58 protein-coding genes (2 of these 58 running past the window's edge) are annotated in these 54,729 nt (G+C 65.7%); 19 read left to right on the top strand and 39 right to left on the bottom strand.

Features of this window, described 5'->3' with window-relative positions; translation table 11 throughout:
- The 4 genes from HL671_RS16985 to HL671_RS16970 form a co-directional block, all read left to right on the top strand.
- A protein-coding gene (locus tag HL671_RS16985; protein WP_012044330.1) for a hypothetical protein crosses the window boundary here: on the top strand, positions 1 to 167 show its 3' portion. Its footprint begins 16 nt before the window's first position; the window shows 167 of its 183 coding nt (coding positions 17–183); its start codon lies off the left edge, out of view; the stop codon is at positions 165 to 167.
- A gap of 207 nt (positions 168 to 374) precedes the next feature.
- Positions 375 to 1,259, top strand: a complete 885-nt coding sequence (locus tag HL671_RS16980; RefSeq protein WP_172237077.1) for a hypothetical protein — start codon at positions 375 to 377, stop codon at positions 1,257 to 1,259.
- Complete coding sequence (locus tag HL671_RS16975; protein ID WP_172237076.1) at positions 1,249 to 1,614, top strand: cytochrome C; 366 nt, start codon at positions 1,249 to 1,251, stop codon at positions 1,612 to 1,614. Before HL671_RS16980 ends, HL671_RS16975 begins: the two co-directional genes overlap by 11 nt.
- Before the next feature lie 170 nt (positions 1,615 to 1,784).
- Positions 1,785 to 2,621: an HD domain-containing protein gene (locus tag HL671_RS16970; protein WP_172237075.1), complete on the top strand. Its 837-nt coding sequence runs from the start codon at positions 1,785 to 1,787 to the stop codon at positions 2,619 to 2,621.
- 13 nt (positions 2,622 to 2,634) lie between these two features.
- On the opposite strand, the gene HL671_RS16965 is transcribed toward HL671_RS16970, so the two are convergent.
- The 6 genes from HL671_RS16965 to HL671_RS16940 all read right to left on the bottom strand — a co-directional run bounded on the left by HL671_RS16965 (position 2,635) and on the right by HL671_RS16940 (position 8,554).
- Positions 2,635 to 3,309, bottom strand: coding sequence for an HAD family hydrolase (locus tag HL671_RS16965; RefSeq protein WP_172237130.1), 675 nt, complete (start codon positions 3,307 to 3,309; stop codon positions 2,635 to 2,637).
- Positions 3,310 to 3,465: 156 nt separating this feature from the next.
- Positions 3,466 to 3,858, bottom strand: coding sequence for a hypothetical protein (locus HL671_RS16960; RefSeq protein ID WP_012044324.1), 393 nt, complete (start codon positions 3,856 to 3,858; stop codon positions 3,466 to 3,468).
- Between the two features lie 123 nt (positions 3,859 to 3,981).
- Positions 3,982 to 4,188, bottom strand: coding sequence for a hypothetical protein (locus HL671_RS16955; protein WP_012044323.1), 207 nt, complete (start codon positions 4,186 to 4,188; stop codon positions 3,982 to 3,984).
- A gap of 158 nt (positions 4,189 to 4,346) precedes the next feature.
- Positions 4,347 to 5,096 carry a hypothetical protein gene (locus HL671_RS16950; protein WP_307769003.1) on the bottom strand — a complete coding sequence of 250 codons (750 nt, stop codon included), beginning with the start codon at positions 5,094 to 5,096 and terminating at the stop codon, positions 4,347 to 4,349.
- 629 nt (positions 5,097 to 5,725) lie between these two features.
- The gene (locus HL671_RS16945) at positions 5,726 to 7,804 is read right to left on the bottom strand and encodes a sensor histidine kinase (RefSeq protein ID WP_172237073.1); all 2,079 of its coding nucleotides are present in this window, start codon (positions 7,802 to 7,804) and stop codon (positions 5,726 to 5,728) included.
- A gap of 72 nt (positions 7,805 to 7,876) precedes the next feature.
- Positions 7,877 to 8,554: a Crp/Fnr family transcriptional regulator gene (locus HL671_RS16940; protein ID WP_012044320.1), complete on the bottom strand. Its 678-nt coding sequence runs from the start codon at positions 8,552 to 8,554 to the stop codon at positions 7,877 to 7,879.
- A gap of 422 nt (positions 8,555 to 8,976) precedes the next feature.
- Between HL671_RS16940 and HL671_RS16935 the strand changes: the two genes are divergently transcribed.
- Complete coding sequence (locus HL671_RS16935) at positions 8,977 to 11,052, top strand: methyl-accepting chemotaxis protein (protein WP_172237072.1); 2,076 nt, start codon at positions 8,977 to 8,979, stop codon at positions 11,050 to 11,052.
- 40 nt (positions 11,053 to 11,092) lie between these two features.
- Here HL671_RS16935 and HL671_RS38790 read toward each other — a convergent pair whose 3' ends face one another.
- From HL671_RS38790 to HL671_RS16890, 9 genes are all read right to left on the bottom strand, one after another.
- Entirely contained in the window at positions 11,093 to 11,290 is a 198-nt protein-coding gene (locus HL671_RS38790; RefSeq protein ID WP_374050109.1) for a DUF4142 domain-containing protein, read from the bottom strand.
- A gap of 15 nt (positions 11,291 to 11,305) precedes the next feature.
- The gene (locus HL671_RS16925; RefSeq protein ID WP_172237071.1) at positions 11,306 to 12,100 is read right to left on the bottom strand and encodes a DUF72 domain-containing protein; all 795 of its coding nucleotides are present in this window, start codon (positions 12,098 to 12,100) and stop codon (positions 11,306 to 11,308) included.
- Between the two features lie 120 nt (positions 12,101 to 12,220).
- Positions 12,221 to 12,427, bottom strand: a complete 207-nt coding sequence (locus tag HL671_RS16920; RefSeq protein ID WP_012044317.1) for a hypothetical protein — start codon at positions 12,425 to 12,427, stop codon at positions 12,221 to 12,223.
- Positions 12,428 to 12,550: 123 nt separating this feature from the next.
- Positions 12,551 to 12,748, bottom strand: coding sequence for a hypothetical protein (locus tag HL671_RS16915; RefSeq protein WP_012044316.1), 198 nt, complete (start codon positions 12,746 to 12,748; stop codon positions 12,551 to 12,553).
- Between the two features lie 33 nt (positions 12,749 to 12,781).
- Positions 12,782 to 13,048, bottom strand: coding sequence for a hypothetical protein (locus HL671_RS16910; RefSeq protein ID WP_172237022.1), 267 nt, complete (start codon positions 13,046 to 13,048; stop codon positions 12,782 to 12,784).
- A 25-nt stretch (positions 13,049 to 13,073) separates the two neighbouring features.
- Positions 13,074 to 13,487, bottom strand: coding sequence for a Rieske (2Fe-2S) protein (locus tag HL671_RS16905; protein WP_012044314.1), 414 nt, complete (start codon positions 13,485 to 13,487; stop codon positions 13,074 to 13,076).
- A complete protein-coding gene (locus tag HL671_RS16900; protein ID WP_172237070.1) occupies positions 13,484 to 14,581 on the bottom strand; it encodes an amidohydrolase family protein in 1,098 nt (365 codons plus the stop codon). Before HL671_RS16900 ends, HL671_RS16905 begins: the two co-directional genes overlap by 4 nt.
- Positions 14,578 to 15,678, bottom strand: a complete 1,101-nt coding sequence (locus HL671_RS16895; protein WP_172237069.1) for an amidohydrolase family protein — start codon at positions 15,676 to 15,678, stop codon at positions 14,578 to 14,580. Before HL671_RS16895 ends, HL671_RS16900 begins: the two co-directional genes overlap by 4 nt.
- Positions 15,679 to 15,721: 43 nt before the next feature.
- Positions 15,722 to 17,107: an MFS transporter gene (locus tag HL671_RS16890; RefSeq protein WP_012044311.1), complete on the bottom strand. Its 1,386-nt coding sequence runs from the start codon at positions 17,105 to 17,107 to the stop codon at positions 15,722 to 15,724.
- Positions 17,108 to 17,313: 206 nt separating this feature from the next.
- Here HL671_RS16890 and HL671_RS16885 point away from each other — a divergent pair, with 206 nt between their 5' ends.
- From HL671_RS16885 to HL671_RS16860, 6 genes are all read left to right on the top strand, one after another.
- Positions 17,314 to 18,222: a LysR family transcriptional regulator gene (locus HL671_RS16885; RefSeq protein WP_012044310.1), complete on the top strand. Its 909-nt coding sequence runs from the start codon at positions 17,314 to 17,316 to the stop codon at positions 18,220 to 18,222.
- Positions 18,223 to 18,339: 117 nt separating this feature from the next.
- Positions 18,340 to 19,191 (top strand): 3-hydroxybutyryl-CoA dehydrogenase, encoded by an 852-nt coding sequence (locus HL671_RS16880; protein ID WP_041750783.1) that lies wholly within the window; start codon positions 18,340 to 18,342, stop codon positions 19,189 to 19,191.
- Positions 19,192 to 20,094: 903 nt separating this feature from the next.
- The gene (locus tag HL671_RS16875; protein ID WP_012044308.1) at positions 20,095 to 20,391 is read left to right on the top strand and encodes a copper-binding protein; all 297 of its coding nucleotides are present in this window, start codon (positions 20,095 to 20,097) and stop codon (positions 20,389 to 20,391) included.
- 26 nt (positions 20,392 to 20,417) lie between these two features.
- Positions 20,418 to 21,245 carry a DUF2066 domain-containing protein gene (locus HL671_RS16870; protein WP_172237068.1) on the top strand — a complete coding sequence of 276 codons (828 nt, stop codon included), beginning with the start codon at positions 20,418 to 20,420 and terminating at the stop codon, positions 21,243 to 21,245.
- Between the two features lie 212 nt (positions 21,246 to 21,457).
- On the top strand, positions 21,458 to 22,180 hold the full coding sequence (locus HL671_RS16865; RefSeq protein ID WP_172237129.1) for a DUF3750 domain-containing protein: 723 nt from the start codon (positions 21,458 to 21,460) through the stop codon (positions 22,178 to 22,180).
- A gap of 95 nt (positions 22,181 to 22,275) precedes the next feature.
- Complete coding sequence (locus HL671_RS16860; protein WP_041750782.1) at positions 22,276 to 22,707, top strand: Rieske (2Fe-2S) protein; 432 nt, start codon at positions 22,276 to 22,278, stop codon at positions 22,705 to 22,707.
- Between the two features lie 23 nt (positions 22,708 to 22,730).
- Here HL671_RS16860 and HL671_RS16855 read toward each other — a convergent pair whose 3' ends face one another.
- The 6 genes from HL671_RS16855 to HL671_RS16830 form a co-directional block, all read right to left on the bottom strand.
- Positions 22,731 to 22,961, bottom strand: coding sequence for an FmdB family zinc ribbon protein (locus HL671_RS16855; RefSeq protein WP_012044304.1), 231 nt, complete (start codon positions 22,959 to 22,961; stop codon positions 22,731 to 22,733).
- A gap of 239 nt (positions 22,962 to 23,200) precedes the next feature.
- Entirely contained in the window at positions 23,201 to 23,416 is a 216-nt protein-coding gene (locus HL671_RS16850) for a hypothetical protein (RefSeq protein WP_172237067.1), read from the bottom strand.
- 387 nt (positions 23,417 to 23,803) lie between these two features.
- The gene (locus HL671_RS16845; RefSeq protein ID WP_012044302.1) at positions 23,804 to 23,995 is read right to left on the bottom strand and encodes a hypothetical protein; all 192 of its coding nucleotides are present in this window, start codon (positions 23,993 to 23,995) and stop codon (positions 23,804 to 23,806) included.
- Between the two features lie 78 nt (positions 23,996 to 24,073).
- A complete protein-coding gene (locus tag HL671_RS16840; RefSeq protein WP_172237066.1) occupies positions 24,074 to 24,418 on the bottom strand; it encodes a zinc ribbon domain-containing protein YjdM in 345 nt (114 codons plus the stop codon).
- A gap of 153 nt (positions 24,419 to 24,571) precedes the next feature.
- Positions 24,572 to 24,853, bottom strand: a complete 282-nt coding sequence (locus HL671_RS16835; protein WP_012044300.1) for a DUF2312 domain-containing protein — start codon at positions 24,851 to 24,853, stop codon at positions 24,572 to 24,574.
- A 144-nt stretch (positions 24,854 to 24,997) separates the two neighbouring features.
- Complete coding sequence (locus tag HL671_RS16830) at positions 24,998 to 25,777, bottom strand: transglycosylase SLT domain-containing protein (protein WP_172237128.1); 780 nt, start codon at positions 25,775 to 25,777, stop codon at positions 24,998 to 25,000.
- Between the two features lie 179 nt (positions 25,778 to 25,956).
- Between HL671_RS16830 and HL671_RS16825 the strand changes: the two genes are divergently transcribed.
- Both HL671_RS16825 and HL671_RS16820 read left to right on the top strand, forming a co-directional pair.
- The gene (locus HL671_RS16825; protein WP_172237065.1) at positions 25,957 to 28,026 is read left to right on the top strand and encodes a methyl-accepting chemotaxis protein; all 2,070 of its coding nucleotides are present in this window, start codon (positions 25,957 to 25,959) and stop codon (positions 28,024 to 28,026) included.
- 682 nt (positions 28,027 to 28,708) lie between these two features.
- A complete protein-coding gene (locus HL671_RS16820; RefSeq protein WP_041751534.1) occupies positions 28,709 to 28,942 on the top strand; it encodes a DUF2171 domain-containing protein in 234 nt (77 codons plus the stop codon).
- A gap of 170 nt (positions 28,943 to 29,112) precedes the next feature.
- On the opposite strand, the gene HL671_RS16815 is transcribed toward HL671_RS16820, so the two are convergent.
- Positions 29,113 to 29,424, bottom strand: coding sequence for an ArsR/SmtB family transcription factor (locus HL671_RS16815; protein ID WP_012044296.1), 312 nt, complete (start codon positions 29,422 to 29,424; stop codon positions 29,113 to 29,115).
- Positions 29,425 to 29,513: 89 nt separating this feature from the next.
- Between HL671_RS16815 and HL671_RS16810 the strand changes: the two genes are divergently transcribed.
- Positions 29,514 to 30,266, top strand: coding sequence for an SDR family NAD(P)-dependent oxidoreductase (locus tag HL671_RS16810; RefSeq protein ID WP_172237064.1), 753 nt, complete (start codon positions 29,514 to 29,516; stop codon positions 30,264 to 30,266).
- 68 nt (positions 30,267 to 30,334) lie between these two features.
- On the opposite strand, the gene HL671_RS38375 is transcribed toward HL671_RS16810, so the two are convergent.
- The 4 genes from HL671_RS38375 to HL671_RS16795 form a co-directional block, all read right to left on the bottom strand.
- Positions 30,335 to 30,700: a metallophosphoesterase family protein gene (locus HL671_RS38375; RefSeq protein ID WP_246705878.1), complete on the bottom strand. Its 366-nt coding sequence runs from the start codon at positions 30,698 to 30,700 to the stop codon at positions 30,335 to 30,337.
- A complete protein-coding gene (locus HL671_RS38370; RefSeq protein WP_246579501.1) occupies positions 30,630 to 30,977 on the bottom strand; it encodes a metallophosphoesterase in 348 nt (115 codons plus the stop codon). The genes HL671_RS38375 and HL671_RS38370 overlap by 71 nt, the downstream gene beginning before the upstream one ends.
- A 54-nt stretch (positions 30,978 to 31,031) precedes the next feature.
- Positions 31,032 to 32,060: a DUF4062 domain-containing protein gene (locus tag HL671_RS16800; protein WP_172237063.1), complete on the bottom strand. Its 1,029-nt coding sequence runs from the start codon at positions 32,058 to 32,060 to the stop codon at positions 31,032 to 31,034.
- Positions 32,061 to 32,161: 101 nt separating this feature from the next.
- Positions 32,162 to 35,938, bottom strand: a complete 3,777-nt coding sequence (locus HL671_RS16795; RefSeq protein WP_172237062.1) for a vitamin B12-dependent ribonucleotide reductase — start codon at positions 35,936 to 35,938, stop codon at positions 32,162 to 32,164.
- 845 nt (positions 35,939 to 36,783) lie between these two features.
- On the opposite strand from HL671_RS16795, the gene HL671_RS16790 reads away from it, so the two are divergent.
- Complete coding sequence (locus HL671_RS16790; protein WP_172237061.1) at positions 36,784 to 37,677, top strand: DMT family transporter; 894 nt, start codon at positions 36,784 to 36,786, stop codon at positions 37,675 to 37,677.
- Here the strand turns inward: HL671_RS16790 and HL671_RS16785 are convergent.
- From HL671_RS16785 to HL671_RS16770, 4 genes are all read right to left on the bottom strand, one after another.
- Positions 37,640 to 39,907, bottom strand: a complete 2,268-nt coding sequence (locus HL671_RS16785; RefSeq protein ID WP_172237060.1) for a CHASE3 domain-containing protein — start codon at positions 39,905 to 39,907, stop codon at positions 37,640 to 37,642. The genes HL671_RS16790 and HL671_RS16785 overlap by 38 nt on opposite strands.
- A gap of 213 nt (positions 39,908 to 40,120) precedes the next feature.
- Positions 40,121 to 42,406: a CHASE3 domain-containing protein gene (locus tag HL671_RS16780; RefSeq protein ID WP_012044288.1), complete on the bottom strand. Its 2,286-nt coding sequence runs from the start codon at positions 42,404 to 42,406 to the stop codon at positions 40,121 to 40,123.
- 24 nt (positions 42,407 to 42,430) lie between these two features.
- Positions 42,431 to 42,814, bottom strand: coding sequence for a hypothetical protein (locus tag HL671_RS16775; RefSeq protein ID WP_172237059.1), 384 nt, complete (start codon positions 42,812 to 42,814; stop codon positions 42,431 to 42,433).
- Between the two features lie 82 nt (positions 42,815 to 42,896).
- Positions 42,897 to 43,607: a BA14K family protein gene (locus tag HL671_RS16770; RefSeq protein ID WP_172237058.1), complete on the bottom strand. Its 711-nt coding sequence runs from the start codon at positions 43,605 to 43,607 to the stop codon at positions 42,897 to 42,899.
- A 154-nt stretch (positions 43,608 to 43,761) separates the two neighbouring features.
- On the opposite strand from HL671_RS16770, the gene HL671_RS16765 reads away from it, so the two are divergent.
- A complete protein-coding gene (locus HL671_RS16765; protein WP_012044286.1) occupies positions 43,762 to 44,172 on the top strand; it encodes an NADH:ubiquinone oxidoreductase subunit NDUFA12 in 411 nt (136 codons plus the stop codon).
- A gap of 88 nt (positions 44,173 to 44,260) precedes the next feature.
- Here HL671_RS16765 and HL671_RS16760 read toward each other — a convergent pair whose 3' ends face one another.
- The gene (locus tag HL671_RS16760; RefSeq protein WP_172237057.1) at positions 44,261 to 44,959 is read right to left on the bottom strand and encodes a DJ-1/PfpI family protein; all 699 of its coding nucleotides are present in this window, start codon (positions 44,957 to 44,959) and stop codon (positions 44,261 to 44,263) included.
- Between the two features lie 111 nt (positions 44,960 to 45,070).
- Here HL671_RS16760 and HL671_RS16755 point away from each other — a divergent pair, with 111 nt between their 5' ends.
- Together HL671_RS16755 and HL671_RS16750 are read left to right on the top strand one after the other, a co-directional pair.
- A complete protein-coding gene (locus HL671_RS16755) occupies positions 45,071 to 46,009 on the top strand; it encodes a GlxA family transcriptional regulator (protein ID WP_172237056.1) in 939 nt (312 codons plus the stop codon).
- Between the two features lie 30 nt (positions 46,010 to 46,039).
- A complete protein-coding gene (locus tag HL671_RS16750) occupies positions 46,040 to 46,312 on the top strand; it encodes a protein-tyrosine phosphatase family protein (RefSeq protein ID WP_172237055.1) in 273 nt (90 codons plus the stop codon).
- A gap of 50 nt (positions 46,313 to 46,362) precedes the next feature.
- On the opposite strand, the gene HL671_RS16745 is transcribed toward HL671_RS16750, so the two are convergent.
- The 6 genes from HL671_RS16745 to HL671_RS16720 form a co-directional block, all read right to left on the bottom strand.
- Positions 46,363 to 47,373, bottom strand: a complete 1,011-nt coding sequence (locus tag HL671_RS16745; RefSeq protein ID WP_172237054.1) for a Na+-dependent transporter — start codon at positions 47,371 to 47,373, stop codon at positions 46,363 to 46,365.
- A 129-nt stretch (positions 47,374 to 47,502) separates the two neighbouring features.
- A complete protein-coding gene (locus HL671_RS16740) occupies positions 47,503 to 48,567 on the bottom strand; it encodes a ketopantoate reductase family protein (protein WP_012044281.1) in 1,065 nt (354 codons plus the stop codon).
- 238 nt (positions 48,568 to 48,805) lie between these two features.
- A complete protein-coding gene (locus HL671_RS16735) occupies positions 48,806 to 49,417 on the bottom strand; it encodes a YitT family protein (protein ID WP_172237053.1) in 612 nt (203 codons plus the stop codon).
- Positions 49,418 to 49,444: 27 nt separating this feature from the next.
- A complete protein-coding gene (locus HL671_RS16730) occupies positions 49,445 to 50,611 on the bottom strand; it encodes an amino acid aminotransferase (RefSeq protein WP_012044279.1) in 1,167 nt (388 codons plus the stop codon).
- 202 nt (positions 50,612 to 50,813) lie between these two features.
- Positions 50,814 to 51,776 carry an alpha/beta hydrolase gene (locus tag HL671_RS16725; RefSeq protein ID WP_012044278.1) on the bottom strand — a complete coding sequence of 321 codons (963 nt, stop codon included), beginning with the start codon at positions 51,774 to 51,776 and terminating at the stop codon, positions 50,814 to 50,816.
- 46 nt (positions 51,777 to 51,822) lie between these two features.
- Positions 51,823 to 52,596: an SDR family NAD(P)-dependent oxidoreductase gene (locus HL671_RS16720; protein ID WP_172237052.1), complete on the bottom strand. Its 774-nt coding sequence runs from the start codon at positions 52,594 to 52,596 to the stop codon at positions 51,823 to 51,825.
- 241 nt (positions 52,597 to 52,837) lie between these two features.
- Here HL671_RS16720 and HL671_RS16715 point away from each other — a divergent pair, with 241 nt between their 5' ends.
- Complete coding sequence (locus HL671_RS16715) at positions 52,838 to 53,824, top strand: DUF2155 domain-containing protein (protein WP_172237051.1); 987 nt, start codon at positions 52,838 to 52,840, stop codon at positions 53,822 to 53,824.
- 36 nt (positions 53,825 to 53,860) lie between these two features.
- Here HL671_RS16715 and aat read toward each other — a convergent pair whose 3' ends face one another.
- Both aat and HL671_RS16705 read right to left on the bottom strand, forming a co-directional pair.
- Positions 53,861 to 54,541 (bottom strand): leucyl/phenylalanyl-tRNA--protein transferase, encoded by a 681-nt coding sequence (aat, locus tag HL671_RS16710; protein ID WP_012044275.1) that lies wholly within the window; start codon positions 54,539 to 54,541, stop codon positions 53,861 to 53,863.
- A 72-nt stretch (positions 54,542 to 54,613) separates the two neighbouring features.
- Positions 54,614 to 54,729, bottom strand: partial view of a sensor histidine kinase gene (locus tag HL671_RS16705; RefSeq protein WP_172237050.1) — the end only. Its footprint extends 973 nt past the window's final position; 116 of the gene's 1,089 nt are visible here — the last part of the coding sequence; its start codon lies off the right edge, out of view; it ends in the stop codon at positions 54,614 to 54,616.

The following is a 54,729-nucleotide window of genomic DNA, read 5'->3' as shown; positions in this document are numbered from 1 at the left end:
TTCATGCGATCGCCCGGCAGATGCTCGAGATGCACGGTGCGGCCGCGATTGCGCAGGCCGCGCAAAAGGCGCTGTCCTGCGAAAATGGGGGCGATCCCGAAGAGGCGCGCGAGTGGCGCCACATCGCCGATGCGATGAAGATGATGCGCGGCCCGCATCAGAGCTGATAAGGCTTTGCTAACCCTGAGGGGGACCGGATCCGGCCAGCGTGTCCGCTGTCGGCGCTGGTCGAGCGCGCGACGCGAGCCATCTCATCCTGGTTTCCGACCCAATTTCCCCGCATGACTCCGCCAACATGATTCGGCCGTCGATTCGCCGCGGCGGCCGAGGCGTCGGCGCGCTTTTCGCCTCAAGATTGTCCAAGGATTGTCGCCATGGTCTTTTTCAAGCGTGAGCTCAGCCCCGTCGAGATCTTCGAGCGCGCCTTGAGGGACAAACAGGCCACGCGACAGAGGCTGACGGAGCGGCTGCGCAGCGCCGAACAGGCGCTGGAAGAAAAGCGCGTGGCCGCCGAGCGGCTCGCAAAGGCCGGTGCGAGCAACGGCCAACTCGATCGCGCCGAGGCCAAGATGCAGTCGGTCGAACTCAAGGCCAAGACATTGCGGGCCGCCGTCGCGGAATGCGACGAGCAGATCATTCTCGCCGAGCGCGGTCTGTCGGAGGCGGTGGCCCAGCGCGACCGCGACCGCGCCGCCAATGAGATCGAGGCGGTGGCCGCCGCAATCGAGCAGGCGGTGCCGCGGTTCGAAATCGGAGCGGCAGCGCTGGTGGATGCCGTCACGCGCGGCCGTGCGGTGTTGAACGAGGCCAGCCGCTTCGCCGCCGATGTCGACGATATCCGGCGCGAGGTGCTCTCGGCCGCCGAGCTGATCTGCTGGGAACTACGCACGGCGGCCTCGCGCACGCGGGCCGGCAACATCAATGTCGCGCTGCTGGCGCCACCGGAGGCCGCGCAGCTGCCGCCGCCGGAGACGGACCGGCAGATGATCTACACACTCAATCCGCTGACATGGCGCGAGGGGGAGGAGGTGAAGCGTGTCGCCGCCTTCACCATGACCGCGCTCCCCAAGGCGCTGTTGCCGTCGGCGCTGGCGCATCAGCATGTCGACTATCTGAATGCGCGTCGGGTGCAGACGCTGATGCATGTTCATGGCAGCGGACAGCAGCAGAGCGAGCCGATGCCGGATGATCCGGCGCTGATTGACCTCGATGCGCTCGGCATGCAGGCCGAGGAATCGCCGCAAGCAGATGTGGCCTGAGTCCGGCAGCTTGCGGCTGGCGTTGGCGGCGGCGCTGCTGCTGATTGGCATCAGCGGGGCGCGCGCCGAAAACCTCGATGCCGGAAAGTCCGCGCCGCGCCTGTTTGCGGACGGTTGCGCCAGCTGCCACCGCTCGGCACGCGGCCTCGCCAAGGGGCGTTTCCGCCTGACGCTCTATCTGTTCCTGCAGAAGCATTACACGACCAGCTCGGACCAGGCGGCGGCGCTGAGTGCCTACCTGCTGTCGGTCGATGAGGCCCCCGGTCACCGGCCCGCGCGCGTCGCCAAGCCTCGCAATCCCGGCCGTCGCGAGGGGCGGCCGCCCCGTCCGCCGTTGCCGGTCCGGGGCCGCTAGCCGCCCGAACGTCCGCAGTTTTCCGGGCAACGCGATCCGGGTATGGCCGACATCTGCAACCTGGGCTATGCTGAACGGGCCAAAACCGGCCAAACGATACGCAAGCGAATACGGATGACACTCACGCCTCCCATCCTGGTGCACGGACCGGCCGAGGCGGGGCGGCAGCGATGATGACCTTACCGGAGCTCGCGGCAGCGGCGCTGGAGCAGTTCCTCAGCTCTTACATGCGTCGCCGTTTCGGATCCTCTCAGACCCAGCTGTCCGAATTCCTTCCGGCTGCGGCCCGAATTGCGCTGGAATGCATCGGCAACAGCGATGCGCTCTATCACAACGTCGAGCACACGCTCCTGGTCACGCTGGCGGGACACGAGATCCTGCGCGGCCGCGCGCTGCACAGCCACATGACGGCCGACGACTACGTTCACGTGATCATGGCATGCCTGCTGCACGACATTGGCTATGTGCGCGGTCTGTTTCGCGAGGACGATGCGGATGGGTTTGTGGTCGATCCGGCGGGCCGCAAGATCTGCCTGCCGCGCGGTTCCTCGGATGCCAGCCTGATGTCCTATCATGTCGACCGCTCGAAGCTCTACGTGATCAACCGCATCGAGGGCATGGCGCCGCTCGACAAGGATCGCATCGCCCGCGCCATCGAAGGCACGCGCTTTCCGCCACTCGCCGGCCAGCAATTCGACGAGGAGCAGTCGATCGTCCGCGCCGCAGATCTCATCGGGCAGCTCGGCGATCCGAACTACATCCGCAAGGCCAATGCGCTGTACCACGAGTTCGAGGAGGTCGGCATCAACCGCCAGCTCGGCTATGATTCGCCGGCCGACATCGTCCATCGCTACCCGCAGTTCTATTGGAACAGCGTCGCGCCGCACATCCAGACCGAAATCCGCTATCTCAACATGACGTCCACTGGCCGGCAGTGGATCGCCAATCTCTATGCCAATGTGTTTCGCGCCGAGCGCGACATCTCGCTGTCGGGGCCACAGACCTGAGCAGGCGTCGCGGCTAGCGCCGGCCGCCGACCTCGTCGATATGGCCGAGCAGGTCGGCCGGATCTTCATAAACGCGAATGGCTCCGGACTGGCGCAGCTCTTCAGAGCCATAACCGCCGCTCAACAGGCCGACGCCGAGCGCGCGGCAGCGCGTCGCTGCCAGCATGTCCCAGATACTGTCGCCGACGACGATTGTGCGCTCGATCGGCACATCAAGACGGGCAGCCGCGGCGAGGAACAGGTCGGGGTCGGGTTTGGCGTAGCGGACCTCGTCGCGCGTCACCACCGGGCTCGCTTTGGGGTCGACGCCGAGCGCTGCGAGGTTGACGGCGGCGGTTTCCATGCGTCCGCTGGTGGCGATCGCCCAGGGGATGCCCGCATCGGTCAGGAAGCCGAGCAGATCGCGCGCGCCGGGCAGGGGACGCACCTGCCGTCCCAGCGCTTGATAGGCAGCCGCGTGCGCGCGCCGGAGGCGCTCGATCCGCTCCGGTTCCATTGCAAAGCCGGTCTCGCGCAGCAGCTGGTTGGTGAACAGGCCACCGCTCATGCCGATCTTGCGATGGATGCGCCAGACCGAGAGTTCGATGTTCTCGGCATCGAGCGCGCTCTTCCAGGCCAGCACATGCTGATAGACGCTATCGACGAGCGTGCCGTCGAGGTCGAAGAGAAAGCCGGTTTCAATGTGCATGGGTCGACCTCCGCGCCGGGCTGATGCAAGCGTCACGATTGCAACGCCAAGCGCTGGCGGCCATTCGGGTTCCAGCCCGGCCTCATTCAGCGTGCGCGCCCGGCCCAGAGGGCCGGAGACGCGCCGCGTGTCCTCGTCGGCATTGGTCGCCGTCAATCAGCCCTTGGTGCGGATGAAGCCGGCCAGGGTCTTCTTGTGCTCCTCGCACCAATTCGTCATGCCCAGGCGGCGCTGATCCATGTCGATGGCCTGTGTGGCGATGGCCACCTCGGCCATCACGTCGTCATCCTGCTTCTGGCCCATCTTACCGCCGGTATGCATATAGGCGATGGCGTTGCGGACCTTTTCGGTCGTCCCATCGGGCATGTGCATCTCCTGCGCCTTCTGGACCAGGTCCTGATAAACGACGTCAATGCCCGGGCATTCGATCTTGGTTGCAAACGCTTCCAGCACCATCATGGTGTACATTTGGCGCGGCTCGGCGCTCGCTGACGCCGCGCCCATCAACAGCGCCGCAATGGCCAAGGTGTAACGCAGACCGTGTCGCATCGTCTCGGATCCTCCCGTTTGTTTCCCGGGAGGCTAGCGGCTGGGCGCGACGGCGGCAATGATGAGCGCAGTGCAGCATTCGCGATTTGATCTCGCGATTCGGCCGCGGCCGGCGCCGCCCTGCTATTTGCCGAGGCGGCGCTCCTGCTCCTTGAGCAGCAATTCCAGCTCGTCGCTCTGTTGCGCCAGTCGCTCCGCGTTGCGCTCCTCGTCCGCGGCCCCTGAGCGCGCTGCCGCCTGCTCGGTGATCTGGCGGATGTTGTCGCGCAGGATCGCGATGCGATCTGCGAGTTCAGACGTGGACAGGATGGTCGGATCGGTCAGGCTCATGAATCCCTCGCCAATGGTGCTTGTGCGTCGCTTGCTGGCTTCGGATCGCACATTCCCGCGCCTCTCAGCGCGGTTCCATAGCTCGGAAAGCGCCAGCGCGACAAGCCTGACGAGATGTCAGCCGGTCATTCCACTTTTGAGACGCGGCTTGAGTTCCATCAGCGGACCGGCATGGGCGGACGCACCACCGGCTGATCGGGATCGGTGGTCCCCTGCGGCGGCGGTGCCGATTGCAGGGCCATCGGCGCGGGCGGCGGGGGGACCGCAGCGGTCGCGGGGCGCGGACGGTGCGGAACGGCAGCGGCGCCTGGCGGCGGCGCCACGGCGGCCGTGGCGGGCCGCGGTGCGGGCCGGGGCCGCAGCGTCTGCTCGATGGCGCGCGGGTCGAACGCCCGCGCTTCCGCGGTCCGCTCGGTCGGCTTGGCCTCGGCCGCGCGCGCCACGTCCCGCGCCACCTGGTCCTGGCCGGCCTTCAGCTGCGCGATTCCGGCCTTGAGCTCGTTGACCTGCTGGCTGAGAGCGGCGATGTCGCGGGCCATCGATTGGAGCATCTGAACCTGCTCCGATGTGACCGTCGCGGCGGCGGCATTCGCCGCCGGCTCCTGCGCCTGCGGCGCAGCACTGGCCGTCGCCGTCGTGGTCTCGTGCGACAGCGGTGCGGCCGCAGGAGCCGACCCGTCACGGTCTGCATTCGACATCAGCGAGATGCGCGGCATCCAGTGTGCAACCAGCTCCTGGGCCTGATCTCCATAGGTCTGCCACGCGGCCGCGGCCACGGCGCTGCAGACGCCAAACAGCACCACAAGGACCGTGCGCACCAGCCAGGTTCCGACGCTGCTGCGCCCGCCGGAGGACGCCGCCTCCGGCGCAGCCGGTCGCGATTCGGGATCGATCTTGGGCGGGGACATCTCTGCGGCTCGCGGCGGCGGCCGGCGGTCCGGCTCTGCGGTGACACGATCTGCGCGCGCTGCCAGTACGATCTCAGGGTCGATCACAGCATGGGGCTGCGCATCGCCGTCTTTCGTGGTCGTCGTTGCAAGCATTGACGCTCCGTCCTCCGTTATCGTCCGCTCCGACGGCGGGGCTCAGCTCCATGCCTTTGTGAGGCGACGCGCGACCGCGCAGGCCGCATCCAGCATGGAACTTGAAAACCGGTTATCATCGTACTCATGCACCGCGTACTCCTGCATCGTGCATGCGCACGGCAGTCACGCATCACCCAGAGTAGGACCCGGCACGAGATTCGAGCCAAAAAACTGGGCTCAAGACCCCGGCTGGCACTTGCGCCGCGCGCTCGGAGCGCGCCATTGCGTTCCCTCATTCCCGCGGTCGGCGAGTTCCGATATCTTATCGCACGTTCCCAATCTATCCGCCCAAACCAAGGCGAAGGCATGACGCTTGCGGGACCCGCGGGACTATCCCTGCGACCGCCCCTGCAGCTTACTCCTAATGAGCGCCCAAGGCTATGCGGATGGTATTTCCGGCCGTTGAAGATCGTTCTGGCCGGCCATTCCTGCCCCGCTATCTGTATCGGACGTCAACGCTTGAGGATGTCCCGCGCCGGCAGCCGGATCTCGCAACGCAGGCCGCTCGGCTCGAATCGCCTGGTCACGCGAGCCCCGACGTCATAGGGCAGCATCTGTTCGAGCAGGACCGTTCCAAAGCCCTGGCGATGCGCGGCGATCGGGTGGCCCGACATGCCGGTCTCGCTCCAGTCGAGCACGATCCAGCCGCTGTCCTCGCTGCCGTCGAGCCGCCATCCGATGCTGATGAAGCCGCGCGGCTTGGTCAGGGCGCCGAATTTCAGCGCGTTGGTCACGAGCTCATGCACGGCAAGGCCGATGCTTTCGGCAGCCTTGGCCCTGATTCGCAAGGGCGGGCCGGCCAGCGAAAACTGCTCGTCTTCACGCGCTGCGCCGGCGCGCAGCTCGTCGGCGATCAGTTGAGCGAGGTCGAAACCTGCAAACGGATCGCGGGTGATGGCGCTCTGAACGCGCGAGAGCGCCGTGATGCGGCCCTCGAGATGGCTGGCAAAATCCTCGATGCTGTCGCTGCTGTCGCCGGTGCGCCGGATGATCGAGCGGATCACCGCCAGCGTGTTGCGAACCCGATGCTGCAGCTCCGCCAGCAGCAATTTCTGGTGCTCGGTCGCTGACACGAGCGCGGTGATGTCCTGGCTAATGCCGCCGATTCGCTGCACCCGCCCGGTCTCGTCGATCATCGGAAAGCTGCGGATGCGGAGCCAGCGCAGGCTGCCATCGCTGCGCCTGATGATGCGAAAATCGAAGCTGTCGCGCTCGCCCTGGCGGGCGCGGGCGAGCCCCTCGAGGACGCGCGGTCGGTCCTCCGGCAGCATCAGCTCGGTCCACGCCGCGAGATGGTCGCCTTGCAGCACGGCTTCGCGCGGCAGGCCATACATCGTCTCGAACGCGGGACTGAGATATTCCCAGCGCATGGTCGCGGCATCGCGGATCCACACCACATCGGACGACGCCGCGCCGAACTGGCGGAAGCGCGCCTCGCTCTCGCGCAGCGCGGCCTCGGTGCGCTTGCGATCGTCGATATTCATCGCCAACTCGACCAGGGTACCGTCGCCGAGGTCGCGGCCCGCGAACATCATCCAGGTGCGTTCGCCGTTCTTGCGGAAATATTCCTTCTCGTAGGGACCGATCCGGCCGGTCCGCTGCAGAAGATCGATCTGGGTCGCGGAGCTGTCCTGCCATTCCGGTGGCGTCATGCTCTGCCAGGTCAGCCGTCCGCCGCGCACCTCCTCGCGCGAATAGCCGGTCATGGCGAGAAAGGCGTCATTGGCGTCGATCAGCCTGCCCTCGGCATGATCGAAGAACAGCACGCCGACCGAGTCGATCTCCTGCAGCCGCTGCAGCCGGTGCGCGCTGGAGACGATGTGCTCCGCCGGCCCGTGCTGCTCAGCCAGGTCCGCATCACGACCCTGTCTTGCGTCGGCGCAGCTCAGCTGCGTGGCCAGATCGGGATCGGATTGCATCAAGCTCAGCACGTCCGGGTCCAGCGCGATGTCGGGGTGGGCGTCGGCCCAGAAATGTGCCATGCGCAGATAGGTGAGAAAGGCGGCAAGCAGTTCCAGCCTGCGATCGCCCAGCGCCTGTCCGAGCGCGAGCCGCGCCCGCCCGGCCAGTTCGGTCTGCAGCAACAGCGCCCCGGCGGCATCGAAGAGATCAGCCTCTGCCGCGCTGAAGGGGGCCGGAAGCTCCGGCAGCTCGCGCACCGTCCCCATCCGCTCCAGCGCGGCTGCGACGCGACCCGAATCTACAATGGGACGCATGAGCAACTGGCGGGCGCGGTCGACCGTCTCCGGCCGGACCGTGGGATCGCCGCCGGGATGACCCAGCCCGACCAGAAAGCCGAAATGGCGGGCCACGCAATAGCGGGCGCAGCCGAGGCGCGACAGGTGGACGGCGAGACGTTCCTTGAACAGCGCCGGCAATGGCGCGTCGAGATAGGCGCTTTTCGCGAATTGCCACAGCGTGCGGGCGGTCTCCGGCGCCGATGGCCGGGGACGGAATAAATTGGGCATCAGGCCAAGGCGCTGGACCACCTCCTGTTCAAACGCCAAGTCACCGTCACGCTGCTCAACCATTGCCGCTTCCCCGGCCGTGCGCCCGAGTTGGCCAGCATAGCGCAATCCGCGCGCGCGACCACAGACGGCGCCTCACTCATTGGCGTCGAGCTGACGTCCTTCGCGGTCCAAATGCAAGTAATTGGCATTGAACAGGCCGGCGCTCATCAGGCGCTCGAGATCCGGCAATACCAGCATCTTGCCCTTGAGCACGATCAGATTGTTGGCACGCAGCTCCTGGAGCGTTCGATTGACATGGACCTTCGAGAGCCCGGTGGCTTCGGCGAGATCGGCCTGGGTCAGAGGGAAGCTGCAGCTGTTGTCCTCGGCGAGGCCAGCGAGCCGCAGCCGGAAGAACAGTTCACACAGCAGATGCGCCATGCGCTCCGACGCGGTCCGCTGTCCGAGGTTCATGGTCCATTCGCGTTGGATCGCCGCGTTGACAAGGGTCTCCCACCAGAAGGCGGTCGCGACGCGCGGATACCCCGTGCTGATCTCGTCGAAGAACTCGCGCGACAGGTCGGCGATCGAGACCGGGGTGATGGTGCCGATCGAATGGTCCATCTCGCGCAGAATGAAGATGTTGAGGTCGCAGATGTCGCCCGGCAGGAAGAACGATACGATCTGGCGGCGACCGTCCTCGAGCTGCTTGTAGCGGCAGGCCCAGCCGTTCAGGATCAGGTGGACGTCCTTCGGTTTCTCGCCTTCTCGCGCAATGTCCGTGCGCGGCGCAAACGTCCTGACACGCTGCGCGGCCGCGCGATTGAGCATCAGGCGGTCCGCTGCAGAGAGGCGGACGAAATTCTCAAGTTTGCGAACCAAGTGGCTCAATATCGGTTCCCCCGTGTCGCCAATAGGGGTTCCAGGCGGTGCGCATTCAATAACTTATGTTAGTATGGTACCTCATTAGTCACTGGAGCGCCATGGCTGCGCCGGTTCCAATTCAGACACTTCTGCAAACTCCATGACAATCGGTTCCATCGCCCCAGGCATCTGCCGCGCTGCGGCGGCACCGAGGGCGAAGGCGGTCTGATCGCACGATCGGATCACCAATGGCGCAAGCCGGACGACCGTAATCCTACGGGTGTCCGTGCTGCGTGTGATGCGGTGCCTAACGGCAGGGCCGGGTCGATTAAGCCAGCCTTAGGAGCGCGCTGCCTAGGTTGAACCGATCAATCAAATCAGGGTGCATCATGCGGGTCGGTCAGCTGTTCACTGTCTCGATGCTCTCGGTCGCGGGCCTCGCCTGCGTGCTCGGGGGCGAGATCGTCGTGTCTGAGTATCGCGCTTATGCGAGCAAGACCGAGGCGATCCGGTCGGTGGACGCCTTCGGGGCCGTGCTGCTGACCGGGCAGGCGATTGCCGGGTTCCGCACGCCCTATGCCACCACGCTGTTCCAGGAGTCCGTTGCCAATCCGGCGCAACTCGAAGCGATCGCCAGATCCGGGCAGCAGGCCGATGCGGCCTTTGCGAAAGCCCGCAACGCGATCGAGGCGATCTCCGATAGCCAGCCGATCATCGATGGATTGGCAAAGGGGATGGCCAGGCTCAACGACGTCCGCAGCATCGTCGATCGCGCCGTTCAGGTGCCGTTGAGCTCGCGCGATCAGAACGCGACCCGCGGCGCGCTGCCGGGCATCTCCGACAGCCTGAAGATGATGGAGCCGCTCTTGAACCGGCTGGAAAGCCGGGTGGCGGCGGCGGATCCTTCGCTGACGCCGCTGCTGAGCATGGCGCGCACGGCCCAGGATCTGCGGCTCACCGCTGGCGGGCGCGCCGCGATGCTATCGCCGGTGCTCGGAGCGAAGCGACCGCTGACCGCCGCCGAAATCTCGGCCATGGACCGCGCGCAGGGCCGCGTCGAAGCGAACCGCGAACGCATCGAGTCCAGCATCGATCAGGTCGGCAATCCTCCCGCAGTCGTGCAGATCATGAGCGAGGCGGTCGATGCCTATTTCGGCAAGTCCGCACCGCTGATCGAGAAGGAGGTCGCAGCCTCGCGCAGCAACGGCAATTATTCTTTGACGCCCGACGAACTGGGCAATCTGGTGGTTCCGGCGATCCTCAAATTTCTGGCCGTTCGCGACAAGGCGCTGGCCGAGGCACGCGACCGCGCCGAAGCCGAGCGCGACGACGCGCAGCTGAAGCTGGTGTTGGCAAGCGCTGCCGTGCTGGCGCTGCTCGGCATGCTCGCCGTCGTGACCTTCATGCTGCGCCGTCGCGTGATCGCGCCGCTGGCGGCATTGACCGGCGTCGTCGGCGATCTCGCCGCCGGCCGCGATGACGTCATTATTCCCGCCAATGATCGCCAGGACGAGATCGGCACGCTGGCCGGTTCGCTCCAGGTCTTCAAGGATGCGCTGCTGGCCAAGAAGGCCGCCGATCGGGCAGCCGCCGCCGAGGCGGAAGCCAAGATCCAGCGCGGCCAGCGGGTCGACGTCATCACGCGCGAATTCGAAGCGATCATCAGCGAGATCGTGGAGGTCGTGTCGTCGGCGTCGACGGCGCTCGAGAGTTCGGCCGGTACGCTGACCGCGACAGCCGAACAGTCGGAGCGGCTCGCCACCACCGTCGCCGCTGCGTCGGAAGAAGCATCCACCAACGTCGGGTCGGTGGCATCAGCCACGGAGGAGATGTCGTCCTCCGTCACCGAGATCAGCCGGCAGGTGCAGGATTCCGCACGTGTCGCTAACGAGGCGGTGCAGCAGGCGCAGCGCACCAACGACCGGGTCGGCGAACTCGCCAAGGCCGCCAGCCGCATCGGCGATGTCGTGGAGCTGATCAATTCGATTGCGGGCCAGACCAATCTCCTGGCGCTGAACGCCACGATCGAAGCGGCGCGCGCCGGCGAAGCCGGTCGCGGCTTCGCCGTGGTGGCGTCCGAGGTCAAGGCGCTGGCCGAGCAGACCGCAAAGGCCACCGACGAGATCAGCCAGCAGATCAACGGCATTCAGGCGGCGACGCAGGAGTCCGTGACCGCGATCAAGGACATCGGACAGACCATCGAGAAGATGTCCGAGATCGCCTCGACGATTGCTTCGGCTGTGGAAGAGCAGGGCGCCGCCACCCAGGAAATCTCGCGCAGCATTCAGCAGGCCGCGCATGGCACCCAGCAGGTGTCCGCCAACATCACCGATGTGCAGCGCGGCGCAAGTGCGACCGGTCAGGCGTCGGCGCAGGTCCTGAACGCCGCCCAATCACTCGCCGGTGAAAGCAGCCGTTTGAAGCGCGAGGTGACCCGATTCCTCGGGTCGGTTCGTGCAGCCTGAGACGCGCCCGGCGCGTCAGGGCGCGCTCCTCATCCGTGTCTCACTTCCCTTGGCGGGGTTCTGCGTCATGTCGCGCCGTCGAGCGCCGTGGGACGCTACATCTTGATCTTGTCGGCTCCACCACGCGTTTGAGCTCGCTCGAGGTCTTGGTGTGCTCTTTCATCGTCTGGGCGGCGAAGCTCTTTTCCTGCGCGTTGCCTTTTTCCTCACCCAGCCGGTTGGACTGGAGCTCGAACATGTCGCTGATCGGGAACTAAACCGAAGGCTGGGCACGAGGTTCCGCGGAGGACCGCCGCCCCAGCCGCGGTGAACGGCTGCGGCGACGTTCGAGCAACGCGCGCAGGCGCAACGCATCGGCGGGCGCCGCGCTTTTCTGATCGTTGTCGAAGTAGACGTAGACGTCGATCCCGTGTGCGGACCATCCACGGAGTCGCCGGGCCCAGTCTTCGAGCGTGGCAGCAGGATAGTTGTCGCGGTACTGGCCGCCCGGTCCATGGCCCCGCACGTAGACAAAATCAGCGGTCCGTCGCCACGGCGCCGGCGCGTCGTGATGGTCTGACAGACACAGCGAAATATTGGCATCTCTCAGCAGGCGCAGGATCGTTGACGTATACCAGCTCGGGTGACGGAACTCGAAGCTGTAGCGGCGATGCCGGGGCAGCAGCGCCAGGAATCCGGCGAGCCTGTCGACATCCAGCTGGAATTGCGGCGGCAGCTGAAACAGCACGGGGCCGGCCTTATCGCCGAGCAACGCCAGCCGGCTTTCCATCAGCTCCAGGCTGTTGACCGAGCGCGCCGACAGACGCTTCCAATGGGTGATGAACTTGGACGCCTTCCAGGCGAAGACGAAGTCCGGACCTGTCTGATCGTGCCAGCTGCGGACAGCAGCTTCAGTCGGTGTTCGATAGAACACACCGTTCAACTCGGTGGTCTCGAATTGGCTGGCGTAATAGGGCAGCTCATGGCGGATCAGCAGACCGGACGGAAAGAAGGCGCCGCGCCAGGATGCGTAGTGCCACCCAGATGTGCCGACCACGATCCGCGCCATCCTCACCTCGCCGGGCAAGTTCTCCCACTCATAAGCCTGCGGGCGGGACTGGGTTCCTGGATCGGGGGACAGAATACGTGGCCAGCGGTGCGGCCAGGCGGCGGGACGTCCAGGTAAATTCTAGCGATCTGCAGGCTGCAGGCGCGGAGCGCTCAACAGCTCATTGATGTGCGCCGCCGTTTCGGCCTGCAGCGCCTTCTTCAACAGCGAATCCCGCTCCTGTCCGGCCGGAAGCAATTTCGCAGCATCACGCGCCGCGGTGGCGGCCTGCTGCAGGCGCTCGGCAAATGGAATTGTTTGTTTGCGCCGGTTTCTCTTGAGGGGCATGGGCGAACTCCTGTTTCACTGAACAGGAGTCTGTGACTCTGTCCGGCCGGTGTCGCTAACACACGTTAGCGTGCAATTCACGATGAGCGGAAGGCGAGGGAACCGTCTTGCGGCCTGCGATGGTTAGTTGTTCGACCGTTCCGGATCGTTGCCTGGGACGCTGAGATGCACCTCATGTCCTTGTTTGAGCGCCAGGGTGGCCGCTGCGGCCGCCGACTCGAATGCCGCTTCCCGGGTGGCGAAGTCGCCATGCGTGTTGCCGTCGTGCAGCACGCTCCAATGATCGCCGACCGCGACCACGGCGTATTGAGCTAGTCCCATTGTCTCCTCCATCGCTGTCGGAACTCCAACAGATCAACTGCCCGACGCGGTAACGCGCCAGACGGTGTTGCCGACGTCGTCGGCGATGAGCAGCGCGCCGGTCTTGTCGACGGCTACGCCGACCGGCCGCAACCGTCCGGCGCGCGTCGCGGCGTAAGCGAGAATGAGACCGAGGATGACGATGCCGAGGCCCCAGCCCCAAAAGCTTGCCGCTCCGCCGTGCATGTCGTTCGCCTCCGCTGCGGTCGAACCCGGCAGCGTCGCGCCACCGAGCGGACCATCAACGAGAGCGAGTTGCATTCCGTTCCAGCGGTCAGCGCCGCCGTCAGAGCTCGATGATGATGTAGTCGTTCTCGATCGCGACGGGGTAGCGCTCGGCGACGTAAGGGCCTTTCACGAGGTTCCCGCCGGTCTCGCGCTTGACGTCGTAGTTGCGCAGCCGCGTGGTGCGTGGGTCGCACCAGGACTGGCCGGTGGCGAGCTCGAACTCCCAGCCGTGCCAGGGGCAGCGCAGGAATTCCCCGTTGCGTTCGAGGCGATAGTCGCCGGGACCAGAGGATTGCGCGATGCCGGTGATGACGCCGGTGCAGATCCGCGCGCCGCCATGCGGACAGCGGTTCAGCAGCGCATGCAGCCTTCCGTCGACGTTGAACAGTGCGATCTCGCGGCCGTCGATGAAGGCGGTCCGGCGCGCGCCCGGCGGCAATTCGTCGGCGGAACAGACGACGTGGCGGCTCATGACAGGCGATACAATGCCATTGCATTGTCCCTGAAGATCTGGCGGCGCTGGGCTTCGGTCATCGGGAATTTGAAGGAGAAGCTCGGATTGTCGTAGTCCCAATGCGGATAGTCCGACGAGTAGAGCAGGCGGTCCCAGCCGATCCAGTCGATGATCTCCGTGAGATGGCGCGCCTGCTCCGGCTCCTCGATTGGCTGCGTGGTCCACCAGATGTGACGGCGCAGATAGTCGGAGGGCCGCTGCTTCAGATGCGGCACTTCCTTGCGGAACTTGTCGAAGTGCTTGTCCATGCGCCAGGCCAGCGCCGGGGCCCAGGCGAAGCCGCCTTCGACCAGAACGACCTTCAGGCCGGGGAAACGCTCGAACACGCCGCCGAGGATGAAGCTCGCGGCAAGCGACTCCATGCAGGCGACGAAGACGTAATGCTCCTGCAGGTAATAGGTCGGCCATCCCGAGCCGGTCGAAGGATGTCCGCCATTGTAGCCGACCGGATGCAGGCCGATCGGCAATCCGGCGCGTTCCGCCGCGGCGTAGATCGGCCAATAGCGGGGATGGCCCAGCGGATCGGACGGTCGCGACGACAGCATGATCTGCACGTAGCGGCGATCGGCGGCGCAGCGCTCGATCTCGGCCACCGCAGCCTCGGGGAACTCCTGCGGCACGACGATGCCAGCACGCAGCCGCGGCTCCTGCCGCACCCAACGGTCAATCTGCCAGTCATTGGTGGCACGCGACATGGCTGCGGCGAATTCGGGATTGCGTTCCTCCATGCCGCCCTTGCTGAGCGCCATCAACAGCCCGAACTCGACATTGACGGGATCGAGATGCTGCCTGCGCAGCATGTCCAGATCCGATCCCGCCGGGCCGCTGGCCGGCAGCGCGTCGGAGCGCATGCCGGCTGCCATCATGCGCGGATACATCAGCGTGCTCGACAGCGCCTGCCGCACATGCACCCCGTAAGTCTGATAGTGCTCGCGCCAGCGCGGCTCGAGATAGGGCAGCAGCTCGCCCGGCGTGCGATGGGCGGGATGAATGTCGCAGTCGACCACCGCGAGGGTCTGTCGCGCCCGCTGCTCTCGGAACGGTGCGTTCATCGGATCGTCTCCTCGATCGTGGCGGCCGCGCCAAGCGCCTGCTGGGCAAGGCGCGGATAGGTCGCCTGCGCATTGTCGATCAGCAGCTTGCGCAGGGTGGCGGACGGCACGCCGTCGGGCAGCACGTCGTCGCCCTCGAACTGCCAATGCGGGTAGTCGGTCGCGAACAGCAGCATGTCGTCGGAGCCGATGCGCGCGATGGTCTGCGCGACGGCGGTGGCGTCGGGGGCGTCGAACGGCTGGGTCGTGAGCCTGATGTGCTCGCGGATGATCTCGGATGGCCAGCGGTCGACCCAGGGTGTTTCGGGGCGAGCCCCGCGCCAAGTCTTGTCGGTGCGCCACATCGTCACCGGCAGCCAGCTGACGCCGGATTCGAGGAAGACGAATCTCAGCTTAGTAAATTGTTGGAAAACGCCCTCGGCGATCAGGCTGACGGTCTGGTTCTCGAACGCCTGCGCCTGGGCGACATAGTCCTCGAACTGATAGCAGGGCCAGCCGACGATGGTCGGCGCATAGCGATAGGTGCTGCCGGCATGGACGGCGACGACCAGCCCATGGCGTTCCGCGGCGGCATAGAGCGGGAAGAATTCGCGCCGGCCGAGCGGCCGCTCGCCCATCGCCAGCATCAGGATCTGAACGAAGCGGCTGTCGGATGAGAGACGCTCGACCTCGGCCACCGCCTGGGCGATGTCCTGGGGATGGATCAGGATCGAGCCGCGCAGCCGCGGCTCGCGGTCGAGCCATTGCACACGCAGCCAGTCATTGACCGCGCGGCACAGCGCGGCGGCCATGTCGTCATGATGCAGCGCGACGCAGCCATGGATGACATTGACGATGGCGCATTGGACGCCGAACGGATCGAGCGCTTGTGCGCGCAGAGTCTCGAGCGGCGTGGCGGCCGGCGTGCTGCGCCAATCGGCGCGCATGCTGATCGGCGCATTGGGCGGATAGCTCATCATCGCAAACGGCATGCGGTCGATGGCGCGGTTGACGAGCTGGTCGCGCCAATAGTCGTCGAGGAAGGGCAGCAGCTCGGCGATGGTCGGTGCGGCAACGTGGAGGTCGCAATCGATCGCACCCCCATAGGGCATTCTCATGGTCGGCTCCGTATCTGACGAGAACGTGTCGGCGCTGCAGCGATCAGGCCGGCGCGGCCTGATCGACCTTGTCCGGTTCAGGAGCTGCGAGGCTGCGGCGACGTTGCGACAGCCCCAGCGAGACGACGCAGCACGCCATGACCAGGGGCGGGAGCGCCGCGAGCACGAACAGGCTCGACGCCGGCAGATGCCGGGCGATCAGCAGCCCGGCGATCAACGGTCCGCCGATCGAGCCGATCTTGGCCACCGAGAGCGCCCAGCCGACGGCAGTCGCGCGGTTGGCGCTCGGATAGAACTGCCCCACGGCACTGTTCAGACCCTGGTGGCCGCCGACGACGAAGAAGCCGACGCACATCATCGCGGTCAGGAAACCCGCGTCGCTGAAGCCGGCAAACCCCAGCGAAGCAACCAGCGGGCAGGCGATCATCGGGACGGCGGCGATCGCAAGCACGCCGAAGCGGTCGAGCGCCCAGCCGGCGAGCAGGGCTCCGACCGAGCCGCCGAGGCTGAACATCGACAGGCCGAACGCAGCCTGCGCCGGCGAATAGCCTGACGCTTCCGCCAGGATCGGCGTCCAGCTGTTGAGGAAGAACATCGTCATCGAGCTGGCGATATAGGCCACCCACAGCAGCGGCGTGATGACCGCGAGCCTGCCGTCGAACAAGGCGGTCAGGCGCGCGAACGGCCCGCTGCCGGCCGGGGTGGGCTCGTCCTCCCGGATCACGAAGCGGCTGGTCGGTTGCGCGTTGAGACCGGGCGCGATGCGGTTGACGATGCGCGCGACCTCGTCGGGTTGCCGGCCCTGCGCGACGAGAAACTTGATAGATTCCGGCAGGCTGAAGAAGCTGACGATCGCGGCGAGCAGCGGCAGCACGCCGCCGATCCAGAACACGATCGGCCAGCCGAGATGCGGCACCAGCCAGGCGGCGATGAGTCCGCCGGCACTGCCGCCCGCGACATAACCGAGCATGATGATGGCGACGACGGTGCCGCGATAACGGCTCGGCACATATTCGAGATTGAGCGAGAAGCACAGCGGCGCAAGGCCGCCGATCCCGATGCCGGCGAGGAAGCGGAGCGCGATAAGCATGTTCAGATCACCGGCCCACGCTGTCAGCAGGCTGAAGCCGCCAAAAGTCACGGTAGCCGCGACGATCGAAAGACGCCGTCCGATGCGGTCGCCGAGATAGCCGAAGATCAACCCGCCGACGAGAATGCCGAACACGCCGGCGCTGAACACGATGCCGAGCGTGGCCTTGTCGATGCCCCAGCTGCGGATGAGGGACGGGGCCGCGAACGCCATCGCGTGCAGGTCATAACCGTCGAGACACATCATGATGGTGGATAGGGTCACGACTTTGAGCACCAGGGCGTTGCGGCGCTGGTGCTCGATGACGTCGCTGACGTCAATGACCGCTGTTGAGCTCATGGTCTCCTTCCCCTTCTGCCGTTCGTTTGGTGACGGCTTGTGCAAACCGCCCGACGGCGGCCAATCGTTCTGGGCGGAGCGACCGACCCGGACACAACCTTGGAGGCGCGTCCACAGCCGGAGCAGTTTGCAGCTGCAAGCTATTTGCTTCGAAAAGGAGGGAGAATAGGCTATTTTGGCAGAACATTTTTTCCGGATTGGATGAAATGAGCGATAGCCTTTTGAATATGAAGGCCTTTGTGGCGACGGCCCGGAACGGAAGCTTCTCCGAAGCGGCCCGCCAGCTGGGGCTGGCGCCGTCCGTCGTGACGAAGCGGGTGAGCCACCTCGAATGGTCGATGAAATGCAAGCTGTTGCGACGAAGCACGCGGCGCCTGCAGCTCACCGAGATCGGTGAACGCTATCTCGAGACCATGCAGCAGATCGTCCGTGAATATGACGAGATGGCTGCCGGCGTGAAACGATCGCCGCATGAGATCGAGGGCCACATCCGCATCAAGGCACCGGGGTCGCCAATGGCGATCGACCTGCCGCGGCTGTTATCGAGCTTTCAGATCAAATATCCGCGCGTCGTCCTGGAGGCGGTGCTGGTCGACCGCACCGTCAATCCGGTCGAGGAGGGATTCGACATCGTGCTGACGATGATGCCGTCGTCGTTTCATGGCGTCATCGAAGAGCCGCTGCTGGCCTTTCCACGTGTGCTGTGTGCCGCGCCGTCCTATCTCGCGCGGCGTGGCCAGCCGCGCCACATCCGTGATCTCGCCGATCACGATTGTCTGGTGTTTACGCCGATGGGGTCGGTTTGGACCTTCGACGGCAAGAGCGGTCTGACCACCGTCGCGGTACGGCCGCGCCTGTTGACCAACAATAACGGGCTGCTGGTGGAAGCCCTGAGTGCCGGTGGCGGCATTGCGGTGGTCTCGCGCAAGGTGGTGGCCCCAGGGCTGCGAAGCGGAGCGCTGATCGAGGTGCTCCCGGAGGCGTTGCTGCCGGACCTCTGGGTCAAGGCCCTGGTGCCGACAGCGCGGGCCAATCTGGCCCGCGTGCAAACCCTGCTGTCGGAGATCCGCGATGCCTTCCGCCGGGTGGGAGAAGGTCAGCCGGCGCATGTTTGACTGGCTCGCGGTCGCAGCGATGCGCCTGGCGAGGGTCTACCCGCTGATGCGATAGCCTGTTAAGCAGCAGGCGAGCGCGGGCGGCGTCGCCCGGACGACCTGAGAGAGGCATGAGCAATGATTGAGACAGTCGGCATCATCGGAGCAGGCACCATGGGCAACGGCATCGCGCAGGTCTGCGCGGCCGCGGGCGTACCGATCGTGATGGTGGACATTTCCGAGCAGGCGGTGGCGCGCGGGCTCGCGACAGTCGGCTCGAGCCTCGATCGTCTGGTCAAGAAGGACAAGATGACCGCCGCCGACAAGGACAAGGCGCTGTCGCTCATCACCGGCACCACGGACAAGGCGAAGCTGGCGAGCTGCGATCTCGTCATCGAGGCTGCAACGGAGAACGAGGAGCTCAAGCTCAAGATCCTCAGGGATCTCTGCGCGGGCCTGAAGCCGGAGGCGCTGATCGCCACCAACACGTCGTCGATCTCGATCACCAAGCTGGCGACCGCGACGGACCGGCCCGACCGCTTCATCGGCATGCACTTCTTCAACCCGGTGCCGATGATGGCGCTGCTCGAACTGATCCGCGGCTTGCAGACGTCCGATGCCACGCATGCGGCCGCTGCCGATTTCGCCAAACGGATCGGCAAGGTCGCGATCACCGCGAAGAACAGTCCGGGCTTCGCCGTCAACCGCATTCTGTGCCCCATGATCAACGAGGCGATCTTTGCCTATTCTGAGGGGATCGCCACCGCCGCCGACATCGACGAGGGCATGAAGCTCGGCTGCAATCATCCGATCGGCCCGCTTGCGCTGGCGGACCTGATCGGGCTCGATACGATGCTGTCGGTGATGGAAGTGTTCTACAACGGCTTCAACGATCCGAAATATCGCCCGGCGCCACTGTTGAAGGAAATGGTGGCGGCAGGCCAGCTGGGCCGCAAGACTGGCAAGGGCTTCTACGACTACAGCAAGTAGTTGCGATTGGCCGCAGCATTGCGCGCAGCGGGTCGCTCCCGCTGTCGCGCCGAAATGCCGCGGAAGCTGGTCCTCAAAACCATTCTGATTGCAGATCGGTTGATTTGGCAGTTGCAGGAAGCGATGCGTCGGCGATGATCAATCTTGCGGTGACATGCGCACCCGGCATCCTGCGCCGCACCACAACTGCAGCCTTCGCAAGGGCACCGATTGCGGCCGATAAAAGCTACAGTTGATATTCACCAATGGCATTGGTCGAGCCGACGGCCAACGCCGGGTCGGCAAGGGGCCATGCCTCGCTGATGCAGCCCTCTAAGCCGAGCCCCGGCGTGCCGTTCGTGAATTTGCCGCTATGCGACGGTCCGAAGCGATGCCGTCGCACTCAGCGGAGTCGGTACTGAGGTGGAGTCATTGGACCTCCCGCCACGTCGGTTCGCCGTCAATCCGCGATGGCTGATCTGTCACTCACGGCCACTACAGAAAGCGCACTGCAGACGAGCAGCGACACGATCGTCCTCCCGCTCGCAGACGCTGTCAAGGCGCATGATGACGCAATGATGAACCCGGCGTTACAGCGCTGATCAGCACATCGCGCCGCATGCCATCGAACTTGGTGCCTGGCGATGACAAATCATACGCGGATAACTACATAGGCGCGGCAAGGCGATTGCCGATCCCGGTCTTGGCAGTCTCCGGCAGCCGGATCGTGAATCGCGGTGATGTTGGTGGGGAGAATGCTTGCGCAGCGAGCGTCACAAATGAACGCCACAAAGATGAACGTTTGCGGCGCGTCAAACAGCCGCGTTCATCCGCGGTTACACTGCAGACGTACAAAGTGATCGACGGAACCAAAGGGATTCGTGGCGTCTTGTCTGCCGCGAATATCACAGCAGGAGAACAGCGATGAAGACAGCAACCATCACCCTGGCCACGGCCGCGGTTCTCGCGTGGAGTCTGCCTGTCCTTGCTGCGGAGCAGGGCGCTGCCGGCGTGGTGACCGGCATCAATCGTCTGAATGGAACGATTGCCATCAAGCGCGTTCAGAATGGAACCGTGGGCGCGGCTGCCGCGGCGACGGCGGAGGAATTCAAGGTCAAGGACAATGCGATGGTCGAGGACGTTCACGCCGGCGATCGCGTCACATTCTCCACGTCGGACGGCAACACCAAAACGATCATCAAGCTCGACCGCCAGAAATAGCGCATCCGTGCTGAGCTGAGGACGAGATGCGATCGCGGGATAGCGTGCTGCGATATGTCGCCTGGAGCCTTGGCCTCTGGCTGATCGTCGGTCTCTGCCATGGCGCCAGCGCGGGGACCGAAGATCTCTACCGCGCTCAGACGATTGTGACCGGCCAGGGGCCGGACAACCGTGAGGTCGCGTTTTCCGCCTGTCTGGAAGACGTGCTGATCAAGGTGTCGGGCGCTTATCAGCTCGGCGGAGACGCCCGCTTGACGCCGTTCAAGGCGCGGGCCGGCGACTTCGTCACCGGCTTCGACTATCACGACCAGAAGGCAGGGAAGCCGAAGCACGATGAGCAGGGCACGCGCGATCGTTCCTACGATCTCACGGTCTCGTTCGATCACGCCAAGATCGACGCTCTGCTGGGGACCTTGGCGACCAAGCCATGGCTTGCGGCGCGTCCGGTCGTCGCCACGATCGTCGCGATGAATTACGGCGGCAGCCGCTTTCTTGTCGCCGCGGATGATCGGCGCTCCGATCTGCAGCGTGACGCGCTGCGTGCGGCCGCGGCCAAACGCGGCCTCGACATCGCTCTGCCCACGGCGTCAGAGCTCGCGACGGCCAGCTCTGGCCGTGCCGATCAGGGCGCTCCGACCCCGGCGAGCCTCGGGGCCGTGTTACCCGGCGTTCAGGTCAGGCTGTTTGGGCAACTGGCATGGGACGACCGCGAGCTCGGCTGGATCGCCCAGTGGCAGCTCGACGCCGACGGACAGCAGCATCATTGGCAGCTCCGCGGCGTGACGTTCGACGATGCATTTCGCCGCGGATTCGGCGGGGTGGCGCAGATTCTCTCCGGCAATGGAGCGCCGTGAGACGGGGCCCTGCGTGACTTTGCGGCTTTAGCCGTTGCGAGAGCTCGGCGCCCATCACCGTTCTCACAGTTTCAGGTCGCTCGCTTTGGAAGCCGGTTCCGCATGTCTGGATCAGGCTGATGGGTCACTGCGGCAGTGGCAGAAGCCGCGAGGACGACTACATGAGGGTCATCCTCCGGATCTCCAGCAACTCGTCCGTCGTGAAAAAGCTCGTGCTCGTCTTCCTGCTGCTCATTATCGCCCCCTTGTCCCTCTCGGCCGCGAACTATCTGCGCGATGATCGCCGCGGCAACTGGCAAAGCGCCGATCGGTCTAGTGCGGGATTGCTCCCCTCTCCGGCCGAACAGGCCGATGCGCTGGTGCGCGTGTTCGCTGCGCGCACAGTGCGGTGGCGCGGCATCTTCGCGGTCCATACCTGGATCGTCGTCAAGGAGAAGGGCGCGCCACGCTATACGCGCTATGACTACACGGCGTGGGGCGAACCGATCCGCGTCGATGGTTTCGCTCCCGATGGGCGCTGGTTCGGAGCTGTGCCGGAGACGGTTCTGGCCGTCGATGGCAACGAAGCCCAGCGCGTGATTCCGAAGATCCGCAATGTGATCGAGACCTATCGTTTCCGTGCCTATGGCGACTACAACGCCTGGCCGGGGCCGAATTCGAACACCTTCGTCCAGGCCGCGCTGAACGCCGTGCCGGAGCTGAACGCGGTGCTGCCGCCGACCGCGATCGGCAAGGACTTTCCTTATGCGGGGTGGTGGGGGCGCACCGCCTCTGGCACCGGTCTGTTCGTGTCTTTGGGAGGCTATCTCGGCGTCACCGTGGGGTGGATCGAAGGACTTGAGCTGAACGTCCTCGGTGGCGTTCTCGGCGTGGATGTGCGCCGGCCGGCGCTCAAATTCCCCGGCATCGGCAGGCTCGGCCTGCCCATGGGGTGAGGACGGAGGGGCTCCGGCGACCGGCTGGCATGCCGCTTGCTGCGCTTCGACAGCGTGGCGCCACGATGTCGGGGACCCGCCATAGGAGGCCGGTGATGGAGACGCTGTTTGCAATCTGTGCGACCTATGAGGTGGACGATGGCGGCGCACGGGGCTTCGTTCTCCAGCGCCGGGAGCCGGACGGTACCGCCAAGCCGTGGCCGATCCTGGTCACCCGCAAAGGCAATCATTTCTACGGCTTTGAGAATGCCTGCCCGCACCAGGGCGCCCGTCTCGATCAGCGCGCCGGCGAGTTCATGGATGAGGAAGGCAATTTCCTGGTCTGCGGCCAGCACGGCGCGCGCTTCGACCTCGACACCGGAAAATGCTTCATCGGGCCGTGCCAGGGCTCGGCTCTGGCCGCGATCAAGCTGGTGATCGACGATGGTGATGTCTGCCTGTCCGGCATCGATCTCGACGAGGAGGACGGCCTCGACATCGACGACCCAGAGGACGACGTGCCGGACGTGCAGATCACGTCGGATTGACGTTACACCGCCGGCTCGGGCCGTCAGCGCTTCTTCCGTTCGGCGCGGCTGAAATTGCTGAGATGTCCCTCGCGAGCCGCCTGTGCGCGCGCGGCCCTGATCAGGCCGGGGCTGCGGGCCGGAGGGGCGGGCAGCGACGGCAGCCGGGTGAGCTTGCGGCCGCCGCAGCCCGGGCACACCGGTCGTTCGGATATTCCGATCAACAACTCGACGTCTGCAGCGCAATTGGCGCAGTGGAAGCTATAGAACGGCATGATCCCATCCCCTGTTTAGCCAGGCGGACATTGCAGGAAGTGGGCCATCCGCAAAGGTGCCGAAAGCATCGATCAGGACGGGATCCGGGCCGATTTTCACGCAAACGGCTCGTTCTTTGTCCAGGCGCGTTCCAAACATGACGCCGCCTGCGTCGAACATTCGACAGGTGGTGGTCCGAGCGGTCGACCGCGGCGGCGCGTGCCGCGCAGGCACGGTCGACCGCCCGCCAGCCAGCCGATCAGGCGTGGGTCTTCGGCACGTACTTGCCGGCGACGCACTTGTAACCCTGCAGGCGCCACTCGTGATATGGACCCTTGGACATCCAGTCGGCGATTCCGATCTGTGCACTGACCGCGCACGACGTCATCGTGATGCCGGACATCTCGCTATTCGTGACAACCTTCTCCATGCAGAGCTGGCCGTTGCAGAGCATTGCGACGAGAGTGACGAGCACGTTGATTCTGCCTCCATAGAGTGGGACCCGGTAAGGATCGCGAAAGCAGAGTTCATGCCAAGTTATGATGGTGGGCCGGGTTGCTACGGGACGGATCGTTGCGGATGTTACTTGATCGCTACACAAGCGTGACGAATCCCGAGCGACATCACGCAGGTTTCACAATGCCGTTCGGTATGCTGCTGATGAGTTCGCGATGTGAGCGTCATCGCCACATGCGTGTCCGGCTGCGCGCGCATCCTCGAATTTTACCGATGCCAAAGAACGGGCAGCGTTTGCGCAGTCGAGTGGCGGTTGGGCCGGAATGCCGCCGAGGGCCGGGATACCGCTATTCCAGGGCTTGATTCCAAGGCTCGCAAGTCTTCAAACCCGGCGCTGCCGCGCGTCTCAGGCCTCGTTGAGGCCGGCGCCGCGATCGGTCAGGACTTTCTGACCTTTCGCGGTCAGCTCGTAGATGTCGCCGTCCTTGGCGACGTAGCCTTCGCGAATCAGGCCGTCCAGTTCGTCCTGGCGATCAGGCGAGAAAGCGATTGCCTGGCCGATATCTGCGAGTGTCGCGATCTGGTCGTCCGTCAGCATGGCCATCCTCCCGTTGTCGATCCGAACGCGGCGACGTGCCGAATGTTCCGGGAGCGCGCATGTGAAGGGGGCGGCATGTCATGCCTTGCGCACGAACTCCGACTTCAGATTCAGCTGGCCGATGCCGTCGATCTTGCACGCGATGTTGTGGCCGTCGCTCGCCTCCTGCAGGCGGATGTTGCGCACCTTGGTGCCGCCTTTCACCACCGAGGACGAGCCTTTCACCTTGAGGTCCTTGATGACGATGACGCTGTCGCCATCCGCGAGCACGTTGCCGTTGGCGTCACGAATGCTCGTCTCATCCTCCGCGGCGACAACCGCATCACCGCTCCATTCGTGACCGCATTCCGGACAGACCCACAGCGCGCCGTCCTGGTAGGCGTGTTCGGAGCGGCATTGCGGGCAGATCGTCGCGTCGGTCATGTCATCCTCGGGCGCTGGCAGAAGCGGGGGCAGCGTTAGAGGCTCGGATGGAACCGGGCAAGGAAAATCGCGCCTGGCCCGCAGTCGCAGCGCGCGTTGCCGAGGCGTCGCGCGCTGTCGTTGTCGACAATCTGCTGGTCGCGCCAGCGCCCGTCACGCCGCCTTGCGTTCGGGGGCCTTGGCCGGTTCGGTCTCTGCCGCTTCCATGGCGCGCAGATAGGTGTCGAGCAGCGTCTCGTGCTCGTCGCGCTCGTCCTGGTCCTGCTTTCGCAGCTTGATGATCTCCTTCAGGATCTTGACGTCGAAGCCCTCGCCCTTGGCCTCGGCGAACACTTCCTTCTTCTGCTCGTTCAGCTCCGCCAACTCGCCATCGAGGTGCTCGATGCGCTCGACGAAGGACCGGATGCGCGCGCCGGGAATGCCGATCTCTGACATGGTGACTCCTACATGAATGGGACCCTGAAAATGCGCGGCAGTTCGTTGCCAATGTGTTAACGCGCGGGGCTTGACCACAGCCGCGCATGCGACGTGCTTAACGCGGAACCGGGCGTGCAGCGCTTCCGCCGATGCCATGCCCATTCAGGTCCGTTGACCTGCTGCAAGTTTCTGAAACAGCTTCTTCATCGCGTTGACCTTGGCGAGATAGCTCGCGACCGAATGGTCGCCGCAGCGCTCGCCATCTTCGGGCTTGAAGCCGCGCCGGGCGAAGCCCGCGGCAGGGCCGGCGCCGCAGAGATGGATGACGGCCGCGAGATCCTGTTTCTGCTGCGCGGTCGGCTTTGCGGTGGGCTGCCGCGCGAGCACCGCGGCGACCTGGCGGTCGAGCGAAATCACCGTGAGGGCCACCGCATGCACGGGCCAGGCGCGGATCCACAGGCTCGGAGATCCGCAATCGTCTGCCGTGACCTCGTGATCCCGGATGCAGAACCGGGCGGCGTCGGCGAAGGCGCCATCGGTCATCTGGAACAGGCCCACGGCGCTCGAGGCCGGCTGATACAGCGCAAACGGGTTCCAGGCGAGCCGCCAGCGCCAATAGGTCCTCGCCACCGGGTTGCCGGAGCTTTCGGTCTGTGCCAGCGCGGCGAGCAGCTCCGGGGTGATCGCCCGTGTTGCGCTCTCGCGAAACAGCGAGCCATATTGCCGCCACGTCTCCTCCGGCTCCTTGTCGAGCGCGTGGCCGGTCACGACGAACAGCTCGGTCGGCTTGCGCACGACGTGATAGGCGAGATTGGCGAGCGCGAGGACGCCGAGCGCCAATGCGACCCCGACGGTCAGCTTCAGCCAGCGCGGCGTCGCGCCCGCCGTCCGCAGCAACCAGCATGCGCCGCGCTGAGCATATCGCCCCGTATCGCGGCGCAGGGCGCGCCAGCCTTGAGCCAGCCGGCCTTGGGCGCGGCGCGGCTTGCGCGCGGTTTGTGGACGTCGAGCAGGAACGTTCGGCAAGGCGGGACCTCGGGCAGGGGTGTGCCGGTCCATGGTTAAGGAAGAATTTGCGCAAATGGGTCATGCTGCCACTTTCTGCGGTAAGGCGGTGCGCGATGAGGAATTCGGTCAGTACCCTGCTGATGGTGTTGTTGTCGGTGCTGGCGGCGGGCATCCTGGTGTCCACGGCGATCCTGATGAGCGGCGCTGCCGGCCGCTACCGCGAAAGCGTCGCGACGGAGCAGCTCACGGCGGCCGACAAGGCGATCTTCCAGAACGTGCTGGTGATGCGCGCCCGCCGCGGCGACATGCAGAGCGTGCTGCTCAGCGAGGACGATCCGCGCGCCAGGCTCACGGAGTATCAGGGCGTCGAGGCCAAGGGCTATGACGGCATCCTCGCGGCGCTGGCCGGCGTCGACATGCCCGAGCGCGATGAACTGATCAGCCGGCTGAAAGCGAGCTGGGAGGCAACGCAGCCGCAGTTCCGGCTGCTGTTCGACGAGGCCGCCAAGCCGCGCGCCGAGCGTGTGCTGAGCCGCACTCAGCCCTGGTATGACGCGATGACCAAGACGCTGGATGCCGCCAACGCGGCTTCGCTGGCCGTCTCCAACCGCGCCTGGATGACCGATCCGACGATCGCCAAGATGGTCCAGGCGCGCCGCCTGGCCTGGCAGGTGCGCGACCGCTATGGCCTGCAATGCTCGGCGATGCGGCCCAACATCAACAGCTCCAAGCCGCTCGACGACGCCCAGAAGGCCTCGATCGCGCAATGGCGCGGCACCGTCGCGGCCGGCTGGTCCAGTCTCGACGACCTCTTGGCGGGCGCCGGCGGCGCGGATCTCGCCGCCGTGGTCAAGACCTCGCGCGCCGAGGTCGAGGCGGCGCATCAGCGCATGGACCAGCTCGCCAAAAGCTTCGACGGCAGCGGCAAGCCGGCGATGCCGGCGCCGGAGTGGAATGCATTCTGCCAGGGCCCGTTCCAGGGCATCATCAATATCGGCATGACCGCGCTCGACGCCTCGATCGCGCGCGCCGAGGCGATCAAGGCGGCCGCCTTGAGCAGCCTGATCGTGCAGTCGATCGCCTTCATCACCGCGCTGCTGGTCGCGGGCGCCGCGCTGCGTGCGGTGCGCGTCCGCCTGGTGCGCCCGGTCGGCGCGCTGATGCAGGCGATCCAGCGCATCGGCCAGCGCGACTACCAGACGCCGGTGCCGCAATTTGCTCATGCCGACGAGTTCGGCGCGATGGCCGCCGCGCTCGAGGGCCTGCGTGAAAGCGCCGCCACCGCCGAGCAATTGGCCCGCGAGCGCGAGCTCGACCAGGGCAAGCGGCTGGAGCGCTCGCAGGCGATCGACAGCGCCTGCCGGAGCTTCGACGACACGGTGCAGGCGGTCATCGTCAGCATGAGCACCTCCACCGGCCAGCTCGATACCAGCGCCAGCGACGTGCGCAAGCTGGTCGACGAATCCACCGATCAGACCGCCGCCGTCGCCAGCGCCGCGGAGACCGCGACCACCAATCTCGAGACCATCGCTGCTGCCACCGAGGAACTGACCGCGTCGGTCTCCGAGATCGCGGCGCAGGTGCAGGCCTCGGCCGCCGAGGCGCGCCAGGCGGTGGAGAAGGCGGCCCAGACCAACGCCACCGTGGAAATGCTGGACCGCGCCGCCAACCGCATCGGCGAGGTGGTCAAGATGATCACCGCGATCGCCAGCCAGACCAACCTGCTGGCCTTGAACGCGACCATCGAGGCGGCGCGCGCCGGCGAGGCGGGCCGCGGCTTTGCCGTCGTCGCCGGCGAGGTCAAGAACCTCGCGGCGCAGACCGCGAGCGCAACCGACGACATCACCCGGCAGATCGGCGAGATCCAGGCTGCGACCGGCGAGTCGGTCGAGGCGATCCGCGCCATCAGTCACAACATCTCCGGCATTGACGAGAAGATGGCGGCGATCGCGGCGGCCGTGGAGCAGCAGCGCGCCGCCACCACCGAGATCTCGCGCAACTTCCAGCAGGCGGCGCAGGGCACCCGCGCCGTCACCGACACGATCGGCTCGGTCGCGGCCCTCAACCGCCAGACCGGCAATGCGGGCGCGGCGATGGTCGCCTCGGTGCGCCGGATGTCCGATGACGCCGACCGCTTCCGCGTGGCCGTCGAAGGCTTCCTCGGCACGGTGCGTCGCGCCTGAGGCGACACGTCGCGCGGGCCGTCCTCACCTCGTCCTGACATTGACAAACAGCGGCGTGGGCGGATCAGCGCAGGCTGACAAAGGAAAGCGGTCCCGCGGCGCCGAGGCGTGCTCCGAATTGCCCCTCGTGAGAAGAGGGCGCGGGGAATGCCGGGCGCCGGCCGCGCCCATGGCCTCTCGGCATTCCCCGCGATGGTTTTCACGCTTATGGCGCGCTCCCCGGTGTCCGGCTTGTAGCCACCGTCATCAGCGGGATCATCATCCCCCGCGGATTTGGCGCCAGCCTCGGGGTGCCAGCCTTGGGGCGCCAGGACCACGCGTGTTCACGTCCGCAAATGGCTGTTCGTCGGCGAGCACCACGCCCGCTGCAGCCCGTCCACGGCCACCGCATCTCCGGCCCCACGTCTCGTGACGATCGCGATGCGCCCCTCTCGGCGGGCCGGGATGCCGCCAGACAATCACGAATTCGGTAACGGCGAAATAGGTTTAGTGTTTGCCGAAGTGCTGGACAGGGCAAATCAGCTTGAGACGACGCTGGAAATCGGCGTTCATGCGCATGGCCTCTCCGCGCGTGGCGGGGCCGGTCCACGCCTCCGTGTTGCGCAGGCGTCGCAAGGAACCCATGCCCGATCCGCCGGTTGACGCAACTCGACCCAGAGCATCAGCCACGGAGCGCTCCATGATGCAGGACATCAGGGAACACATGGAAGTCATCGGCGCCGACGGCGCGCATGTCGGCACCGTCGACCGCGTCGAAGGCAACCGCATCAAGCTGACCAGGAAGGACAGCGGCGAGGGCAGCCACAAGGGGCATCATCACTTCATCGACAAGGGCCTCGTGGCGGACATCGAAGGCGGCAAGGTCCGCCTGTCGGCGGTGGGCGCCGTGGCGGTGACGATGGAGGAGGAGAAGTAGCGGCGGCGCGACCGCGACCTGTCTCCGTTGTTGCGCGCGGAGCTCATCAATCCAGAGTCTTTGCCGGCCCCGGATTGCTTCGCTTCGCTCGCAATGACGATGCATGACATGCGAGGGTGAAAAGCCGGGCGGCTGGTCAGCCGCGCGCCTTGGCACGCTCTCCGCTGCGGTTACTCGGCATAGCCGACGATCGTCTTCAGCAGCTTCGGAAACCGGGCGTTGATGTCGGCCTCGCGCACGACGTTGCGGTGTTCGACGCCTTTTTTGGTGGTCTGGATCAGGCCGGCCTCGCGCAGGATCCGGAAATGGTTCGACAGCGTCGATTTGGGAATATCGGGGCAGGGCGCGGCCTCGATACAGGACATGCAGTCGTTCTGCTGCATCAGGCTCTTGACGATGCGCAGCCGCATCGGATCGGCCAGCGCCGAGAGCACGCCGGCCAATGTGATGTCCTCCCGCGAGGGGTGAAACAAGGGCGCCATGAAAAATCATATAGCGACGCCCTTGCGCCGGTTCAATAGTTCACTAGTTCTGAACAATTGAATGAGCGCCGCGGCGCAAGGAGAGCAAGATGACCAGGAGACTCGAAGGCAAGGTGGCGCTGGTGACCGGCGCATCCAAGGGGATCGGCGCCGAGATCGCGGCGCGGCTGGCGGCGGAAGGCGCCGCGGTCGCCGTCAATTACAGCGCCAGCAAAGCGGGCGCTGAACGCGTGGTGGCCGCGATCGCCGCCAAGGGCGGCAAGGCGGTCGCCGTCGGCGGCAATTTGACCGATACCGGCCAGGTGAAGGGCGTGGTCGCCGAGACCGTCAAGGCATTCGGCCCGATCGACATCCTCGTCAACAATGCCGGCGTCTACGCCTTCGCGCCGCTGGACGGCATCACGCCGGAGCATTTCCACAGCCAGTTCGATCTCAACGTGCTCGGCCTGTTGCTGGTGTCGCAGGAAGCCGCGCGGCATTTCAATCCGGCGGGCGGCAGCATCGTCAACATCTCCTCCGGCGTCTCGACGCTGACGCCGCCGAACACCGCCGTCTACAGCGCGACCAAGGCGGCGGTCGACGCGATCTCCGCGGTGCTGTCCAAGGAGCTCGCGCCGCGCAAGATCCGCGTCAACACCGTCAATCCCGGCATGATCGTGACCGAAGGCGTCGTCGCGGCTGGCTTGCACGAGGGCGACATGCGCAAATGGATCGAATCCACCACGCCGCTCGGCCGCGTCGGCAAGGCCGAGGAGATCGCCGCCGCCGTCGCGTTCTTCGCCTCGGATGATGCGTCCTATGTCACCGGTGAGACGCTGCACGTGACGGGCGGGTTGCGCTGAGCGAGGGAATCGTCCGGCATGGCCGGGGTCTGAACCCGGTCATGCCGGATGAGGTCAGACAATGCGGATCAGTCAGTAAAGTGCAGCGTCACCGTAATTCCGTGGACCCACAGCGTCGGCTGGGTGGCCAGGATCAGCGCCGAGAGATCGGAGGCGTAGGCGGCGGTGACGCGGTCGTTGCGATAGCGCTCGGCGACCGAGCCCCAGCCGGGGGCGTGGTGGGTGACGACGATGGTCGGGCCGTCGAACGGCGTCTCCAGGAGACCCGTGAGCAGGTGCGCGAGGTCCGGTGCAGGCCGAGCGCCTCCTGCGGCCGGAAGCGCAGCCAGGGCTGTTTGCGCCAGGTGATGCGGCGATGGTCGTTCATGCGGTCGCGGCAGACCGCCATGGTGTGGACCTCGGAGCCGGCGCCGAAGATCGCATAGTCGGTCCACAGCGTCGCGCCCGCAAAGCGCACGCCCGCGAGCACGACCGCGTCGTTCTCCAGCAGATGCACCCGAACCGCGCCGCCTCGGCGCGCGCCAGCTTCAGCTCCTCGGGGTAGGTGCGGTGATAGTATTCATGGTTGCCCATCACCATGACGATCGGCACGTCCTCGGCCACGATCCCGCGCAGCCGCGCAAACCCGTTCACCGCCCCCTCGCAGACATCGCCGGCGACGACGACCACATCGACCCCAGGCAGGGGCTCGATCGGCTTGATGTCGGCCATGTCGGCGTGGAGATCGGAGAAGAGGTGGAGGTGCACGTCCGGCCAACCGGCGGATTACGCTTCGCCAATCCGTTCTACGCTCTCAGTGTTTTCCAATGTATTTGAAACGACGGCGTTTAGTCGAACAACTTCCGCAACGCCGTTGCTGGTAAGTTGGTAGAATAGGCCTTGTCCGCCGCCTTGAAGATTGTAGATGGTGCCTTTCACATAGCCTAGTAGCTCAAGTTGGTTGAGAATCCGCTTCTTGTCCGTCGTTGAAAACGATACAAAACTATAAGAATGACGCGCGACATCCTTCAGGTAACTGTCAAGTGCCGTATGGACTGCCGACGTATTCGATGTCGTTCTCAGCCCTGGCCCGACGATCGCTAGAATTTCTTGCCAAGTGAGTTTTATAGTCGAGCTTCTTTTAAGGTCCGAGCGGTTGGTTTTGTATTCGTAATGAATCTCAAATGTATCGGTGAGCTTAGCTAGATTGGGGACTGAGATGCGTGGTTGCGCTTGGGCTAGTGCGCTCCTTAGTTCGTCGTTGACCTTGCGAAGATCGTTTATTTCGTTAAGCAGTTCATCAGAAGCTGCTCTGTCGCCTCTAATCCAGCCAATTCCGGGATTTGCCGCGACTTCTTGTGCAATCGCTGCGACTACTTTCGTGGCCAGTTGGTCGGGGGCGGTCCAATAATCGACTAAACTGCTTTGTTCGATACGTTTTCGGAGTTCATCAAGGCGTCGAGATTTTTCTGCATCAGCTTCGACTTTCGCTACGGTAAGCTGATTTAAGTCCGATCTCAGAAATGCAAGTGTAGGTAGCTCTTTTTGAAGAGCGTACTCGTATTCCAGTTGGGTGAAGCTCTTTCCGTCTGGGAGGGTGCTACCATACCGGCCGGCCAAGACGATCACGTAGTAGTCACAGCGATCGATTATGCGCTTAATAAAATCGAACTGCTTCTGGCTTGACGCTGGAAATAGTTCCATTCCTTCAGGAACGTGACCAGCTTTCGAAAGGGCTTCGCTTATGCGCTGACGTTCCTCCTGAAGGTCAGCGTATGTCGAGCTGATGAAGACGTGAAAGAGTTTGTTCGCCATCTTTAAAGTCATCGTTGCGTATTTGCCGGATCTGCGCAGCTGTCATTTGCTCTGCTGCGCAGATCCGTCGAGAAATACACGATAGTAACAGCCAATTGCTATCAGCTGCACCCCGTCGTGCTGCCGCACGTATCACACTTCATGCAGGTGCCGTTCCGCACCAGCGTGAAGTTGCCGCACTCCGAGCACATCTCGCCTTCGTAGCCCTTGGCCTTGGCTTCGGCGCGGCGTTCGGCCTTGGAGGCGACTTGCGTGTTCGCCGTGCCGGCCTTGCTCCATTGCAGGGCCTCGAGCTTCTCGGTGGGCGAGAGGTCGTGCTGTGGCTCCTGCTTCAGGGCGACGGCGCCGTCGATGGAATCGCCGGCGCGGGCATGGGAGAGGGCGGTGAGATTCACCCCACCCCGATCGGAAGCGGAGTTTCCGATCGACCCTCCCCCTGCAGGGGAGGGTGACGAGGAGCCGCCACGCATCACCACGAGGTTGTCGGTGCGGGAGCGGGTCAGGCCGCGCGAGACGTATTTCGCGGCCTGCTGGCTCGGGCCGTCCTCCGATGGCTTGCCTTCGTCGACGCCGCGGCCGAGCGCGTCGAAATTGCTTTCGGACGGGTCGACATGGGCGAGGTCGAAGCGCGACATGTAGCTGACGGCGAGCTCGCGGAACACGTAGTCGAGGATCGACGTCGCGTATTTGATCGAGTCGTTGCCCTGGACGGGGCCGGCCGGCTCGAAGCGGGTGAAGGTGAAGGCGTCGACATACTCCTCCAGCGGCACGCCGTACTGGAGACCCAGCGACACCGCGATGGCGAAGTTGTTGATGAAGGAGCGCAGCGCCGCGCCCTCCTTGTGCATGTCGATGAAGATCTCGCCGAGGCGGCCGTCATCATACTCGCCGGTGCGCAAGTACACCTTGTGGCCGCCGACGACCGCCTTCTGGGTGTAGCCCTTGCGGCGATCCGGCATCTTCTCGCGCTCGCGCATCACCACGATGCGCTCGACCAGCTTCTCGACGATCTTCTCCGAGACCTGCGTGGCGCGCGCGGCCATCGGCTTCTCGTAGAAGGACTCGACCGCATCGTCCTCGTCCTCGTCGTCAGCGATGAGCTGCGAGTTGAGCGGCTGCGACAGTTTCGAGCCGTCGCGGTAGAGCGCGTTGGCCTTCAGCGCGAGCTTCCATGAGAGCAGATACGCCGCCTTGCAGTCCTCGACCGTGGCGTCGTTCGGCATGTTGATGGTCTTGGAGATCGCGCCCGAGATGAACGGCTGCGCCGCCGCCATCATGCGGATGTGGCTCTCGACCGAGAGGTAGCGCTTGCCGATCTTGCCGCAGGGATTGGCGCAATCGAACACCGCATAATGCTCGGCCTTCAGATGCGGGGCGCCCTCGACCGTCATAGCGCCGCAGATGTGCACGTTGGCGGCCTCGATCTCGCGCTTGGTGAAGCCGATGGCCGACAGCAGCTCGAAATTCGGGGCGGCGATCGCGTCCGCGGAGACGCCGAGCTGCTTGACGATGAAGTCCTCGCCCAGCGTCCACTTGTTGAACACGAACTTGATGTCGAAGGCGGTTGGCAGCGCCTTCTCGACCTTGGCGATGGCCTCGTCGGTGAAACCCTTGGCCTTCAAGGTCGTGGCGTTGACGCCGGGGGCGTTCGACAGCGAGCCGTGACCGACCGCATAGGCCTCGATCTCGGCGATCTCGCTCTCGCGATAGCCGAGCACGCGCAGCGCCGCGGGCACCGCGCGGTTGATGATCTTGAAGTAGCCGCCGCCGGCCAGCTTCTTGAACTTCACCAGCGCGAAATCAGGCTCGATGCCGGTGGTGTCGCAATCCATCACCAGGCCGATCGTGCCGGTGGGGGCGACCACGGTGACCTGGGCGTTGCGATAGCCATTGACCTCACCGAGCGCCAGCGCGTCGTCCCAGGCCTGGATGGCGTGGCTGACCAGCGAGACCTGCGGGCAATGAGCGTGATCGAGCGGCACCGGGTTGACCGACAGCGCCTCATAGCCGGTCGCTTCGCCCTTGGCGGCACGGCGGTGGTTGCGGATGACGCGCAGCATATGCGCGGCGTTCTTCTTGTAGCCGGGGAAGGGGCCGAGCTCGCCGGCCATCTCGGCGGAGGTCTTGTAGGCAATGCCGGTCATGATCGCCGACAGGGCACCGCACAGCGCGCGGCCCTCCTTCGAGTCATAGGACAGGCCCATGGTCATCAACAGGCCGCCGATATTGGCATAGCCGAGGCCGAGCGTGCGGAACTCGTAGGACAGCTCGGCGATCGCCTTCGACGGGAACTGCGCCATCAGCACGGAGATCTCGAGCACGACGGTCCAGAGCCGGCAGAGATGCTCATAGGCGCCGACGTCGAAATGCTTGGTCTCGGTGTTGTAGAAGGTCAGCAGATTGGCCGAGGCCAGATTGCACGCGGTGTCGTCCAGGAACATGTATTCCGAGCACGGATTGGACGCGCGGATGTCGCCGGACGCCTTGCAGGTGTGCCAGTCGTTCATCGTCGTGTTGAAGTGCAGGCCGGGATCGGCCGAGGCCCAGGCGGCGTGGCCGATCTTCTCCCAGAGGTCGCGCGCCTTCAGCGTCTTCACGACCTTCTTGTTGGTGCGGCCGATCAGGCTCCAATCGCCATCGGTCTCGACCGCGCGCAGGAAGTCGTCCTTCAGCGACACCGAATTGTTGGAGTTCTGGCCGGACACCGTCAGATAGGCTTCCGAATCCCAATCCGTGTCGTAGATCGGGAAGTCGATGTCCTTATAGCCCTGCTTGGCGAACTGGATCACCCGCTTGATGTAGTTGTCGGGCACCAAAGCGCGGCGCGCGAGCTTGATCTCGCGGCGCAGCGCCGGGTTCTTCTCGGGGTCGAAGCAGTCGTCGCCGGAGCCCTCGCAATTGACGCAGGCCTTCATCACGGCCTTGAGGTGCTTCTGGTTGATCTTGGAGCCGGTGACGAGGGCTGCGACCTTCTGCTCCTCCTTCACCTTCCAGTCGATATAGGCCTCGATGTCCGGATGGTCGGCGTCGACCACGACCATCTTGGCGGCGCGGCGGGTGGTGCCGCCCGACTTGATGGCGCCCGCAGCGCGGTCGCCGATCTTGAGGAAGCTCATCAGGCCGGACGAGCGGCCGCCGCCCGACAGCTTCTCGCCTTCGCCGCGCAGCCTGGAGAAGTTGGAGCCGGTGCCGGAGCCATATTTGAACAGGCGCGCCTCGCGCACCCACAAATCCATGATGCCGCCGTCATTGACGAGGTCGTCCTCGACGCCCTGGATGAAGCAGGCATGCGGCTGCGGATGCTCGTAGGAAGATTTCGACTTGGTCAGCTTGCCGGTCTTGTAGTCGACGTAATAATGGCCCTGGCCGGGGCCATCGATGCCATAGGCCCAGTGCAGGCCGGTGTTGAACCATTGCGGCGAGTTCGGCGCGACCATCTGCTTGGCGAGCATGAAGCGCAGCTCGTCATAGAACGCGACCGCGTCCTCTTCCGACGAGAAGTAGTTGCCCTTCCAGCCCCAATAGGTCCAGCAGCCGGCGAGGCGGTCGAACACCTGCTTGGCGGAGCGCTCGCTGCCGTAGCGTTCGGTCTCGGGGAGGGCGGCCAGCGCGTCGGTGTCGGGCACCGAGCGCCACAGCCAGGACGGCACGCTCTCTTCCTCGACCTTCTTCAGGCGCGCGGCGACGCCGGCTTTCCGGAAATATTTCTGCGCCAGCACGTCGGAGGCGACCTGCGACCAGAATTCGGGGATCTCGACATTCTCGAGCCGGAACACCACCGAGCCGTCCGGATTCTTGATCTCGGACGTGGTCAGGCGGAAGTCGATCCCTGCATAGGGTGACTGTCCTTCGGTGGTGTTGCGCCGTTCAATCTGCATCGCGAGCCCCAATTGTTCTTGCCGGACCGCGTTCGCGGCCGGGATCATTGCATCCAAGGGCGGCGGCTGGCGAGTCCCGATCCCGGGACACCCGCCTGCCGCCGCAGTTCAACCGGTCGCCCGGCCCGTCTCTGTTCTGCCTCGAAGGCGGCAGGCCGCCGCGCCGTTGTCCGGCGTCTCGCCCCGTCTTCGTCGCCGGCGCGCGCAGCCCGTCCGCTGCCCGCTCCGCCTCATGTCTCAACGCCTCACGCTCTCGACGCCTCACGCTCACCACGCACCAGGCGCGCCATCCTGCTCCCGTCTCGCTGCAGAGGAGCCCCCACATCTAGTGGGTTCCCCTGCAGGACACCGTCCGCTTCCGTCCCGGCGCGGGACAGCCGAGGCCGCGCACGCCGGGCCTTGTGGCCGGATGGCGTGGTTGTCCTCGAACCCTTCTGGGAAGCGGCCGGCGAGACTTCAAACGCGATCAAGCGCCGAACCGGGCCGGAAGCTAGGACGACTCCGCTCCGCCCGTCAAGGACTAGTACGGGTTCCTAAACCAAACACTAAATATGGGGGAAAGCGGGGGATAACAGGCCATTTGCCGGTATCGTGATGGCCGTAACTATCGGCGAGTCCTCGCGGATTCGAAACTGAAAAAATTTGCCGGCGATGTCATCCACAGGGCTTCGCCCCGCTGTTCACAGGGCAGGAATTTATTCGTCTGCGAACGATGTGTTCCGGTTGCATCGGCGCGACTCACGGCCACTTACGGGCTGGTGCGGGGCAGGCATGCCCCACAATCCCTGGTGTGGCCGGGAAAACGCCGGCAAGCTGCAAATCCTGCAGACCGCGCCGGTGATTCCATGACAGACACGCCGAAGGCCAGCGGGCGGATCACGCCCGCCGGGCTGATGTTTCTTGCCGTGACCTCGCTCGGCTGGGGCTTCAACTGGCCCGTCACCAAGCATCTGGTCGGCGTGCTGCCACCGCTGACGCTGCGCGGCAGCACCGGCGTGGTCGGCGCGGCGCTGCTGGCGCTGCTCGCGATCCTCAGGAGCCAGAGCCTGGCCGTGCCGCGCGAGGTCTGGCCGCGGCTGATCATCGCCGGGCTGCTCAATGTCACGGTGTGGATGGTGCTGATGGGGCTGGCGCTGCTGTGGCTGCCGGCCGGCGAGGCGGCGCTGATCGCCTATACGATGCCGGTCTGGGCGTCGATCCTGGCCTGGCCGATCCTCGGCGAGCGGCCGACCTGGCTGCGCGTGCTCGCGCTGCTGCTGGCCTTCGCCGGACTCGCCGCGCTGATGGGCGGCAACGGCCTGGCGGCCAGCCGCGACAAACTGCCGGGCATCCTGATGGTGCTCGGCGGCGCCTTCGGCTTCGCGCTCGGCGCGGTGCTGGCGAAGAAGCTGCCGATCCGGCTGCCGCCGCTGTCGGCGGCGGCCTGGCAGATCGGCATCGGCTGCGTGCCGATCGTGCTGGTGGGCCTCGTCATCGAACAGTCCGACTGGAGCAGGCTCGACCAGCTCGACTGGGCGCTGATGTTCTACTCGACGGTGATCCAGTTCTGCGTCGCCTATGTCACATGGTTCGCGGCGCTGGCGCGGCTGCCGGCCTCGGTGGCAGCGATCGGCACCATGGCCGTCCCGGTGATCGGCGTGGTCGCCTCGGCGATCGCGCTCCGCGAGCCGCTGGGGGCCGGGCAGCTGGCCGCGCTGGCGCTCACGCTGGCCGCAGTGGCGCTGGCGACGCGGGGCTGAGCGCCCGCCGCACCATCTGCGCGAGCTCGGCGCGGCGATACGGCTTGGTCAGCAGCAGCAGCGCCTCCGAGAGCAGCTGGCCGTGCTCGAGGATCGCATTGTCGGTATAGCCGGACGTATAGAGCACGCGGACCGATGGGCGCTTGGCCTGCACCGCCTCCGCCAATTGCCGGCCGCTGACGCCGCCGGGCATGATGACATCGGTGAACAGCAGCTCGAACGGCTGGTCGCCATCGACGATCGCCAGCGCCTCGCGGCCGCGCGCGGCCGACAGCGTGGTGTAGCCGAGGCTCTGCAGCTGGGCCAGCACGAAGCTGCGCACCAGCGGGTCATCCTCGACGACGAGGATCGTCTCATGGCCGGTCGGCAGCGCGATGTCCGGCTCGGCGGCGACCTGCTCCGCCGTCTGCGCCGGCGGCAGATACAGCCGGATCGTGGTGCCGCGATGCTCCTCGCTGTAGATCTTGACGTGCCCGCCTGATTGCTTGGCGAAGCCGTAGACCATGCTGAGCCCCAGGCCGGAGCCCTTGCCGGCCTCCTTGGTGGTGAAGAACGGCTCGAAAGCGCGGTTCTGCACCTCCTGCGGCATGCCGCTGCCGGTGTCGCTGACGGCGACCATGATGTAGCGGCCCGGCACCACGCCGGGATTGGCGGCAGCATAGGTCGCATCGAGCGCGGCACTCTGCGTCTCCAGCAGCAGCTTGCCGCCATCGGCCATCGCGTCGCGGGCATTGATCGCCATGTTCACCAGCGAATTGGCGAGCTGCGCCGAATCGACATGGGCGACCAGCTCCTCCTCGGCGAGAATCGCCTTGATCTCGATCTGCTCGCCCAGCGTCGGCCGGAGCAGCTTGGCGATGTCCTGCACGGTCGCATTGACGTCGATGTCGCGCGGCCGCAGCGGCTGCTTGCGTGCGAAGGCCAGCAGATGGCGGATCAGCTCGGTGCAGCGGTCGGCGGCCCTGCTGATCAACGCCGCCAGCTCGGCGGCCGCCGGGCGATCCTGCACCGTGTCGATCAGCACCTCGATCGACCCGGTGATGATGGTCAGCATGTTGTTGAAGTCGTGCGCGACGCCGCCGGTGAGCTTGCCGATCGCATCGAGCTTCTGCGCCTGCTGCAGCAGTCGCTCGGTTTCATGCACTTCGGTGACGTCGTGATACACCAGCACGGCACCGCTGATCGCGCCCGCAGAATTGCGCAACGGCCGCCCGCTCACCATCAGCCGCGCCTGTGCACGACCATCGGCCGGCTTCACCACCACCTCGCGGCGATCGAATGACAGGCCGCGCAGGGCGGTCGCGATCGGCAAGTCGTCGTCCGGGATCGGTGTGATGCCGTCGTTCTCGAAGAACCGGTTCTCGACCACCATCTGGGCGAATGTCCGGCCTGTTTGCGTTCCGAGAAAATCGCCGACGGCCGGGTTCGACAACACGATGGTGCCGTCCGGATCCACCACCAGCACGCCTTCCGCCATGCTGTTGAAGGTGTTCTCCAGGATCGCCGAGGATCGCCGCAGCTCGTCATAGGCGACAGCGAGTTCGCCACGTTGCTGCAGGGCCTGGGCCTCGAGCGACATTGCTGTGGCCTGCGACCGGCTGAGCGACGAGCGCAGCGTTCGATCCGACATGTAGGCGCGCCGAATGAGGTAGGCTGCGATCAGCAGCAGCACCCCGACCCCTGCCAGGTCGATCATCAGCAGCCACGCGCCGGTGCGCTGCGAGGTTTCCGTGCGCGCCGCGAGCAGCCGCCGCTCCTCCGCATTGAAGGCGTCCAGCGTTGCGGTGATCGTCGCCATCGCCGCGCGTCCGGGTCCACCCGCGAGCAGGTTGTCGAGCGCTGCCTGATTGTTCGCGGCCCGAAGCTGGATGAGCCTGCCCGACAAATCGAGGCGGCGCTTCACCACCTCGTCGATGGATGTCAATCGGGTGACCTGGGCCGCGTTGTCGTTCACCGCGTGGAGCAGATCCGCGAGCGCCGCGGGAACCCGTTGTCGCGCATCCTGGAACTCGGCCACGAAACGATCGTCAGCGGTGAGCGCGAAGGCCCGCGAGGCGCTCTCGACCTGGCGCAGCAGCAGCCGCAGATCGGACGATTTTTGCAGCACTTCCATGGTGTGATCGACCAGGGCTGCGTCATCGCGCGACTTCAGGTCGAGGGCCACGGAGGCGGATCCCACCGCAAGCAAGGTTCCCAAGCCCAGGCCGATCGCCACGCGCCGGCGTATCATGGCAAGAGCTCTTCAGCGCACTGCGCGTGGGATCGATCAAGCATTGTTGTGATGGAGGGCTCGCCGCCTCTGCGCAGCTAATAAGGCTATTAGGAATGACAATTCCTAAGCAATATATGGCGCTCTGCCAATTCTTCTTTGCGGTTCCATGCCGATTATCCAGAGCCCGCGCCGATCTGGCGCGACGTCAATTCGCAGCGTGCTGGCCGGGCATCAGCCGGCGAGAGCGCCGCCGACGGCGGCGGGCGGTCCGGCATCCGCGCCCGACAGCAGCGCCAGGCGGACCATCTGCGCGAGCTCGGATTTGCGATAGGGCTTGGTGAGAAGCAGCGCGTCCTGATCGAGGCCGCCATGCTCGATCATGGCGTTATCCGTGTAGCCCGACGTGTAGAGAACCTTCATGCCGGGACGTTGCCGCAGCGTCTCCTCGGCGAGCTCCTTGCCGTTGACGCCACCGGGCATGATGACGTCGGTGAAGAGAAGGTCGAAGGTCTGCCCGGCCTCGATCTTCGCCAGGGCTTCGACTCCGGTCGATGCCGTGATGGTCCGGTAGCCCAGGCTCTGCAGTTGCGCCACCACGAAATCCTGCACCAGCGGATCGTCCTCGACGATGAAAATCGTTTCGGTGCCGCGGGGCGGCGGCGGATCAGGCGCCGTCGGGGCTGCGGGTTGCCCCTTGGGTGCGGGAATATAGAGCCGGATCGTGGTGCCCTTGCCTTCCTCGCTATAGATCTTGATGTGCCCACCGGATTGCTTGACGAAGCCATAGACCATGCTGAGCCCGAGGCCTGAGCCCTTGCCGGCCTCCTTGGTCGTGAAGAACGGCTCGAACGCGCGATCTCGGACCTCCGTCGACATGCCGGTGCCGGTATCGCTGACGGCGACCATGACATAGGCGCCGGGCTCCACGCCGGCATTGGCGGCGGCATAGGCGGCGTCGAGCACGACCCGGCGCGATTCCAGCAGCAGCTTGCCGCCATTGGGCATCGCATCGCGGGCGTTGATGGCCATGTTGACGAGTGAGTTGGCAAGCTGCGCCGAATCGATATGAGCGATCAGCTCTTCCTCATCGAGGATCGAGTTGATTTCGATCTGCTCACCGAGGGTCGGTCGCAGCAGCTTGGCGATGTCGAGGATCGTGCTGTTCACGTCGCTGTCGCGCGGATGCAGCGGCTGCTTGCGTGCGAAGGCGAGGAGATGCCGGATCAGCTCGGTGCAGCGGTCTGCGGCTTGGCCGATCAGGGCTGCGGTGGCGGCGGCAGCTGGGCGGTCTTGAACCTCTTCGGCGAGGGTTTCGATCGTGCCGGTGATGATCGTGAGCATGTTGTTGAAATCATGCGCGACACCGCCCGTGAGCTTGCCGATCGCGTCGAGCTTCTGCGCCTGATACAGCAATCGCTCGGTCTCATGCGCCATCGTGATGTCGTGATAGACCATCGCCGCCCCGGTGATGGCGCCGGCGGCGTCACGCAACGGCCGGCCGCTCACCATCAACCGCAAGAACTCGTCGCGCTCTTGCAGATGGACGATCAGTTCGCGACGGTCAAATGCCTCGCCGCGCAGGGCGCGCGGCGTCGGCAGGTCATGACCTGCGATTTGCGTCACGCCGTCGCTTTCATAGACGCGAAGCCGGGCTCGAACTTCGGACAGCTTCCTGCCGGGACGGTAGCCGAGCAGACGCTCCACGGCGGGGTTCGAGAATACGACCGTGTCGGCGGAATCGATCACCAGCACGCCCTCGGCCATGCTGTTGAAGGTGCTTTGCAGGATCTCGGCGGAATGGCGCAGCTTCTCATGCGCCGCCATCAGATCGCGGTGCTGTTCCTCGGCCTTCTCGGCCAGCGAGACGGCTTCGGCCTCGGAACGGAGCAGGGAGGCGCGGAGCGTGCGGTCGTCCTGATAGGTGCGTCGGATGAGGTATCCAGCGATGAGCAGGAGCACCGCAAGCCCGCACAGGTCGATCGCCAGCAGCAGGGAGCCGGTCGCTTTGGAGGTCGCCGTCCGCTGCGCCAGGAGCTGACGCTGTTCGGCAACGAAGCGATCGAGATTGGCCGTGATCCTGGCCATGATGGCCGGGCCTTCGGCGCGACTGCCAAGCGCGTCGAGCCCGGAGCGATCCGATGCCGCGCGCAGACGGATCAATTCGGCGGCGAGATCAATCCTCCGGTCGATCAGCGCGGCCGTCTCGGCAAACAGGTTCCTCGCGGAGGGACTGTCCGCCGCGCTTCGCTGCAGATCGGACAAAGCCGTGGGAATTTGGGCCCTGACGTCGTTGAACTCGGTGTTGAACTGCTCCGCGCCGGTGAGCCCGAAGCCGCGTGAGGACGCCTCCACCTCGCGCAGGAGCAACCGCAGATCGGATGCCTTCTGCAGAACGTTGAGCGATGAATCGACCCAGGCTGCGTCATGGCGCGACTTGATGTCGAGCGCCGTCGATGCCGCTCCGATCGCAAGCAGAGTTCCCAGCCCGAGCCCCAATGCGAGGCGATGGCCGATCATCCGGTGCGCCCGGTCAGCGACATATCAACCCGGAGGGTGGTCGAATGCCACTGGCGCCTCTTCCGGGCAGCAGGGTGGAGTTGATGTTCGATGCAGCGATGACGTCTTGGCAAGGTGCGCCTCCTTGATGGAAAGTCCGGGCGCGTTCGACGGCGATAGGCGCAAACGCTGAATCGCCGCGGGTGAGAAGGCGCGGGACGGCAGAAACAGTCTGTGCATCGGCAGCAGAGCGATACCCTTGCGAGCAGCCCATTCCCTGAGGAAAGAAGAATCAAGGCCGAATTGGATATTGGACCTGTTCGCTGAATTCATCTGCACGCCGGACGGCACAATGTGGAAATTTCGTTCAAAATCAATCTGCGACGTGGCGGCCTGGACACACAACGCGTAACGATGAGGCACGAACAACTATGAGGCACTTCTACACGCGACAAGGCGGCGGGTGATTACCCCGCCGCCTTGTTAGAGCAGTGCCGTCATTGCCGGACGCTTACGGACAGGGATGACGCAGACCGTCATAGCCCAGATAGGTGCCCGACGCAGGATCGTAAGATCGATAGCGCCGCGCGCAGTAGCTGGGGTCGACGCCTTCCGTCCCGACGACGGCGACAGGCGCAGAGTCGTCATAATAGGAATAGTCGTTGTAGTAGTCCGATCCGTAATAATACGGGTCGTTGTAGTAGGCATAGGAGCCGCCCAGCGCGCCGCCGATGAAGGCGCCCGTTGCTACGCCCGGCCAGAAGCCGCCGCCGCGATGATGCCAGCCACCGCCATGTCCGCCATGCCAGTTGCCTCCGCCGCCATGCCAATTGCCGCCGTTCCAACCGCCACGGCCGCCACCGCCATTGTTGATGGCGACGTTCGCGCCAGCCGCCGGACCACGGCCGGCAAAGACGTTGGCGCCGCCTGCTGCGGCCCGGCCGGCAAAACCGCCGCCGCCCATGCCGCCGGGCCCTGGACCCGCCGAGAAGCCGCGACCGCCACCGCCGATCGCTCCACCACCGCCGCCCATGGCCCCACGGCCGCCACCGCCGCCCATGGCGCCGCCGCCACCACCTCCGCCGCCGATGGCTGCGCCGCCGCCCGCACCGCCGGCGTGACCGCCCGGACCTGGGCCTTGCGCAAAGCTCGTGCTTGCTGCCGCCAGCGGCAGGATCAGCGCCACGGCCGCCGCGGCGCTCAATGTCTTCAGGTTCGTCATCGGTGTCGCTCCATCAGGGGAAAAGGATCTAACCGCAGCCGGAGAATGTGGTTCCCCCGGCTGAACCGGCCGGATCGCCGCGGCCGGCAACACTGGACAAGTGGCGGGCGCGGTGGCATCAGAGCCGTGATCTTCACAACACCGGCCCGCGCGCATGAAACAGTTCTTCCTGAAGCTCTTCACGTGGTGGAACGGCCAGACGTTCGGCACGCAGCTGTGGACCTGGCGGTTCGGCGAACTCGTGGGCCAGGACGGGCAGGGGAACCGCTATTACCGAACGGCCGGCGGCAAGATCGATCCGGTCCTGCATTTCGAGCGCCGCTGGGTGATCTATAACGGCCTCGCGGAAGCCAGCCGCATCCCCCCGGAATGGCACGCCTGGATGCACCACATGGTCGACGTGCCGCCCACCGAGGACGGCTACAAGCCGCGCGAGTGGGAGAAGCCGCACCAGCCCAATTTGACCGGCACGCCGCTCGCCTATCGTCCCGCGGGATCGACCCTGGCCAGCGGTCGCCGCCCGAAGGCCACCGGAGACTATCAGCCCTGGACGCCCGGCAGCTGATTCGCTGCAGCCGCTGACCGTGGAATTCAACCCGACCGTCCGGACCTCCGGGCGGTCTTTTCTTGTGGGCAACCTCGAGCGTTCGGCGCTAGCCTGCGGTCCTCGCGAGCCGGCTGGCTGCGCGTTCGGCTGCCTCGACGCGACGCGTCCGGAATGGCGCGATCCGTTCAAGCATCCGTGACAGCACCTCGGGTGGCGCCGTGTCCGGCGAACCAGCCGAGAAGGGCGGCGCTGGATTGTATTCGAGGCGGAGTTGGATGGCTTCGGCCGTCGGCCGGTCGAGCAGTTGCGACACGACCGTCAGCGCGAAATCGATGCCGGCGGTGACGCCGCCGCCGGTGATGCGGTTGCGATCGATGCACACCCGCTCGGTGCTGACCGTGGCTCCGAACAATGCGAGGCACTCGCGCGCGCTCCAATGGGTCGCGGCGCGATAGCCGTCGAGCAGGCCCGCGGCGCCAAGCGCCAGCGAGCCGGTGCATACCGAGGTGATGTAGCTGGCGCCGGCGGCCTGGCGGCGAATGAAGCCGATCACCTCGTCGTCGTTGAGAATGGCGTCCACGCCGAAGCCGCCGGGGATGCAGATGATATCGCTCTGCGGACAGTCCGCGAAGGTCGTGGTCGGCAGCAGCGTGAGCACGGAATCGGTGGGCACTGGCGCGATCGTTTTCCAGGCCAGATGCAGCGTCGCGCCGGGCACGCTGGAGAACACCTGCACGGGACCGGTGAGATCGAGCTGCGTCACATGCGGGAAGAGGACAAAGGCAATGGAAAGCGGTTCGGCCATGGCTGCGCTCGCTGCGATCGGGGTTGACGGTGATCATCCTGCATGATCCGCTCTCTGGCTCATATGCCTAAGTTCCCTCGTTTCCAGACATGGCGGCCGCGGAGCTCCCAGATGATCGGCGTCCTGATCTTTCCGAATTTCCAGTTGCTCGATGCCGCCGGGCCGATCTCGGTGTTCGAGATCGCCGCGCGCTATGCGCGCGTTGTCCCGGCGCTCCGGGTGATCGCGGCGGAGCCGGGGCCGGTGCGCTCCTCGTCGGGCGCCGAGATGCTGGCGCGCAAGTTCGGCCCGGCGTCGGCGCTCTCGACATTGCTGATTGCCGGCGGCGACGGCGTGGAGGCGGCGAGCCGCAGTTCCTGCACGATCAATTTCGTCCGGAAGGTCGCGCAACGCGGCACCCGCATCGCGAGCGTCTGTTCCGGAGCGTTCGTGCTGGCCGAAGCGGGCCTGCTCGACGGCCGGCGCGCCACCACGCATTGGCAGCGAACGCGGCAGTTCCTGCGCAGCTATCCGAATGTAAGGCTGGAGCCGGACAGCATCTATGTTCGCGACGGCCAGGTGTGGAGCTCGGCCGGGATCACGGCGGGCATCGACCTCGCGCTGGCGATGGTGGCCGAGGATCACGGCGAGGAGATCGCCCAGAAGACGGCACGTCAGCTCGTGCTGTATCACCGCCGCAGCGGCGGCCAATCGCAATTCTCCTCGCTGCTCGAACTGAAAGCGCCGAGCGGCCGCTTTGCCGATCTCCTGACCTGGGCACGCGAGCATCTCGATGCGCCCCTGACCGTCGATGATCTCGCCGAGCGTGCCGGCATGAGCACACGGCATTTCACCCGCGCCTTCGTCGCCGAGACCGGCACCACGCCCTCCAAGGCGATCGAACGCCTGCGTCTCGAGGTCGCGCGCGATCGCGTTCAGGCCTCGCACCAGCCGATCGAACGGGTCGCCGAAGCCACGGGCTTTCGCGATCCCGAGCGGATGCGCCGGGCGTTCATTCGCGCTTTCGGCCAGCCGCCGCAGGCGTTGCGGCGGGCGGCGAGGGCGGGATAGTCTTGCGCTGTCGATCGCGGAGATGGCGTGATGGCCGGCAATTCCATGGGGTTTGGGATCATCTTTCCATCCCCTTATGTGATCGAGCTGTCGAAGCTGCGACAGCAACTCGAGCAGGCGCATCTCGCCTGGGCCATCGAATGGAAGCGGCAGCAGCAGGCGTTCGTGATCGAGAACATCCGCTTCGCGCATGATCCGCGCTGGAACGAGCGTGTCTTCAGCTTGCAGGCGGCGCGTGACGGCAAGACCTGGGTGTGGCGGGCGACCCGTATCGTCCTGACCTGCAGTGGATTGTCGGTCTGAACAGGGGCGTCTGCGGAAGAGATTTGCGGCAGACGATCAGCTCACACAGCTCATTTCCGCGCTGGACTGACCAGGTCCTGATCGCCGTCGACGGTTGACGGCGGCTTGCGCAGCCGTTCGGCGAACGGCCGCAGCAGCTGTGGCGCGAGGTGGATCGGAAACTGACTCATCGCGAAATACAGCCAGGTGGTGCCCGGGATCGCGCCTTCGGTCGCCGCCAGCATCAGCCCCATGTTGCGCAGTGAGACCATCATGCCCAGCGCCATCGCGCGTTCGCGGCCACAGCGGCGGAACAGCAGCATCGTGGTCCCGAGCAGCAGGAAGAACACAGCGAAGGCGAGGACTGCGAGGCCAAGCATGCGCAACGGAGTTGCGACGAGGTCGGCCAGCACATGGGCCATGATCGCGGACGCGAACACGAACAGGATGCAGATGTTGAAGCCGTCGATCGGCGCGCGATGGCGGCGCACTGCTGCCAAGCCGAAGGCCAGGCGGATGAGCGTGGCGACGACGCCCGCGCCGGCGAGGATGCCGGCGAGCTTCAGCCCGAGCGTTGCGGGTGACAGCGCCAGCGTCTGGCCCAGGAAGACATAGGCGAAGAACGGGGCCGTCAGCGGCACCAGCGCGGTCGAGGTCACCAGCGTGATCAGCACCAGCGTCGCGTCCAGCCCCATCAGGGCGGCGAGCGCGGGCGAGGCCATCATCGGCGAGGCGGTCGCCTGCAGCATCAAGGCGAGGTGCAGGTCGGGCGTGCCGGCCTCCACCCCGGTGACGCGCGTGAGCATGCCGACCAGAAGCGGCACGGCGATGGTGGTCCAGGCGGTCGCGGACAGCACCAGCAGCGGCCGGCGCAGATGCGCGCGCAGCATCGCGACGTCGACGCGCATGAAGGAGATGCAGAGCAAGAGGAAGATCGCTTCGGTGACGTAGGGCCGCAGCAGCTCGCCAAGCGGCGGCACCGCGATTGCGGCCAAGAGCACGGCGACGATCGCGCGCGTGCCCTGATTGCCGAGCCAGCTCAGGGCCTGCAGCGGAACAGCGAGTGGCCCGGAATATGGCATCGGATGTCCGACCGATCTGAATCAAAGAACGCGCGAACCATGAAGTGGCCGCGCGCTCCTGCAAAGTCACATCTCTTTACCGATGATGACCGACGACGGCGCCCTGATCGATCGGGCGTCGGCTCTGCGCTATTGCGCCGTCGAGCCGCCCACCACGATCTTTTCGTTGAGCTTGAAATCGACGGTCTGCACCGTCTGGTCGATCTCGGCGCTGGGCATGCCGAGCTGCTGGGCGATCAGCTTCACCAGCAGGTCGACGCGCTCGATGAACGGCGCGCCGGCGGCCACGGCCCGCGCAGCCGAGGACGGCTTCAGCAGGCTCTCGGCCGCCTTGGCGTACTTCTCGAACGGCACCTGGTCGCTCGGATCGGCGCCGAGCTTGCGCGCGATCGCGTCGACATGCTCGTAGATCGCCTTCGAGCGGGCGAGGTCGCCGTGCACGGCATCGCGGATCGCCTGCGGCTCGCCGCGGGTGATGCAGCGGTAGTTGCCGGTCAGCAGCATCGACCATTTCGCCAGCGGAACGAACAGCGAGTCGAACACTTTCAGCTTCACCGGCACGTCATGGCCGTCGAGCGTCACCGCGTCGATATCGCGCTCCAGCTCGCGCAGCAGCGCGGTATGCTTGTCGTCCGCGAAGGCAGCCGCCTTGAAATTGGTCGGCAGGCCGACATGCAGCACGTTGGCAGCTTCCTCCGGCGGGCGGAAGGCCTGCGGATCCGGCGAGCACAAGGTCACGAGGCCCGGCGTGAAGCGCTCCCACACCGCGGCGTTGGTATAGGCCTCGTCGAGATCGCTGTTGGCCAGCGCCGGAATGCGCTTCAGATAGGGCAGCGGCGGCATGTTCATGATCGACAGGCAAGGCAGCTTCGCCTCGGCGATCTTGACCATCAGCATGCGGATCGTGTGGTTGGTGTATTGCGGCTCCTGCATCGCAAGGCCGACGAGGTCGTAGCGCGACAGATCGACTTGATCCGGCGAGGCGGCGTCGAGCTTGCCGGGCAGATCGCGCGAGAAGATCGAGCGATGCGCCGGTTCGTCGCGCAGCTTGATGCGGACCTCGGTACCCTCGCGATTGATCAGCTCGGCGGTCTTCTTGCGGCAGACCAGCGTGACATTGTGGCCGGCCATCAACAGCTTGGTGCCCAGCAGGGAGCCGTAGGAGGCCCCGAGGATCAGAATATTGCGTGCCATACCTTGGTCTCCCCAGAGATTGGTTTTGCGTGCGAGATTTTTTTATTGGCGGCCAGTCGCACCGAAGACTCCGTCGGACGCTCCGAGGAGCGGACGGAGGCGGCAAAGCCTTGCCTCGGCTGCTGGCATACCAGAGCTTCATCACATGGAATGAGCCGTCTGGCAAGTGCAGCGCACCAGAAGCGGGGCGGTGCGGTGGTTCTCCAGGTGGGACTTGGACAGGCGAAGGCCGGTCGCTTCAGCTCAGCGCCATATAACGGCCGGGCTTGTGATTGATCGCGATGATGATGTTCACGATCACGATCCCCAGGATCGACAGCGCCAGCCTGTTCGCCGGGATGACGAAGAACGCGCCGAGCATGATCAGGGTGTCGACCGCGAGCTGGAAATAGCCCGCGCGGATCTTCCAATGCTCCTGCAGATAGAGCGCCAGGATGTTGATGCCGCCGAGGCCGGTGCGATGGCGGAACAGCATGAGCAGCCCGGTCCCGGTGAGGCCTGCCCCGATCACCGTGGCATAGACCGGGTCGATATGGCTGATGTCGATCCAGCCTGTTGTCAGGCGCGAGAACACCGCGACAAGGCCGACGGCGACGAAGGTGCGGATCGTGAACGGCCAGCCCATGCGCTTGATCGCCAGCACATAGAAGGGCAGGTTGAGCAGGAAGAAGCTGATCCCGAACCCGTAGCCGGTGACGTAGCTCAGCAGCAATGACAGGCCGGCGGTGCTGCCCACCAGCAGCACCGTCTTGCTGTAGATCAGCATGCCCAGCGAGACGAACAGCGTGCCCAAGGTCAGCGCCATCACGTCTTCATAGAGCTTGTGACGCTCCTGCACCACCTCAGCCACGCCGTCGGTCCTCTGTCTGCAGCGAGGTCAGAGCGCCTTGAACAGTCCGGCGACGCGCGCCACGTCCGCAAGCTTCAGGCCGGCGATGTTGATCCGGCCGGAGGTCGGCATGTAGACGCCGTGCTTCTCGCGAAGGGCCATGACGTCAGCCGGCGTCACTGGCAGCAACGAGAACATGCCTTCCTGCCGGCCGATGGCCAGGGAGTTCGACCAGCGGTCGCCCAGCGCGTCGGCGAATGCGCGTCGCAGCGTGGCCAGACGTTGCCGCATGGAGTCGAGCTCGCTGCGCCAGTCGTCGTAGAGGTCCGGCGTGCCCAGGATCGTCTTCACGATGGCCGAACCATGGTCCGGCGGCATCGAATAGCTGGTGCGGGCGATGGCGACGAGGTTGGAGCGCGCGGTATCGGCTGCGGCCTGTGCGGCAGCGACGGCGTAGAGCGCGCCGGTGCGCTCACGATAGAGACCGAAGGATTTCGAGCAGGACACCGCGATGAGCGCTTCGGGGATGGCTGCGATCATCGCCCGCAAGCCGGCGACATCGCCGTCGAAGCCGGCGCCGAAACCCTGATAGGCGGAATCGATCAGCGGCACGAGACCCCGCGCGGCGATCACGGCGGTGACGCGCGCCCAATCCTCGGCGCCGAGCGGGGCCCCCGTCGGATTGTGACAGGACGCATGCAGCAGGACCGCATCGCCGGGCTCGGCGCGCTGGAGCGCCTCGATCATGCTGTCGAGCTGCAAGCTCTGCGACGGGACGTCGAAATAGGGATAGGTTTCGATCTTGAGCCCGGCGGCGGCGAAAATGCCGGCATGGTTCGGCCAGCTCGGCAGTCCAAGCCAGATCTTGCCGGTGCCGGCCTGGCGGATCAGATCGGCAGCCAGCCGCAATGCGCCGGAGCCGCCGGGGGTCTGCACGCCGGCAGCATGCACCGGCGAGGCGGTGCCGCCGACCATGGTCCAGAGCAGGTCGAGGTAGGTCTGGTCGCCTTCCGGCGCCACATAGGCCTTGCTGCTCTGGCTTTCCCAGATCAGCCGCTCGGCGGCCTTCACGGCGCGGAAGATCGGGGAATGGCCGGCTTCGTCGCGATAGACGCCGACGCCGAGATCGACCTTGTCGGCCCGCGGATCGGCTTTGAAGATGCCGATCAAAGCGAGCAGGGGATCGTCGGGCTGGCGGCTCAGGCGTTCGAACATCGGGGCAATCCTGTCGGAGTAGGGCCCACCGGCCAGCCATGGGCCGTCCTCGCGGGCGACGGGACACTATCTTGGTTGCGGCGCAATAACAGCGGAAATTTCGGTGAGGCTCGGTTTCGTCCGGCGCATGGAAGCTGTCCTTGCCCGTCCGGACGCTTCGCGCGGTCGCGAGGCGTCCGGTGGAAGCTCGGCCGGAGGCCGCTCAGATGCCGCTGGGCCGATCCAGCTGCTTCAGCCAGGCGCCGATGTCGCGCGCCGCGACATTGGCCTGGTCGAGCAGCTTGCCCATGGTGAAGAAGCCGTGGAATTGGCCGGGATGCGTCCGGTGCGTCACCGGCACGCCGGCCTCGCGCAACCGCCGCGCATAATCGTCGCCTTCATCGCGCAGCGGATCGGCGCCGGCGGTCAGCACGTAAGCGGGCGGCAGGCCGGCCAGCGTCTCGGCCTTGGCCGGCGAGGCGCGCCAATCGTGGATGTCGGCGGCGCTGTTGAGATAATGGTCGCGAAACCAGCGGATGACCGAATGGGTCAGCAGCACGCTGGTCTCGGGCTCGCTGTGCGAGGGATGGTTCATCGAGAAGTCGGTGGCCGGATAGATCAGGACCTGGCCCGACAGCTTCGGCCCCTGGCCATCGCGCGCCGACAGCGCGACCACGGCCGCCAGATTGCCGCCGGCGGAATCGCCGCCAACGCTCAGTCGGGTGTCATCGATGCCGAGCGATGCAGCCTGATCGGCGACCCATCGGGTCGCCGCGACGGCGTCGTCGACCGCGGCGGGAAACTTGTGCTCGGGCGCAAGACGGTAATCGATCGAGACCACGATCAGTTCGCCCTCATGGGCCAGCGCGCGGCAGACCACATCGTGCGAATCCAGATTGCCGATCACCCAGCCGCCGCCATGGAAGAACACCAGCGCCGGTGCGAGGCCGCCATTGTGCCGTATCGTCTTCGGCCGATACAGGCGTGCCGGGATCGCGCCATGGGGGGCGGGGATGGAGAGTTCCTTGACGTCGGCGAGCTCCGGCGGCTCCGGATTGCTCACCACGCGGGCGGCCAGATAATAATCCCGCGCCTCCTGGGGTGTCAGCGTTTCATAGGCCGGGCGGCCGGCCTCCTGAAACGCCTTGTAGACGGCGGCAGCATCGGCATCGAGTTGAACGGGCATGGGCAAGTGACCTATCGCGTTGAATGACGTGGTGGATGACGGGTGTTCAGGCCGCGGTGCGGCCGCCATCGACGGTGTAGGCGGCGCCGGAGACGTAGCTCGCATCGTCGGAGGCGAGGAACGCGACGATGGCGGCGACCTCCGAACCCTGGCCGAGCCGGCGCGCGGGGACGCGATCGACGATTCTGTCGATCGGGACGGGCGCCCCGCTGCGGCCTTCGATGATCGCGCTCAGCATGCGGCTGTCGATCAGGCCGGGACAGATGCAGTTGACGCGCACATTCGTGCCGGTGCATTCCCACGCCGCGCTCTTGGTCAGGCCGATCACGGCGTGCTTGCTGGCGCTGTAGACGGCAATCTGCGGCGAGCCGATCAGGCCGGCAATCGAGGCGGTATTGATGATCGAACCGCGGTTCTGCTGCAGCATCACCGGGAGAACGTGCTTGAGGCCGAGGAACACGCCGACGACATTGACGTCGAGCACGCGGCGGAACGCCTCGAGCGGATAATCGGTGATCGACTTGATCTCGCCCTCGATGCCGGCATTGTTGAAGAACACATCAATGGTTCCGAACTGGTCGCAGGCCCGCCGCACATAGGCCGCCACCTGCGCCTCGTCGGTTACGTCGGCGGCGATTGCGAGGGGCTCGGCGCTGGCGGGCAGGGCCGCGATGGCCGCGTTCAGATCCTGTTCGCGCCGGTCGATGGCGACGATGCGGGCGCCGCGCGCGGCCAGCAGACGCATGGTCGCGGCGCCGATGAGTCCGGCCGCGCCGGTGACGACGGCCACCCTGCCGTCGAGACGAATCGAATCGGTCATTCGTTTCCTTCCTTGCCGGCCGATCGGGACGCGGCCTTGCTGCGTGTTGGTTTCACGCTATCTGTTGGTGGTCCGACTATCTCATTGGATGAACCGGATGACCACCTCGCGGTGCGCTGGTAAGTCGCCCTTTCCCCGCCGTATTCGACATGTTAACGGGAGGGCTGATCGAGAGCGGCGGATGGGTCATGACGCGATTTGATTGTCCCGAACCCCGATTCGCCTGATAAAGCCGCGCGAGATGCACCGAACAATCGTCCTGACCGGTATCGCGGCAATGCTGGCCGCAACGTCCCTCGCGCTGGCCGTGCCTGCACGCGCGCAGATCGGGACTATTTTTTCAGATCCCGTTCCTCGGCCGCCCGGCAACATTCCGCGTCGCGGAGAGCCGATTCCGCCGCCCGAGGAAGAGGAGGAAGTTCCGGAACTGCCGCAGGGCCGCGTTCTGCCGGCACCGACCCGTCCAGCGCCTGGGCCGGGGGCTGCCCTGCCGGGCCCGGTGCAGTCGCAGCCGCTGGCGCCGCCTCCGGGGACGGCCGTGCCCCCGACCAATGCTCCCGTCGCAGTCGCTCCGCCTCCTGGACAGCCCGGCGCGGCGCCGCCGGCCGGCGGCCAGCGGCAGCCGCCGCGCGGTGCGCCCCAGAATGCAGCGGTTCCGCCGAATGGCGCCGTGCCGCAGACGCCGGCGACCCTGCAGCCGGGCGACGAGGTCGTGACCGAGCCGCCGGCGCAGAAGATCGTGAATAAGAAGGCGAGCTTCTCGGGCCTGGACAAGATCACCGGGCGCATCATCAATTTCGACGAGGATGTCGGCGAGACGGTGCAGTTCGGCGCATTACGGGTGAAGACCGACGCCTGCTACACGCGTCCGGCCACTGAGGCCGCGAACACCGACGCCTTCGTGCAGGTCGATGAGATCACCCTGCAGGGTGAGGTGAAACGCATCTTCTCGGGATGGATGTTCGCCGCGAGCCCGGGCCTGCACGGTGTCGAACATCCCATTTACGACATCTGGCTGGTCGACTGCAAAGAGCCGCAGACGACCGTCGTGAGCGCCGCACCCGACCAGAAGCCGGCGGCGCAGCAGCCGGCCCAGAAGCGGCCGCCGCAGCAGCGCCAAGCTGCCCCGCGGCCGCAGGCACCGCCGCAGCAGTATCAGACGCAGCAGATGCCGCCTCCGCCCCCGCCGCCTCAGGCGGGGGGACCGTTCGGCGGTGTGTTCAGATAGCGCCTGTTCAGATCGCGCCTGTTGCGATGGCGGGGCTCAATGGCGCTCGGCAATGATGGCGAGCGCCTCCGTGCCTGAGATCGGCTGGTCAATGGAGAGCCGCGTGAAATTGGCCGCGGGCCCGGTCAGCGCCTTTTCCAGCAGGCCCGTATAGCGGCGGCGGGGAATCTCCACCGCGCCGAATGTCTTGAGATGCTCGGTGACGTATTGCGTGTCGAGCAACTCGAAGCCGCCTGCGATCAGCCGCGCGACAAGATGCACTAGCGCGACCTTCGAGGCGTCGCGGGCGCGGTGAAACATGCTTTCGCCGAAGAAGGCGCGGCCCAGGCTGACGCCATAGAGCCCGCCCACCAGGTCGCCGTCCTGCCAGCATTCGACGCTGTGGCAATGGCCGAGCGCGTAAAGGCCGCTATAGAGCTCGCGGATGCGCCGGTTGATCCAGGTGTCCTCGCGCCCGGGCTGCGGCTCGGCGCAGCCGTCCATGACCGCCGTGAAGGCCTGGTTGACGGTCACCGTGAAGGCGTCCGACCGCACCGTCCGCGCCAGACGCGACGACACCCGGAAACCTGTCAAGGGAATGACGCCGCGCAGCTCCGGCTCGACCCAGAACAATGACGGGTCGTCGGCGCTTTCGGCCATCGGGAAGATGCCGCAGGCATAGGCACGCAGCAGGACCTCGGGCGTGATCTCGGACGCTGCGGAGTCGCGCGAATTCATGAGAGGACCTTAGCAGGAAGCCGCCGTCGAGGCGATGGTCCGTTGGTCGCGTCCGCTGGTCGCCGGGAGCTGTCAGCCCACCGCGGCCGCCGCCGGCTTGGGAACATCCTTGGTCAGGCGGAACCGGACCAGGATCTTGGTGCCGTCATGGTCCGGATCGGGTGCCACCGTCGCATCGAGCTTGGTGG

Source organism: Bradyrhizobium denitrificans, from assembly GCF_013179005.1.
GTDB classification, from domain to species: Bacteria; Pseudomonadota; Alphaproteobacteria; order Rhizobiales; family Xanthobacteraceae; genus Bradyrhizobium; species Bradyrhizobium denitrificans.
The sequence above is the reverse complement of the archived record's forward strand: the minus strand, read 5'-3'. Positions and strand labels throughout refer to the sequence as shown.

Excerpts from the sequence above, each read along its gene's own strand:
- HL671_RS16980 (WP_172237077.1), top strand. The coding sequence starts at position 375 with ATGGTCTTTTTCAAGCGTGAGCTCAGCCCCGTCGAGATCTTCGAGCGC.
- HL671_RS16975 (WP_172237076.1), top strand. The coding sequence starts at position 1,249 with ATGTGGCCTGAGTCCGGCAGCTTGCGGCTGGCGTTGGCGGCGGCGCTG.
- HL671_RS16970 (WP_172237075.1), top strand. The coding sequence starts at position 1,785 with ATGATGACCTTACCGGAGCTCGCGGCAGCGGCGCTGGAGCAGTTCCTC.
- HL671_RS16965 (WP_172237130.1), bottom strand. The coding sequence starts at position 3,309 with ATGCACATTGAAACCGGCTTTCTCTTCGACCTCGACGGCACGCTCGTC.
- HL671_RS16960 (WP_012044324.1), bottom strand. The coding sequence starts at position 3,858 with ATGCGACACGGTCTGCGTTACACCTTGGCCATTGCGGCGCTGTTGATG.
- HL671_RS16955 (WP_012044323.1), bottom strand. The coding sequence starts at position 4,188 with ATGAGCCTGACCGATCCGACCATCCTGTCCACGTCTGAACTCGCAGAT.
- HL671_RS16950 (WP_307769003.1), bottom strand. The coding sequence starts at position 5,096 with ATGTCCCCGCCCAAGATCGATCCCGAATCGCGACCGGCTGCGCCGGAG.
- HL671_RS16945 (WP_172237073.1), bottom strand. The coding sequence starts at position 7,804 with ATGGTTGAGCAGCGTGACGGTGACTTGGCGTTTGAACAGGAGGTGGTC.
- HL671_RS16940 (WP_012044320.1), bottom strand. The coding sequence starts at position 8,554 with ATGCTCAATCGCGCGGCCGCGCAGCGTGTCAGGACGTTTGCGCCGCGC.
- HL671_RS16935 (WP_172237072.1), top strand. The coding sequence starts at position 8,977 with ATGCGGGTCGGTCAGCTGTTCACTGTCTCGATGCTCTCGGTCGCGGGC.
- HL671_RS38790 (WP_374050109.1), bottom strand. The coding sequence starts at position 11,290 with ATGTTCGAGCTCCAGTCCAACCGGCTGGGTGAGGAAAAAGGCAACGCG.
- HL671_RS16925 (WP_172237071.1), bottom strand. The coding sequence starts at position 12,100 with ATGGCGCGGATCGTGGTCGGCACATCTGGGTGGCACTACGCATCCTGG.
- HL671_RS16920 (WP_012044317.1), bottom strand. The coding sequence starts at position 12,427 with ATGCCCCTCAAGAGAAACCGGCGCAAACAAACAATTCCATTTGCCGAG.
- HL671_RS16915 (WP_012044316.1), bottom strand. The coding sequence starts at position 12,748 with ATGGGACTAGCTCAATACGCCGTGGTCGCGGTCGGCGATCATTGGAGC.
- HL671_RS16910 (WP_172237022.1), bottom strand. The coding sequence starts at position 13,048 with ATGCAACTCGCTCTCGTTGATGGTCCGCTCGGTGGCGCGACGCTGCCG.
- HL671_RS16905 (WP_012044314.1), bottom strand. The coding sequence starts at position 13,487 with ATGAGCCGCCACGTCGTCTGTTCCGCCGACGAATTGCCGCCGGGCGCG.
- HL671_RS16900 (WP_172237070.1), bottom strand. The coding sequence starts at position 14,581 with ATGAACGCACCGTTCCGAGAGCAGCGGGCGCGACAGACCCTCGCGGTG.
- HL671_RS16895 (WP_172237069.1), bottom strand. The coding sequence starts at position 15,678 with ATGAGAATGCCCTATGGGGGTGCGATCGATTGCGACCTCCACGTTGCC.
- HL671_RS16890 (WP_012044311.1), bottom strand. The coding sequence starts at position 17,107 with ATGAGCTCAACAGCGGTCATTGACGTCAGCGACGTCATCGAGCACCAG.
- HL671_RS16885 (WP_012044310.1), top strand. The coding sequence starts at position 17,314 with ATGAGCGATAGCCTTTTGAATATGAAGGCCTTTGTGGCGACGGCCCGG.
- HL671_RS16880 (WP_041750783.1), top strand. The coding sequence starts at position 18,340 with ATGATTGAGACAGTCGGCATCATCGGAGCAGGCACCATGGGCAACGGC.
- HL671_RS16875 (WP_012044308.1), top strand. The coding sequence starts at position 20,095 with ATGAAGACAGCAACCATCACCCTGGCCACGGCCGCGGTTCTCGCGTGG.
- HL671_RS16870 (WP_172237068.1), top strand. The coding sequence starts at position 20,418 with ATGCGATCGCGGGATAGCGTGCTGCGATATGTCGCCTGGAGCCTTGGC.
- HL671_RS16860 (WP_041750782.1), top strand. The coding sequence starts at position 22,276 with ATGGAGACGCTGTTTGCAATCTGTGCGACCTATGAGGTGGACGATGGC.
- HL671_RS16855 (WP_012044304.1), bottom strand. The coding sequence starts at position 22,961 with ATGCCGTTCTATAGCTTCCACTGCGCCAATTGCGCTGCAGACGTCGAG.
- HL671_RS16845 (WP_012044302.1), bottom strand. The coding sequence starts at position 23,995 with ATGCTGACGGACGACCAGATCGCGACACTCGCAGATATCGGCCAGGCA.
- HL671_RS16840 (WP_172237066.1), bottom strand. The coding sequence starts at position 24,418 with ATGACCGACGCGACGATCTGCCCGCAATGCCGCTCCGAACACGCCTAC.
- HL671_RS16835 (WP_012044300.1), bottom strand. The coding sequence starts at position 24,853 with ATGTCAGAGATCGGCATTCCCGGCGCGCGCATCCGGTCCTTCGTCGAG.
- HL671_RS16825 (WP_172237065.1), top strand. The coding sequence starts at position 25,957 with ATGAGGAATTCGGTCAGTACCCTGCTGATGGTGTTGTTGTCGGTGCTG.
- HL671_RS16820 (WP_041751534.1), top strand. The coding sequence starts at position 28,709 with ATGCAGGACATCAGGGAACACATGGAAGTCATCGGCGCCGACGGCGCG.
- HL671_RS16815 (WP_012044296.1), bottom strand. The coding sequence starts at position 29,424 with ATGGCGCCCTTGTTTCACCCCTCGCGGGAGGACATCACATTGGCCGGC.
- HL671_RS16810 (WP_172237064.1), top strand. The coding sequence starts at position 29,514 with ATGACCAGGAGACTCGAAGGCAAGGTGGCGCTGGTGACCGGCGCATCC.
- HL671_RS38370 (WP_246579501.1), bottom strand. The coding sequence starts at position 30,977 with ATGGCCGACATCAAGCCGATCGAGCCCCTGCCTGGGGTCGATGTGGTC.
- HL671_RS16800 (WP_172237063.1), bottom strand. The coding sequence starts at position 32,060 with ATGGCGAACAAACTCTTTCACGTCTTCATCAGCTCGACATACGCTGAC.
- HL671_RS16795 (WP_172237062.1), bottom strand. The coding sequence starts at position 35,938 with ATGCAGATTGAACGGCGCAACACCACCGAAGGACAGTCACCCTATGCA.
- HL671_RS16790 (WP_172237061.1), top strand. The coding sequence starts at position 36,784 with ATGACAGACACGCCGAAGGCCAGCGGGCGGATCACGCCCGCCGGGCTG.
- HL671_RS16785 (WP_172237060.1), bottom strand. The coding sequence starts at position 39,907 with ATGATACGCCGGCGCGTGGCGATCGGCCTGGGCTTGGGAACCTTGCTT.
- HL671_RS16780 (WP_012044288.1), bottom strand. The coding sequence starts at position 42,406 with ATGATCGGCCATCGCCTCGCATTGGGGCTCGGGCTGGGAACTCTGCTT.
- HL671_RS16770 (WP_172237058.1), bottom strand. The coding sequence starts at position 43,607 with ATGACGAACCTGAAGACATTGAGCGCCGCGGCGGCCGTGGCGCTGATC.
- HL671_RS16765 (WP_012044286.1), top strand. The coding sequence starts at position 43,762 with ATGAAACAGTTCTTCCTGAAGCTCTTCACGTGGTGGAACGGCCAGACG.
- HL671_RS16760 (WP_172237057.1), bottom strand. The coding sequence starts at position 44,959 with ATGGCCGAACCGCTTTCCATTGCCTTTGTCCTCTTCCCGCATGTGACG.
- HL671_RS16755 (WP_172237056.1), top strand. The coding sequence starts at position 45,071 with ATGATCGGCGTCCTGATCTTTCCGAATTTCCAGTTGCTCGATGCCGCC.
- HL671_RS16750 (WP_172237055.1), top strand. The coding sequence starts at position 46,040 with ATGGCCGGCAATTCCATGGGGTTTGGGATCATCTTTCCATCCCCTTAT.
- HL671_RS16745 (WP_172237054.1), bottom strand. The coding sequence starts at position 47,373 with ATGCCATATTCCGGGCCACTCGCTGTTCCGCTGCAGGCCCTGAGCTGG.
- HL671_RS16740 (WP_012044281.1), bottom strand. The coding sequence starts at position 48,567 with ATGGCACGCAATATTCTGATCCTCGGGGCCTCCTACGGCTCCCTGCTG.
- HL671_RS16730 (WP_012044279.1), bottom strand. The coding sequence starts at position 50,611 with ATGTTCGAACGCCTGAGCCGCCAGCCCGACGATCCCCTGCTCGCTTTG.
- HL671_RS16725 (WP_012044278.1), bottom strand. The coding sequence starts at position 51,776 with ATGCCCGTTCAACTCGATGCCGATGCTGCCGCCGTCTACAAGGCGTTT.
- HL671_RS16720 (WP_172237052.1), bottom strand. The coding sequence starts at position 52,596 with ATGACCGATTCGATTCGTCTCGACGGCAGGGTGGCCGTCGTCACCGGC.
- HL671_RS16715 (WP_172237051.1), top strand. The coding sequence starts at position 52,838 with ATGCACCGAACAATCGTCCTGACCGGTATCGCGGCAATGCTGGCCGCA.
- aat (WP_012044275.1), bottom strand. The coding sequence starts at position 54,541 with ATGAATTCGCGCGACTCCGCAGCGTCCGAGATCACGCCCGAGGTCCTG.